This is a genomic window from Pseudomonas sp. RL_105y_Pfl2_101 (assembly GCF_963970585.1).
Taxonomy (GTDB): Bacteria; Pseudomonadota; Gammaproteobacteria; order Pseudomonadales; family Pseudomonadaceae; genus Aquipseudomonas.
The window spans coordinates 1-54,605 of sequence record NZ_CAXAPG010000003.1; the positions used below are offsets into that span (position 1 = coordinate 1).

Annotated in this window: 61 protein-coding genes and 1 tRNA gene (1 of these 62 running past the window's edge); 32 read left to right on the plus strand and 30 right to left on the minus strand. The window is 59.8% G+C overall.

Going from position 1 to position 54,605, the window contains the following annotated elements; translation table 11 throughout:
* Positions 1-662: 662 nt before the first annotated feature.
* From AACY31_RS04735 to xthA, 3 genes are all read right to left on the minus strand, one after another.
* Positions 663-1,193: an RHS repeat-associated core domain-containing protein gene (locus AACY31_RS04735; protein ID WP_339503924.1), complete on the minus strand. Its 531-nt coding sequence runs from the start codon at positions 1,191-1,193 to the stop codon at positions 663-665.
* 191 nt (positions 1,194-1,384) lie between these two features.
* Positions 1,385-2,719: a phosphate ABC transporter substrate-binding/OmpA family protein gene (locus tag AACY31_RS04740; protein WP_339483256.1), complete on the minus strand. Its 1,335-nt coding sequence runs from the start codon at positions 2,717-2,719 to the stop codon at positions 1,385-1,387.
* Between the two features lie 131 nt (positions 2,720-2,850).
* A complete protein-coding gene (gene xthA, locus AACY31_RS04745) occupies positions 2,851-3,663 on the minus strand; it encodes an exodeoxyribonuclease III (protein WP_339483255.1) in 813 nt (270 codons plus the stop codon).
* Positions 3,664-3,915: 252 nt separating this feature from the next.
* Here xthA and AACY31_RS04750 point away from each other — a divergent pair, with 252 nt between their 5' ends.
* The 7 genes from AACY31_RS04750 to AACY31_RS04780 all read left to right on the plus strand — a co-directional run bounded on the left by AACY31_RS04750 (position 3,916) and on the right by AACY31_RS04780 (position 15,178).
* A complete protein-coding gene (locus tag AACY31_RS04750) occupies positions 3,916-4,572 on the plus strand; it encodes a GNAT family N-acetyltransferase (RefSeq protein ID WP_339483254.1) in 657 nt (218 codons plus the stop codon).
* A 65-nt stretch (positions 4,573-4,637) separates the two neighbouring features.
* A complete protein-coding gene (locus tag AACY31_RS04755; RefSeq protein WP_339483253.1) occupies positions 4,638-6,365 on the plus strand; it encodes an autotransporter assembly complex protein TamA in 1,728 nt (575 codons plus the stop codon).
* Positions 6,362-10,048, plus strand: coding sequence for a translocation/assembly module TamB domain-containing protein (locus AACY31_RS04760; RefSeq protein ID WP_339483252.1), 3,687 nt, complete (start codon positions 6,362-6,364; stop codon positions 10,046-10,048). The genes AACY31_RS04755 and AACY31_RS04760 overlap by 4 nt, the downstream gene beginning before the upstream one ends.
* Positions 10,049-10,287: 239 nt before the next feature.
* Positions 10,288-10,761, plus strand: coding sequence for a MarR family winged helix-turn-helix transcriptional regulator (locus AACY31_RS04765; protein ID WP_339483251.1), 474 nt, complete (start codon positions 10,288-10,290; stop codon positions 10,759-10,761).
* The gene (locus tag AACY31_RS04770; protein ID WP_339483250.1) at positions 10,758-12,227 is read left to right on the plus strand and encodes an efflux transporter outer membrane subunit; all 1,470 of its coding nucleotides are present in this window, start codon (positions 10,758-10,760) and stop codon (positions 12,225-12,227) included. The genes AACY31_RS04765 and AACY31_RS04770 overlap by 4 nt, the downstream gene beginning before the upstream one ends.
* 15 nt (positions 12,228-12,242) lie before the next feature.
* Positions 12,243-13,439 carry an HlyD family efflux transporter periplasmic adaptor subunit gene (locus tag AACY31_RS04775; protein ID WP_339503927.1) on the plus strand — a complete coding sequence of 399 codons (1,197 nt, stop codon included), beginning with the start codon at positions 12,243-12,245 and terminating at the stop codon, positions 13,437-13,439.
* Positions 13,440-13,648: 209 nt separating this feature from the next.
* Positions 13,649-15,178 carry a DHA2 family efflux MFS transporter permease subunit gene (locus tag AACY31_RS04780; protein ID WP_339483247.1) on the plus strand — a complete coding sequence of 510 codons (1,530 nt, stop codon included), beginning with the start codon at positions 13,649-13,651 and terminating at the stop codon, positions 15,176-15,178.
* Between the two features lie 96 nt (positions 15,179-15,274).
* Here AACY31_RS04780 and lpxH read toward each other — a convergent pair whose 3' ends face one another.
* Positions 15,275-16,024, minus strand: coding sequence for a UDP-2,3-diacylglucosamine diphosphatase (gene lpxH, locus AACY31_RS04785; RefSeq protein ID WP_339483245.1), 750 nt, complete (start codon positions 16,022-16,024; stop codon positions 15,275-15,277).
* Positions 16,021-16,524: a peptidylprolyl isomerase gene (locus AACY31_RS04790; RefSeq protein ID WP_339492847.1), complete on the minus strand. Its 504-nt coding sequence runs from the start codon at positions 16,522-16,524 to the stop codon at positions 16,021-16,023. The genes lpxH and AACY31_RS04790 overlap by 4 nt, the downstream gene beginning before the upstream one ends.
* Positions 16,525-16,775: 251 nt before the next feature.
* On the opposite strand from AACY31_RS04790, the gene AACY31_RS04795 reads away from it, so the two are divergent.
* From AACY31_RS04795 to AACY31_RS04805, 3 genes are all read left to right on the plus strand, one after another.
* Positions 16,776-18,473: a glutamine--tRNA ligase/YqeY domain fusion protein gene (locus tag AACY31_RS04795; RefSeq protein ID WP_339483243.1), complete on the plus strand. Its 1,698-nt coding sequence runs from the start codon at positions 16,776-16,778 to the stop codon at positions 18,471-18,473.
* A 21-nt stretch (positions 18,474-18,494) separates the two neighbouring features.
* Positions 18,495-19,877 carry a cysteine--tRNA ligase gene (cysS, locus tag AACY31_RS04800; protein ID WP_339503929.1) on the plus strand — a complete coding sequence of 461 codons (1,383 nt, stop codon included), beginning with the start codon at positions 18,495-18,497 and terminating at the stop codon, positions 19,875-19,877.
* A gap of 195 nt (positions 19,878-20,072) precedes the next feature.
* Entirely contained in the window at positions 20,073-20,528 is a 456-nt protein-coding gene (locus AACY31_RS04805) for a DUF2214 family protein (protein ID WP_339483240.1), read from the plus strand.
* Between the two features lie 190 nt (positions 20,529-20,718).
* Here the strand turns inward: AACY31_RS04805 and csrA are convergent, their stop codons facing one another.
* Positions 20,719-20,913 carry a carbon storage regulator CsrA gene (gene csrA / locus AACY31_RS04810; protein WP_003179932.1) on the minus strand — a complete coding sequence of 65 codons (195 nt, stop codon included), beginning with the start codon at positions 20,911-20,913 and terminating at the stop codon, positions 20,719-20,721.
* 247 nt (positions 20,914-21,160) lie between these two features.
* Between csrA and AACY31_RS04815 the strand changes: the two genes are divergently transcribed.
* Positions 21,161-21,526: an SPOR domain-containing protein gene (locus tag AACY31_RS04815; protein ID WP_339483237.1), complete on the plus strand. Its 366-nt coding sequence runs from the start codon at positions 21,161-21,163 to the stop codon at positions 21,524-21,526.
* A 136-nt stretch (positions 21,527-21,662) separates the two neighbouring features.
* Here AACY31_RS04815 and AACY31_RS04820 read toward each other — a convergent pair whose 3' ends face one another.
* Together AACY31_RS04820 and AACY31_RS04825 are read right to left on the minus strand one after the other, a co-directional pair.
* Positions 21,663-22,352, minus strand: a complete 690-nt coding sequence (locus AACY31_RS04820) for an endonuclease I family protein (protein WP_339483236.1) — start codon at positions 22,350-22,352, stop codon at positions 21,663-21,665.
* A gap of 5 nt (positions 22,353-22,357) precedes the next feature.
* The gene (locus tag AACY31_RS04825; protein WP_079304573.1) at positions 22,358-22,636 is read right to left on the minus strand and encodes a DUF1654 domain-containing protein; all 279 of its coding nucleotides are present in this window, start codon (positions 22,634-22,636) and stop codon (positions 22,358-22,360) included.
* A 218-nt stretch (positions 22,637-22,854) separates the two neighbouring features.
* Here AACY31_RS04825 and AACY31_RS04830 point away from each other — a divergent pair, with 218 nt between their 5' ends.
* The 8 genes from AACY31_RS04830 (at position 22,855) to AACY31_RS04865 (ending at position 30,391) form a co-directional block, all read left to right on the plus strand.
* Complete coding sequence (locus AACY31_RS04830; protein ID WP_339483233.1) at positions 22,855-23,295, plus strand: hypothetical protein; 441 nt, start codon at positions 22,855-22,857, stop codon at positions 23,293-23,295.
* Between the two features lie 133 nt (positions 23,296-23,428).
* Complete coding sequence (locus AACY31_RS04835; RefSeq protein ID WP_339483231.1) at positions 23,429-24,385, plus strand: sugar ABC transporter substrate-binding protein; 957 nt, start codon at positions 23,429-23,431, stop codon at positions 24,383-24,385.
* A gap of 57 nt (positions 24,386-24,442) precedes the next feature.
* On the plus strand, positions 24,443-25,996 hold the full coding sequence (locus AACY31_RS04840; protein ID WP_339483229.1) for a sugar ABC transporter ATP-binding protein: 1,554 nt from the start codon (positions 24,443-24,445) through the stop codon (positions 25,994-25,996).
* Positions 25,993-26,970: an ABC transporter permease gene (locus AACY31_RS04845; RefSeq protein ID WP_339483227.1), complete on the plus strand. Its 978-nt coding sequence runs from the start codon at positions 25,993-25,995 to the stop codon at positions 26,968-26,970. The genes AACY31_RS04840 and AACY31_RS04845 overlap by 4 nt, the downstream gene beginning before the upstream one ends.
* Positions 26,971-26,973: 3 nt before the next feature.
* Positions 26,974-27,993, plus strand: coding sequence for a LacI family DNA-binding transcriptional regulator (locus tag AACY31_RS04850; RefSeq protein WP_339483225.1), 1,020 nt, complete (start codon positions 26,974-26,976; stop codon positions 27,991-27,993).
* Between the two features lie 23 nt (positions 27,994-28,016).
* Entirely contained in the window at positions 28,017-28,931 is a 915-nt protein-coding gene (rbsK, locus tag AACY31_RS04855; protein ID WP_339483223.1) for a ribokinase, read from the plus strand.
* The gene (gene rbsD, locus AACY31_RS04860; RefSeq protein WP_339483221.1) at positions 28,928-29,332 is read left to right on the plus strand and encodes a D-ribose pyranase; all 405 of its coding nucleotides are present in this window, start codon (positions 28,928-28,930) and stop codon (positions 29,330-29,332) included. The genes rbsK and rbsD overlap by 4 nt, the downstream gene beginning before the upstream one ends.
* A 30-nt stretch (positions 29,333-29,362) precedes the next feature.
* Complete coding sequence (locus AACY31_RS04865; protein WP_339492849.1) at positions 29,363-30,391, plus strand: nucleoside hydrolase; 1,029 nt, start codon at positions 29,363-29,365, stop codon at positions 30,389-30,391.
* 47 nt (positions 30,392-30,438) lie between these two features.
* On the opposite strand, the gene AACY31_RS04870 is transcribed toward AACY31_RS04865, so the two are convergent.
* Positions 30,439-30,636, minus strand: coding sequence for a hypothetical protein (locus AACY31_RS04870; RefSeq protein WP_339483219.1), 198 nt, complete (start codon positions 30,634-30,636; stop codon positions 30,439-30,441).
* 129 nt (positions 30,637-30,765) lie between these two features.
* Here AACY31_RS04870 and AACY31_RS04875 point away from each other — a divergent pair, with 129 nt between their 5' ends.
* Positions 30,766-31,071: a hypothetical protein gene (locus AACY31_RS04875; RefSeq protein ID WP_339483217.1), complete on the plus strand. Its 306-nt coding sequence runs from the start codon at positions 30,766-30,768 to the stop codon at positions 31,069-31,071.
* Between the two features lie 162 nt (positions 31,072-31,233).
* A complete protein-coding gene (locus AACY31_RS04880) occupies positions 31,234-31,548 on the plus strand; it encodes an I78 family peptidase inhibitor (protein ID WP_339483215.1) in 315 nt (104 codons plus the stop codon).
* Positions 31,549-31,615: 67 nt separating this feature from the next.
* Here AACY31_RS04880 and AACY31_RS04885 read toward each other — a convergent pair whose 3' ends face one another.
* Both AACY31_RS04885 and AACY31_RS04890 read right to left on the minus strand, forming a co-directional pair.
* Positions 31,616-31,828 (minus strand): cold-shock protein, encoded by a 213-nt coding sequence (locus AACY31_RS04885; protein ID WP_007905882.1) that lies wholly within the window; start codon positions 31,826-31,828, stop codon positions 31,616-31,618.
* Between the two features lie 289 nt (positions 31,829-32,117).
* Positions 32,118-32,420: a hypothetical protein gene (locus tag AACY31_RS04890; protein ID WP_339483213.1), complete on the minus strand. Its 303-nt coding sequence runs from the start codon at positions 32,418-32,420 to the stop codon at positions 32,118-32,120.
* 371 nt (positions 32,421-32,791) lie between these two features.
* Here AACY31_RS04890 and thrS point away from each other — a divergent pair, with 371 nt between their 5' ends.
* The 9 genes from thrS (at position 32,792) to AACY31_RS04935 (ending at position 40,258) form a co-directional block, all read left to right on the plus strand.
* Positions 32,792-34,714: a threonine--tRNA ligase gene (thrS, locus tag AACY31_RS04895; protein ID WP_339483211.1), complete on the plus strand. Its 1,923-nt coding sequence runs from the start codon at positions 32,792-32,794 to the stop codon at positions 34,712-34,714.
* The gene (gene infC / locus AACY31_RS04900) at positions 34,714-35,265 is read left to right on the plus strand and encodes a translation initiation factor IF-3 (protein ID WP_214913249.1); all 552 of its coding nucleotides are present in this window, start codon (positions 34,714-34,716) and stop codon (positions 35,263-35,265) included. The genes thrS and infC overlap by 1 nt, the downstream gene beginning before the upstream one ends.
* 60 nt (positions 35,266-35,325) lie before the next feature.
* Positions 35,326-35,520 carry a 50S ribosomal protein L35 gene (gene rpmI, locus AACY31_RS04905; protein ID WP_002553160.1) on the plus strand — a complete coding sequence of 65 codons (195 nt, stop codon included), beginning with the start codon at positions 35,326-35,328 and terminating at the stop codon, positions 35,518-35,520.
* A 30-nt stretch (positions 35,521-35,550) separates the two neighbouring features.
* The gene (gene rplT, locus AACY31_RS04910; RefSeq protein ID WP_002553161.1) at positions 35,551-35,907 is read left to right on the plus strand and encodes a 50S ribosomal protein L20; all 357 of its coding nucleotides are present in this window, start codon (positions 35,551-35,553) and stop codon (positions 35,905-35,907) included.
* A 109-nt stretch (positions 35,908-36,016) separates the two neighbouring features.
* Entirely contained in the window at positions 36,017-37,033 is a 1,017-nt protein-coding gene (pheS, locus tag AACY31_RS04915) for a phenylalanine--tRNA ligase subunit alpha (protein ID WP_339483209.1), read from the plus strand.
* Positions 37,034-37,069: 36 nt separating this feature from the next.
* Positions 37,070-39,448, plus strand: coding sequence for a phenylalanine--tRNA ligase subunit beta (pheT, locus tag AACY31_RS04920; RefSeq protein WP_339503932.1), 2,379 nt, complete (start codon positions 37,070-37,072; stop codon positions 39,446-39,448).
* A gap of 3 nt (positions 39,449-39,451) precedes the next feature.
* Positions 39,452-39,754, plus strand: a complete 303-nt coding sequence (gene ihfA / locus AACY31_RS04925) for an integration host factor subunit alpha (RefSeq protein WP_002553164.1) — start codon at positions 39,452-39,454, stop codon at positions 39,752-39,754.
* Positions 39,735-40,091, plus strand: a complete 357-nt coding sequence (locus AACY31_RS04930; RefSeq protein WP_003179985.1) for a MerR family transcriptional regulator — start codon at positions 39,735-39,737, stop codon at positions 40,089-40,091. Before ihfA ends, AACY31_RS04930 begins: the two co-directional genes overlap by 20 nt.
* A gap of 90 nt (positions 40,092-40,181) precedes the next feature.
* Positions 40,182-40,258: transfer RNA gene (locus tag AACY31_RS04935), tRNA-Pro, on the plus strand.
* A 69-nt stretch (positions 40,259-40,327) separates the two neighbouring features.
* Here the strand turns inward: AACY31_RS04935 and AACY31_RS04940 are convergent.
* From AACY31_RS04940 to AACY31_RS04985, 10 genes are all read right to left on the minus strand, one after another.
* Positions 40,328-41,491, minus strand: a complete 1,164-nt coding sequence (locus AACY31_RS04940; protein ID WP_339504161.1) for a tyrosine-type recombinase/integrase — start codon at positions 41,489-41,491, stop codon at positions 40,328-40,330.
* Positions 41,377-41,790: a hypothetical protein gene (locus tag AACY31_RS04945; RefSeq protein ID WP_339503934.1), complete on the minus strand. Its 414-nt coding sequence runs from the start codon at positions 41,788-41,790 to the stop codon at positions 41,377-41,379. The genes AACY31_RS04940 and AACY31_RS04945 overlap by 115 nt, the downstream gene beginning before the upstream one ends.
* 36 nt (positions 41,791-41,826) lie before the next feature.
* Entirely contained in the window at positions 41,827-42,030 is a 204-nt protein-coding gene (locus AACY31_RS04950; RefSeq protein WP_339503936.1) for a hypothetical protein, read from the minus strand.
* 39 nt (positions 42,031-42,069) lie between these two features.
* Complete coding sequence (locus AACY31_RS04955) at positions 42,070-42,381, minus strand: hypothetical protein (RefSeq protein ID WP_339503938.1); 312 nt, start codon at positions 42,379-42,381, stop codon at positions 42,070-42,072.
* A 48-nt stretch (positions 42,382-42,429) separates the two neighbouring features.
* Positions 42,430-42,891: a hypothetical protein gene (locus AACY31_RS04960; protein ID WP_339503940.1), complete on the minus strand. Its 462-nt coding sequence runs from the start codon at positions 42,889-42,891 to the stop codon at positions 42,430-42,432.
* 49 nt (positions 42,892-42,940) lie between these two features.
* Positions 42,941-43,129, minus strand: a complete 189-nt coding sequence (locus AACY31_RS04965) for a hypothetical protein (RefSeq protein ID WP_339503942.1) — start codon at positions 43,127-43,129, stop codon at positions 42,941-42,943.
* Entirely contained in the window at positions 43,126-43,851 is a 726-nt protein-coding gene (locus AACY31_RS04970) for a hypothetical protein (RefSeq protein ID WP_339503944.1), read from the minus strand. The genes AACY31_RS04965 and AACY31_RS04970 overlap by 4 nt, the downstream gene beginning before the upstream one ends.
* The gene (locus AACY31_RS04975; protein WP_339503946.1) at positions 43,848-44,177 is read right to left on the minus strand and encodes a hypothetical protein; all 330 of its coding nucleotides are present in this window, start codon (positions 44,175-44,177) and stop codon (positions 43,848-43,850) included. The genes AACY31_RS04970 and AACY31_RS04975 overlap by 4 nt, the downstream gene beginning before the upstream one ends.
* 46 nt (positions 44,178-44,223) lie before the next feature.
* A complete protein-coding gene (locus AACY31_RS04980; protein ID WP_339503948.1) occupies positions 44,224-44,811 on the minus strand; it encodes a hypothetical protein in 588 nt (195 codons plus the stop codon).
* Between the two features lie 543 nt (positions 44,812-45,354).
* Positions 45,355-47,436: a DNA cytosine methyltransferase gene (locus AACY31_RS04985; protein WP_339503950.1), complete on the minus strand. Its 2,082-nt coding sequence runs from the start codon at positions 47,434-47,436 to the stop codon at positions 45,355-45,357.
* Between the two features lie 50 nt (positions 47,437-47,486).
* On the opposite strand from AACY31_RS04985, the gene AACY31_RS04990 reads away from it, so the two are divergent.
* Complete coding sequence (locus tag AACY31_RS04990; protein ID WP_339503952.1) at positions 47,487-47,918, plus strand: hypothetical protein; 432 nt, start codon at positions 47,487-47,489, stop codon at positions 47,916-47,918.
* A gap of 5 nt (positions 47,919-47,923) precedes the next feature.
* Here the strand turns inward: AACY31_RS04990 and AACY31_RS04995 are convergent, their stop codons facing one another.
* On the minus strand, positions 47,924-48,688 hold the full coding sequence (locus AACY31_RS04995; protein ID WP_339503954.1) for a phosphoadenosine phosphosulfate reductase domain-containing protein: 765 nt from the start codon (positions 48,686-48,688) through the stop codon (positions 47,924-47,926).
* An 82-nt stretch (positions 48,689-48,770) separates the two neighbouring features.
* On the opposite strand from AACY31_RS04995, the gene AACY31_RS05000 reads away from it, so the two are divergent.
* Positions 48,771-49,067 (plus strand): hypothetical protein, encoded by a 297-nt coding sequence (locus tag AACY31_RS05000; protein WP_339503956.1) that lies wholly within the window; start codon positions 48,771-48,773, stop codon positions 49,065-49,067.
* Here the strand turns inward: AACY31_RS05000 and AACY31_RS05005 are convergent.
* From AACY31_RS05005 to AACY31_RS05040, 8 genes are all read right to left on the minus strand, one after another.
* Entirely contained in the window at positions 49,021-49,428 is a 408-nt protein-coding gene (locus AACY31_RS05005) for a hypothetical protein (protein WP_339503958.1), read from the minus strand. The two genes, AACY31_RS05000 and AACY31_RS05005, sit on opposite strands and share 47 nt — an antisense overlap.
* Before the next feature lie 330 nt (positions 49,429-49,758).
* Positions 49,759-51,387, minus strand: a complete 1,629-nt coding sequence (locus AACY31_RS05010; protein WP_339503960.1) for a YqaJ viral recombinase family protein — start codon at positions 51,385-51,387, stop codon at positions 49,759-49,761.
* A complete protein-coding gene (gene recT, locus AACY31_RS05015; RefSeq protein WP_339503962.1) occupies positions 51,384-52,271 on the minus strand; it encodes a recombinase RecT in 888 nt (295 codons plus the stop codon). Before recT ends, AACY31_RS05010 begins: the two co-directional genes overlap by 4 nt.
* Before the next feature lie 157 nt (positions 52,272-52,428).
* Positions 52,429-52,875 carry a hypothetical protein gene (locus AACY31_RS05020; protein WP_339503964.1) on the minus strand — a complete coding sequence of 149 codons (447 nt, stop codon included), beginning with the start codon at positions 52,873-52,875 and terminating at the stop codon, positions 52,429-52,431.
* A 3-nt stretch (positions 52,876-52,878) separates the two neighbouring features.
* Entirely contained in the window at positions 52,879-53,127 is a 249-nt protein-coding gene (locus AACY31_RS05025; RefSeq protein WP_339503966.1) for a hypothetical protein, read from the minus strand.
* A 21-nt stretch (positions 53,128-53,148) separates the two neighbouring features.
* Positions 53,149-53,451, minus strand: coding sequence for a hypothetical protein (locus tag AACY31_RS05030; protein ID WP_339503968.1), 303 nt, complete (start codon positions 53,449-53,451; stop codon positions 53,149-53,151).
* 333 nt (positions 53,452-53,784) lie between these two features.
* Positions 53,785-53,982: a hypothetical protein gene (locus tag AACY31_RS05035; RefSeq protein ID WP_339503970.1), complete on the minus strand. Its 198-nt coding sequence runs from the start codon at positions 53,980-53,982 to the stop codon at positions 53,785-53,787.
* Positions 53,983-54,429: 447 nt separating this feature from the next.
* A protein-coding gene (locus AACY31_RS05040) for a hypothetical protein (protein ID WP_339503972.1) crosses the window boundary here: on the minus strand, positions 54,430-54,605 show its 3' end. Its footprint extends 418 nt past the window's final position; only the last 176 of its 594 coding nucleotides appear in the window; its start codon lies off the right edge, out of view; it ends in the stop codon at positions 54,430-54,432.

Below are 54,605 nucleotides of genomic sequence, written 5' to 3' on the forward strand. Positions count from 1 at the left end.
TACGAGGCTAAAAGCCGTGATCGTCAGCTTAGAGCTTTGCAGCGCAAGGCTACAAAGCTGGGTGTCCGATTGGTTGCGGCTTAAAAAAGCTTAAAGAACAAGGGGATGGATTTTGTTTGATGAGAGCTTGCTCCCGTTCGGCTGCGAAACAGTCGCAAACCATATGAGGAGGCTGCCGGGCCTGCGAGCGTCTCTTAATCACTATCGTAACTAGTATCGCTATGCCAATCGTCACCGTAGGCAGTTCTTAGACGTTCCTTTTGCTCCTGTCTAATCCGTTGCTGTTCGCGCTCAAGTCGCTTGAACTGCCTACGATCGAAGGCATCGGAATATTGTTTCTGAAGATAGCTTCGTCCCGGTTCCAGATCGTCTGTTGGAATTGAATGCGTTATTGAGAGGTGTTCTTTATTGTTGTTGATCTGAGAGGGGAGAAAACCCTGCTTTTTTCCTAAAGATATTGCTCGTAACGAACTCAGGTAGTCGGCTGTTGTTAGCTGGAGATTGTTTTCTATTACGGGTAAAGGTGTCACGTTTCTAGTTACTTTTGAACGCATCGTTTGGGATGACAATGTTAGCGCCACGAGATCGTCACCTTCCAGAAAACCAACTATTTTTCTGAGTGGAACGTCAGGCATTTTTTCTAAGGTGGCAGTTGTTGCTTGTTACCATGTTTTTATAACGTTTATTTTAGTGATCAGGGTTTTAACCGCGGAGTAAAAAGAAAGATGGCCGTTTGGGTCATTTTTATTTACAGGATCACCGTCAAAAGCCGTATAAGCATTTATACCTCCCTTGCCGAAGGGGCTCCAACTATCGGGGCTGTTGAAACGCATCAATATAGGGTTGAACGCTCGATAGCCATTACCTAATAAATAATGCCCGGTCACTGGATCCGGCCGTTCACCCTTGAACCCGAGCATCTTCATCAGACGCCTTTCCAACGAAAGGTAGCCATAGGGCGTATAGGCAAGTGACTGAAACGAACCCGCATCGATAGTATTAAATAGTGATCGTTGCTCATCGGTGGTCAATAATCGGGTGTTGATGCTTTGGCCTTCGCGCTGAAGCATCGCCAGCAGGCGGTTGCCGTGCTGGAAAATGCTGGCGTGCCCGGTTGTTTTAGTTTCAGTAGTTAGTTTGTTTTTCTGATAAAAGCGTAGAGTGCCAGTGTCTTCATAAGACTCGCATTTCACTAACCTATCCAAAGGGTCGTAATGATATCGGCATAAAACGTTTGTATGAGGTGGGGTAGGCATTGGCCGTCTACTCAAGGATGAAATCAGTTCTAGCGTCTGCGTTTTTTAACGATTGGCTACTATCAGAACTGTTAGTGATTCAGACGAAGCCAAGCGGGCTACTCGATTTCGTTGTGTTCAGCGGGTATTCAGTAAACCCAAACCTCCACCCGCCGATTCTTGACTCGGCCTTCATCCTCGCTGTTGGCCGCCACCGGCATCAATGCACCGAACCCTCGTACCTCTCGCAGTGCCACACCGTATTTGACCAGTTCACGCCGCACCGCCATGGCCCGCAGCTTGGACAGAAGGTCGGCCCGCGCCGGGTCGTCCTTCGCGTCGCCAAACCCCACCAGTGTCACGCGTCGATCGGTTTTGCCATGCTGCTTTATATAGTCGAGCACGCGGCCCAGGTCTTGATGGGCCTTGTTGTCCAGGCTGGCGCTGCCTTCTTCGAAGCGGAAGTTCACGCTCAAGCGTTGGGCGTGGCGGCTCAGGGCCTGGTAACCCTCGGGCATCAAGGTATTCGGCGTGACGGCCATGGCCTGGACGGTCTGGGCGATGAACCCATTGGCCGCGACGATGGTCTGGCCCTGCTCGCTTTGGGTGAACGCCACCAGTGCCTCGGCCCACGGGTTGGTTGCCAGAGGGGGCAAATAAAAGAACAGGCGCCGGGACAAGGGGTAATCCTCGGTGGCGATCAGGTTGTTCAACGGCAACATGGGTTGCGAATCTCCGTCGACAATCGCCAGTGCCTTGGCTTGGCGCACATAGGGCAAACCGATGAAACCGATGCCCTGCGGGTCCTGGCTGACAGCGTCGGACAACTGTTCGCTGGATTCGAAGCGCCGGGCTGAAGGATTCAGCCGTTTTCCCTGTCGGCCGAGGACCAGTTCCTTGAAGGTATCGTAGGTGCCGGACTGTTCATCCCGGGCATACAGATGAATCGGCCCACCGACGCCGCCCACGGCTTCCCAGGTTTTCGCCTCGCCACTGAATATCCGCGCCAGTTGTACGGTATCGAGCTGACGCAGTGGGTTGTGTGGATGGAGGATGATCGCCAGGCCATCAATGGCGATGACCTGCTCGGCGGTGGGATTTTTCAGGTCGCCCAGGGACGACAGTTCCTTCAGCTCGCTGTCCTTGATCGGTCGCGAAGAGGCGGCCAGGTCGGCGTTGCTCAGCTTGAGGGCGGCGAAACCGGTGCTGGAGCCGTGAGCCGCGATGTCCACTTCTACCCGCCGGCCGTCGACGGTCTGGCCGACGATGCGCTGCTCGTTGTCGCGACCGGTGATTTCGCTGCTGACCCTGAGCAGCCCCTGATCCTCCATCAAGCCCCTGACCAGGGCCGGACCGAGCGCCGCACCGATGGTGTTGGAGCCTTGGAGGCGCAGGGCCGGGCCCTGTTCGGGAATGGGCAAATTACCGGCCGATGCCATGAACGGCAGCCAGAGGCCGATGAGAAAAACAACGCGCAGCCGCATGCCGGCACCTTCTGAACCCGAGGAAGTGCCGGAAGATTAAGTCAGTCAGGTTACTGAAAGGTGACAGGGTTGCTACCTGTCAGCCCGACTCACCGCAAATCTTCCGCTGGGGGTATGTGGATACCTAGGATTTAGCTCAACTGCAACCAGATCGGTGCATGGTCCGACGGTTTTTCCATGCCCCGCAGTTCGTAGTCCACGCCAGCGTCCTTGACCCGTGGCAGCAGGCCATGGGAGGTGAGGATCAGGTCGATGCGCAGGCCGCGCTTGGGTTCATCCTCGAAACCACGGCTGCGGTAGTCGAACCAGCTGAAGCGGTCGGTGACGTCCGGGTTCAGGTGACGGAAGCTGTCCACCAGGCCCCAGTTCTTCAGGCGCGCCATCCATTCGCGTTCTTCCGGCAGGAAGCTGCATTTGCCGGTTTTCAGCCAGCGCTTCATGTTGTCCGGGCCGATGCCGATGTCGCTGTCTTCCGGGGAGATATTCACGTCGCCCATCACCACCACCGGCTGGTCGTTGCTGAAGCGGCTTTCCAGCAGTTGCTGCAAATCGCTGTAGAAACGCTCCTTGGCCGGGAATTTGGTTGGATGGTCGCGGCTTTCACCTTGTGGGAAATAACCGTTCATGATGGTCACCGGCACGCCGTTGGCATCGGCGAAGGTGCCCCAGATGAAGCGCCGCTGGGCGTCCTCTTCGTCGCCCTCGAAACCTTTGTGCAGGCTCAGCGGTGCCTGGCGCGAGAGCAGGGCGACACCGTAGTGGCCTTTCTGTCCATGGTAGTGCACGTGATAACCCAGGGCCTGCACCTCGGCCAGGGGGAATTGTTCATCGTGGACCTTGGTTTCTTGCAACCCGATCACATCCGGCTGGTGCTTCTCGATCAGCGCCGCCAACTGATGGGGGCGAGCGCGCAGCCCGTTGATGTTGAAGGAGACGATCTTCATGGTCGGCTGTCCTGGCAAAACTGCGATGCTATCTGACATGTGGGAAGGGGGCCAGCGTGGCAGTAGGACAAATGCGCTGCTAATGTCCTGTGGCGAGGGGATTTCCCCGTTCGGCTTTGTAGGAGCTGGCGAAGCCTGCGATCTTTTGATCTTTCGCTGATTCAAGCGCCCGTGGAAAGATCGCAGCCTCGTTGCACTCGGCAGCTCCTGCAGGGCTCATTGCCAAGCCTCGCCCCCAGGAGATCCAACGCCATGCCTGAAACCGCCACCGCTACCGTCATCGCCGATATCCATATGCTCGACAGTGGTTATTCCCGTGAAGCCCGTTCGTTGCTGTACCAGGCCTATCGCCACGAGTCGACTTTCAGCTACCTGTTCGAATCCGAGCGTCCCGGTTATGAACAGCGGGTACGAGCCACGGTGCGTGAGCTGGTCAAGCAGCATTTTCTCCAGGATTTGCCGGCCATCGGTTTGCTGGTCAATGATCGCCTGATCGGCATCGCCCTGATCGCCCCGCCGCAGCGGCGCCTGGGCATCACCGAAAGCTGGGCCTGGCGCCTGCGCATGGTCTTGAGCACTGGTTTTCGTTGCACCCGGCGCTACCTGGAGTACCACGCGGCGGTGCTGGCCTGCCTGCCGTCGGATGCTGTCCATGTATTGCCGCTGCTGGGAGTGCACCCACAGTTTCAGGGCAAGCATTTCGGCGAACAGTTGCTTGGGGCGGTGCATAACTGGTGTGCGGTGGACGAGCATTCCCAGGGCGTGGTACTGGACACTGGCAACCCGCGTTATCTTGAGTTTTATAAACGCCAGGGTTACGAGGAAATCGGTGAAGTGGCGGTAGGACCGATCCGCGAGCATGTGTTCTTCCACGCCAACCCGCAGGTTCTGCAAAGCACAACGGCATAGTCGGACGAACTTTTGCGAAATGCCCGGCTCTATCAAGCACCTACGCTCGTGATAGCATCCGCGCCATGAACCTCCCAGGAAGAATGACCAGTGGCGCGCTCCTGCTGTCCCTCAGCTGCGCGGCACTGGCAAACAGCGAATTGGAAGTACGGGTCAAGCCGTCCAACGATGAACTCAAGGCCAACGTAGAAGGTTATATCGGCGGCGTGGGTGATCGTGACGAGGATGCCTTGCTGCGTTTCAGCCGTGGCGCCGAGGAGCAGGCGCGCAAGGCCGCCCAGGCGCTGGGCTACTACCAGCCGCAGATCGACAGTGAGGTCAAGGGCGGCAAGGACCCACGCCTGGTGCTGACCATCGACCCCGGCGAACCTGTGCATTTGCGCAACGTCACCGTGCGCATCGATGGCGCGGCGGCGTCGCTCAAAGCCTTTCGCGTACCCAGCAACGCCGCCCTCAAGCCCGGCGCGGTGCTCAACCATGGCCGTTACGAAGACGCCAAGCGAATCATCCAGAACCAGGCCTCGCGCTATGGTTTTTTCAGCGGGCGCTTCACTCGACAGAAACTCTTGGTGGACCCCCAGGCGGGTATCGCCGATATCGAGCTGATTTACGACAGCGGTCCGCGCTATGCCTTGGGCCCGGTGAGTTTTGAGGGCGACACGCCGTTCGACGAAGAGTTGCTGCAGCGCATGGTGCCGTTCAAGGCCGGCACGGCGTACGACTCCGAGCTCATCGCAGAGCTCAACCAGGCCCTGCAATCGAGCGGTTATTTCGAAGGCGTGCGCGTGGATGCCGCGCCCACCGCTGCCACCGATAACGTGATCCCGGTGGCGGTCAAGCTCGACACGCGCAAGCCGCGCACCATGGGCCTGGGCCTGGGGTTTTCCACCGACGTCGGGCCCAGGGCCAAAGCCAACTGGACGCGCCACTGGGTCAACCCCCAGGGCCACAGCTATGGCTGGGAAGCAGAAGTGTCGGCGCCCCGGCAGAACGTCGGCCTGTGGTACGACGTGCCCCTGGACCCGCCGCTGACCGACAAGATGCGCTACGCCGGCGGTTATCAATATGAAGAACTGGCCGGCACTGACAGCCTCAGCAAACTGCTCACCCTAGGGCCGGAATGGCACAGCAAGTTGCCCAGCGGCTGGCAGCGGGTGGTGACGCTTAAATGGCAGCACGAGGAGTACCGTCTCGGCGACGATGCGGGCCTGAGCACGCTGCTGATGCCGGGCGTGAGTTATTCCTACCTGCGCAGCGACAACCGCATCGATCCGCACAACGGCTACCGTTTGCAGTTCGACACCAAGGTCGCCAAGGAGGGGCTGGGCTCGGACAACAATCTTTTATACGGCACCGCCATGGTCAAGGGCCTGACCACGGTGTTCGACAAGCATCGCTTGCTGGCGCGGGCGCAGATCGGCGGCAGCGCCACCAATGGCTACAAATCCATCCCGCCGTCCCTGCGCTTTTTTGCCGGTGGCGACCAGAGCGTGCGCGGTTACGACTACCAGAGCCTGTCGCCGGAAAACGCCGAGGGCGACCGTATCGGTGGTCGTTACATGGTCGCCGGCAGCCTCGAGTATCAATATTCAATCGCGGAAAAATGGCGGGTGGCGACGTTCATCGACCAGGGCAACTCGTTTAACAGCCTCGAACTGCCGAGCCTCAAGACTGGCGTGGGCCTCGGTGTGCGCTGGGTTTCGCCGGTGGGCCCGATCCGCCTCGACCTGGCCCATGCGATGGACGACGACGGCGGCATCCGATTGCACTTTTCCATGGGGCCTGAGCTGTGACGCGTGGTTTGAAGGTAACGCTGCTGGCGCTCGCCGGGGTGCTGGTGGCGCTCGTGCTGGCCTTGAGTGTCGTGCTGGGCAGCGCATTTGGCAGCCGCTGGGCCCTCGGCCTGGTGCCGGGGCTGACCGTGGAGAATTTCCAGGGCCGGCTGGGCGGGCAGTGGACCGCCGATCACGTACTGTGGCAGCAGGACGCCAGTCGGGTGGCGGTGGATCGGCTGATATTCGCCTGGTCGCCGCTGTGCCTGGCACGCATGACCCTGTGCATCGAACAGCTCAAGGCTGACCAGGTAGCCTTGCAATTGCCAGCCTCTGCCGATGAGCCGAGCAGCGGCCCGATCAGCTTGCCGGACCTGGATTTGCCACTCGCCATCGAACTGGGCGATGTGCAGGTCGGCAGCCTGTCGTTCAACGGCAGCGAGCAGCTCAAGGGCCTGCAATTGGTTGCCCATTGGACCGCCGAGGGCATGCAGATCGATTCGGTGCATTTGCAGCGCGACGAGCTGAGCCTGAAACTCTCCGGCCTGCTCAAGCCGGGCGGCGATTGGCCGTTGAACGCGCAGGGCCGGTTGACCTTGCCGGCACCGGGCGCCACGCCCTGGGCCCTGGACCTGAAAGTCGACGGCAACCTGCTCAAGACCCTCAACCTCAAGGCCGACAGCAGCGGTTACCTGCAAGGCCAGTTGAGCGGAGAACTGCAACCGTTGGCGGACAACCTGCCCGCCAAGGTGCGCATCACCGCCGACGGCTTCAAGGCCAGTGCCGATCTGCCAGACACGTTGTTGCTCAATCAACTGGAATTGACCGGCGAAGGCGATCTGAAAAACGGCTATCAACTGCTCGGCAGGGCGACGCTGCCCGCCGAAAAAGGGCCAGTGGCGTTGTTGCTGCAAGGCACGGTGGACGCCAATGGCGCGCAGATCGCTGGCCTGGATCTTGATGCCGGCGATCAGCAAAGCCTGAAGCTCAGCGGGCAAATGGACTGGCGCGAAGGCCTGCGCGCCGAGGCGAACGTCGCCTGGCTGGATTTCCCCTGGCATCGCCTCTATCCGCTGATCGACGAGCCACAGGTGACGCTGCGCAGCTTCGACGGCGAAGTCTCTTATACCGATGGCCAATACCTGGGCAACTTCCAGGCTGCGCTGGACGGACCCGCCGGAGCCTTCAGCCTGGGCAGCCCGTTCAGCGGCGACCTGACGCAAATCCATTTGCCGCAGCTCAAGCTCGTGGCGGGGCAGGGCAAGGCCGAAGGGCACTTGAACCTGCAATTTGCCGATGGCATTGCCTGGGACACGGCGCTGCACCTGTCGGCCATCAACCCGGCGTACTGGCTTGGCGAACTGCCCGGAACCCTGGCCGGGCCGTTGCGCAGCAAAGGAATGATGAAGAACGAGCGCCTCGATCTCGACGCGGAGCTGGACCTCAAGGGCAAACTGCGTGGCCAGCCAGCGGTGTTCCAGGCCAAGGCCAGCGGCGCAGGCGAGCAGTGGAGGCTCAGCGCGCTGGATATTCGCCTGGGGGATAACCGCATCAACGGCAGTGCCAGCCTGCAAGAGAAACTGACCGGCCAGATCGACATCAAGCTCTCACGCCTGGCTCAGCTCTGGCCGCAATTGCGCGGCCAAGTCGTCGGCCGTGTCGACGTGGCCGGTACGCTCAAGTCTCCCCAAGGCAAGCTCGGCCTGCAAGGCACGCAACTGGCCTTCCAGGACAACCGCCTGCAAAGTCTGAACCTGGACGCGACTCTCGACAGCGCCCAGCGCGGCAAGCTTGACCTCAAGGCCAGCGGCATCCGCGTCGGCGAAACGTCACTGGGTGTGCTGACGGTCAGCGGACAGGGCGATATCAAACAGCAGAAGCTCAACCTGGACCTGCAAGGGCCGCAGCTCGACGCAACCCTGGCCCTCGCTGGCGCGCTCGACCAGGGCAATTGGCGCGGGCGCCTGGCCAGCGGCAACGTGCAGGCCGGCGGTCTAGCCTGGCGCCTGCAAGCCCCGGCGAAGCTGGAGCGCCTGGCCGATGGTACGCTCAACGTCGGTGCTCATTGCTGGCGTTCCCTTGATGCCAGCCTGTGCGGTGAAGACCAGCGGCTGATGCCGGCGCCGAAGCTGCGCTATCACCTCAAGCAATTCCCTATCGAAAGCCTGGCCCAGTGGATGCCCAGGGATTTTGCCTGGCAGGGCCGACTCAACGCGGACCTGCAACTGGACCTGCCGGCCAGCGGCCCGAATGGCCGGATCCGGGTGGACGCCAGCGACGGTACTTTACGGATTCGGGACAAGGAGGGCGATAAGGCGCAATGGCTGGATTTCCCCTACCAGACCCTGACGCTCAACAGTCGCCTGACCCCCAAGCGCATCAATACCGACCTGAACTTCGTCGGCGACCGGCTCGGCGAACTGATGCTGCAGGCGCAGATCAACCCGCTGCTGGCCAGTAAACCCTTGAGCGGTTCATTCCGCCTGAGCGGCCTGGACCTGTCCGTGGCCCGACCCTTTGTGCCGATGGTGGAGACCCTCACCGGTCACCTGAACGGCAGCGGGACCTTGTCCGGTGGTTTGCTCGCGCCTCAGGTCAACGGCAACCTGGTGCTCAGCGACGGCGAAGTCTCCGGGCCGGAGCTGCCGGTCAGCCTTGAAGCCTTGCAGGTGCGGGCGATGATTGCCGGCGAAACGATACGGCTCGACGGCGACTGGAAAAGTGGCAAGAGCGGGCAGGGCCGCTTGAGTGGCACGGTTGGTTGGGGTGAGACCTTGACCCTGAACCTGGCGCTCAAGGGCTCCCAACTGCCGGTCACTGTCGAGCCTTACGCGGTGCTCGACGTGGCGCCGGACCTCAACATCACGATGCACGGTGAGCAGCTTTCCATTGCCGGCAAGGTCCTGGTGCCTAAAGGTGAAATCACCATCCGCGAACTGCCGCCGTCCACGGTCAAGGTCTCGGATGACGCGGTGATCGTCGGCCAGCAGACCGAAGAGGGTAAGGCGCCGCTGGCCATGGCAATGGACATCGACGTGATCGTCGGCCAGGAAAAACTCGCGTTCTCGGGTTTCGGCCTGACGGCCAACGTGCAGGGCCAGGTTCACATCGGCGACAACATGGACACCCGCGGCGAGCTCTGGCTCAACGACGGTCGTTATCGGGCCTACGGGCAACGGCTGACGGTGCGGCGGGCGCGGCTGCTGTTCGCCGGGCCCATCGACCAGCCCTACCTGGACATCGAGGCGATCCGCCGGACCGACGACGTGATCGCCGGTATCCGCCTGAGCGGCAGCGCCGAGCAGCCGACCACGAAAATTTTCTCGGAACCGGCCATGAGTCAGGAGCAGGCGTTGTCCTATCTGGTGCTGGGCCGGCCACTGAGCACTACCGGCGAGGACAACAACATGCTCGCCCAGGCGGCATTGGGCTTGGGTTTGATGGGCAGCTCGGGCGTGACCACCAGCCTGGCCAATAACCTGGGGATCGAGGATTTCCAGCTCGACACCCAGGGCAGCGGCAATGCCACCAGCGTGGTCGCCAGCGGCAACCTGTCGGAAAAACTCAGCCTGCGCTATGGCGTTGGCGTGTTCGAACCGGCCAACACCATCGCCCTGCGCTACAAGCTCAGCAAGAGGGTCTACCTCGAAGCCGCGAGCGGCGTCGCCAGCTCGTTGGATATCTTCTACAAGCGCGATTTTTAACCTTCCCCCAAATCCCCTGTGGGAGCGAGCAAGCTCGGCTCCCACAGGTTCTTCAGGTTGCCTATAAATCGCGGCGCAATGCAGATCCCATTGCGGGAGCGAGCTCCCACATTTGTCCCTCAGGTTTATCTGCGCTTCGGTTGCTTTTACATAGCAAGCTACCTATATGGTTGACATTTGCTGCCTAAGCAGTAATATCTCGACATACATTCACTGCCTAGGCAGCAAACGGTGGTCAGATGAAGCATTTCACCCCAGACAACTTTCACAATTGCCATCTCGGCATGCTGCTCGGTCGTACCGCGCTGCTCAAGGACCGGATCATCGACACCCACATGGAACCCGTTGGCATCACCGCCGCGCAGTTCAAGGTGTTGATCATCATGACCCACTACGGCATCGAGACGCCGGCCGAGCTGTGTCGTTACTTATCCCTGGACAGCGGCTCGATGACGCGGATGCTCGATCGCCTGGAGCAGAAAGGTTTCCTGGCCCGTGAGCGCTCCGCCCAGGACCGCCGACAAGTGCGCCTGGTGCTGACCGAAGCCGGTCAGGCCCTCGCCGATCGCCTGCCGTTCATTGGTGCCGAGGCCATGAACCAGTTGGCCAGCGCCATCAGCCCCGAGGAGTTGCAAACCCTCGAACAGATCCTCAAGAAAATTCTGCTCGCCGCCGGTGACCCCATCACCGTGTCGCGAATGGGGGAAAAATGAAGCGTGACACCTTGCGGACCCGATTAAGCCTGGTGGTCTTGGCCATGAGTCTGACGGGCTGTGCCAGCTACAGCGGCCTGAAGACCGAAGGCGTCGGCCTGGAGGCTCAGAACCTCAAGGCCGGGCAATCCCTGAACGGCGTTACGCTGTCGCTGGCAGCGTGGCCGAAAAGCGATTGGTGGAAGAGCCTCGGTGACCCGCAACTCGATGGCCTGATCCGTGAAGCCTTGCGCGATAGCCCGGACATGCAGATCGCCAGCGCCCGGGTGCATCAGGCCAGTGCCGCCGCCTATGCCGCCAACGCGACGCGTCTGCCGACCCTGAATGCCAGCGGCGGCGCCAGCCGTTCGCGCCTGTCCCGTGACCAGGATCCGCAAGGGCAGGGCGGGGCGTACAGTACCCTGCGCACGTTAGGTGTGGACTTCAATTACAACTTCGACCTCTGGGGCGGCCAGCGTGCAGCTTGGGAAGCAGCCCTGGGCCAGGCCCGCGCCGCCGAGATCGATCGCCAGGCCGCGCAACTCACCCTGGCCGCCGACGTGGCCCGGGCCTACAGCGACCTGGGCCAGGCCCACATTATTTATGACCTGGCCTCCGAGGACCTCAAGCGCACCCGGCAGATGCTCGACCTGGGCAAGCGCCGCCTCACCGCCGGGATCGACAGCGAATATCAGTTCCAGCAGACCGAAAGCCTGGAAGCCAGCGCCGATGCAACCCTGATCGACGCAGAGAAACGCCTGCAAAGCGCCAAGATCGCCCTGGCGGTGCTGCTGGGTAAAGGCCCGGACCGCGGCAATGAAATCGCCCGACCCAACGTGCTGCAAGCCAGTGCGGTCGCCTTGCCGTCGAACTTGCCGGCCGAGTTGCTGGGGCGGCGTCCGGATCTGGTCGCGGCACGCTGGCGGGTCGAGGCGGCGAGCAAGAACATCGAGGCCGGCAAGACCAACTTCTACCCCAATCTCAACTTGAGCGCAGCCGCCGGAACCCGGTCATTGCTGGGCGATGCGATGTTCGGTTCGGCCAGCCGTTTCTTCAATGTGGGGCCGACGGTGTCGCTGCCAATCTTCGATGGCGGGCGCTTGCGGGCGGACCTGGATGCCCGGGACGCCGGTTACGACCTGGCGGTGGCGCAATACAACAAGCGCCTGGTCTCGGCCCTTGGGGATGTCAGCGACACCATTAACCAATTGCGTGACATCGCTCGCCAGATCGGCGCCCAGCAACATGCCACTGATATCGCACAGAGCTCCTACGACACGGTGGTCCAGCGCTACGGCTCGGGCATCGGTAATTACCTGGACGTGCTGAGCATCGAGCAGCAATTGCTACAGGCCCAGCGCCAACTGGCGAACCTGAATGCCGACCAGATCGATTTGTCGATCCAACTGATGCAGGCCCTGGGCGGTGGTTTCGAAGCCCAGACCCTGGCGACGGCCACCCCGGCCTCTACCACGCCAAATAACTGATTCGAGGTACTTGTCATGGCGACTGCCGAAACGACTCAATCCGAACATGCGCAAGACAGCAACCCACGCAAGCGCAAGGTCATGCTGCTGACACTGACGCTGCTGGTCATTCTTTCGGGCCTGGGCGTCTGGGCCTGGCACGAACTGTATGGTCGCTGGAGCGAAAGCACCGACGATGCCTATGTGAGCGGCAACGTGGTGGAAATCACGCCGCTGGTCACCGGCACCGTGGTGAGCATCGGGGCCGACGACGGCGACCTGGTGCGTGAAGGCCAGATGCTGGTGCAGTTCGACCCGAACGACGCCGAAGTCGGGCTGCAAAGTGCCCAGGCCAACCTGGCCCGGACCGTTCGCCAGGTGCGTGGTTTGTACAGCAACGTCGATGGCATGCGGGCGCAGGTCAATGCGCAAGAGGCCGAGGTGCAGAAGGCCCAGGAGAACTACAGTCGGCGCAAGAGCCTGGCGGCCGGCGGGGCGATTTCCAAGGAGGAACTGTCTCACGCTCGGGATGACCTGGCTTCGGCGCAGAACGCCTTGGCCAATGCCCGGCAACAGCTCAAGACCACCAGCGCCTTGGTGGACGATACCGTGGTGTCATCCCATCCCGACGTGCAATCCGCCGCTGCGCAACTGCGCCAGGCCTTCCTGGCCAACGCCCGCAGTACCTTGATCGCACCAGTCACCGGCTATGTCGCCAAGCGCACCGTGCAACTGGGCCAACGGGTGCAGCCGGGCACGGCGTTGATGGCGGTGATCCCGCTGGATCAGCTGTGGATCGACGCCAACTTCAAGGAAACCCAGCTGCGCGACATGCGCATCGGTCAGCCGGTGGACATCGAAGCCGACCTGTACGGCAGCGAGGTGAAGTACAGCGGCACCATCGACAGCCTCGGCGCTGGGACCGGCAGCGCCTTTGCCTTGCTCCCGGCGCAGAACGCCACCGGTAACTGGATCAAAATCGTCCAGCGGGTGCCGGTGCGTATTCACATCAATGCCCAAGAGCTGGCCAAGCATCCGCTGCGGATCGGCCTGTCGACCCTGGTCAGCGTCGACCTGCACGATCAGAGCGGCCCGGTACTGGCCCAGCAGCCACCGCAGAAAGCCTCGTTCAGCACCCAGGTCTACGATCGGCAGTTGGCCGATGCCGACGCGATGATCGCTCGTCTGATCCATGACAACAGTGCCGTGGCGAGCAAGACCGCGCAGCGCTGATCGCAATTGCAGGCCAACCTCTGAAGTCTGTGCGAGCACGGCTGTCGGCTGTGTGGAAGTAAAGCTTGCTCGCGACACAAACGATGCGGACTTTCAGAAATCGAGTTGGCTGTTTCGCGAGCAAGCTTTGCTCCCACACAACCTTGCTCCCACAGGAGTTGGGTCTTGTCCCAAGGGATTTCGCTACCTTCGCTTCATAGGATTTCGCAATGAGCAATAACGCGTCTTTCACGCCGCCCAGCCTGTTGCTCAGCACCATCGGGCTGTCGCTGGCGACGTTCATGCAAGTGCTCGATACCACCATTGCCAATGTCGCCTTGCCGACCATCTCCGGCAACCTGGGCGTCAGCTCGGAGCAGGGCACTTGGGTGATCACCTCGTTCGCGGTGAGCAACGCCATCGCCTTGCCGCTCACCGGCTGGCTGAGCCGGCGGTTTGGCGAGGTGAAGCTGTTTTTGTGGGCAACGATGCTGTTCGTGCTTGCGTCGTTCTTGTGTGGTATTTCCACCTCAATGCCGGAGCTGATTGGCTTTCGCATACTCCAGGGGCTGGTGGCCGGGCCGTTGTACCCGATGACCCAGACCTTGCTGATTGCCGTATACCCGCCGGCCAGGCGCGGCATGGCCCTGGCGTTGCTGGCGATGGTCACGGTGGTGGCGCCGATTGCCGGGCCGATCCTGGGCGGCTGGATCACCGACAGCTACAGTTGGCCGTGGATCTTCTTCATCAACGTGCCCATCGGCGTCTTCGCGGCGCTCGTGGTGCAACAACAGCTCAAGGCGCGGCCGGTGGTCACCAGCCATCAACCGATGGATTACGTGGGGTTGATCACGCTGATCATCGGCGTCGGCGCGCTCCAGGTGATCCTCGACAAAGGCAACGACCTGGACTGGTTCGAATCGAATTTCATCATCATCGGTGCGCTGATTTCGATCATTGCTCTGGCGGTGTTCGTGATCTGGGAAATGACCGACCGTCACCCGGTGGTCAATCTCCGCCTGTTCGCCTATCGCAACTTTCGCATCGGTACCATTGTGCTGGTGGGGGGCTACGCCGGGTTTTTCGGCATCAACCTGATCCTGCCACAGTGGTTGCAGACCCAGATGGGCTACACCGCCACCTGGGCCGGGCTGGCGGTGGCGCCCATCGGCATCCTGCCGGTGCTGATGTCGCCCTTCGTCGGCAAGTACGCCCACCGGTTCGACCTGCGTGTGTTGGCCGGGCTGGCGTTCCTGGCCATGGGCCTGAGCTGCTTCATGCGCGCCGGGTTCACCCACGAAGTGGATTTCCAGCACATTGCGATGGTGCAGTTGTTCATGGGCATTGGCGTGGCGCTGTTCTTCATGCCGACCCTGAGCATCCTGATGTCAGATCTGCCGCCGCATCAGATTGCCGACGGCGCGGGGCTGGCGACATTCCTGCGGACCTTGGGCGGCAGCTTTGCCGCGTCCCTGACCACCTGGATCTGGATCCGCCGGGCCGACCAGCATCATGCCTACTTGAGCGAAAGCATCAGCACCTTCGAACCGGCCACCCGCGAAGCGCTCAACCAACTCGGTGGCGCGAGTGCCCCGGGCTATGCCCGGCTTGAGCAGGTCCTCAACAGCCAGGCGTACATGCTCTCCACCGTGGATTACTTCACGCTGCTGGGGTGGGCGTTCGTGGGGTTGATCGTGCTGGTGTGGCTGGCGAAGCCGCCGTTTGCGGCGAAGGCTGGGCCGGCATCGGCGGGGCATTGATTCAGAAGTGGAAGGCAGTCCACTGTGGGAGCGAGCTTTTGTGGGAGCCGAGCTTGGCTCCCACAAAAGCCCGCTTCCACCGCGGCTGTGGGGTCTCTAAGTGCTTGGCAACGCCAACTGCGCATTACCAAACCCAAACGGCGCCAACGCAAACCCCTGTTCGTCCACCTGCAACGCCCAGCCCTGTTTGTCCCAATCCCCCAACACAATGCGCCGGGCGGCGTGTTCGTCCAGTTGCAACTTGTGGATGGCGGGACGATGGGTGTGGCCGTGGATCAAGGTCTTCACGCCGTATTGCTGCATGATCCGCGGGATCTCTTCGGGCGTGACGTCGACGATGTCATTGGCTTTCATGCGTGTCTGCGTGCGGCTTTCGCTGCGCAGTTTGCGCGCCAGTTTCTGGCGACTGCCCAGCGGCAGGTGCCGCAGGACGAACAGCGTGACCGGGTTGCGCAGCCAGCGCCGCAGCTTCATGTAGCCTTCGTCGCGGGTGCAGAGGCTGTCGCCGTGCATCAGCAGCACCGGCTCACCGTTGAACTGCACGACACTCGGGTCTTTGAGCAGGGTGCAGCCGGCCGCTTTGCAAAAGGCCTGCCCCAGCATGAAGTCGCGATTGCCGTGCATCAGGAAGATGGCCGTGCCGCTGTCGCTCAATTCGCGCAGGGCCTGGCAGATGGAACGCTGGAACGGCGTCATGGCATCGTCGCCGATCCAGGCTTCGAAAAAGTCGCCCAGAATGTACAACGCTTGCGCCGAGCGGGCGCGTGTGGCGAGTAAATCCAGAAACGCCCGGGTGATGTCCGGGCGCTCCTCTTCCAGATGCAAGTCTGAAATCAGCAATATCACTCAATGATCTCGGCTTTCTCGATGATCACGTCTTCTGCCGGGACGTCCTGGTGGCCGGCTTTGGACGTGGTGGAAACGCCTTTGATCTTGTCGACCACGTCGGTGCCTTCGATCACTTCACCGAACACGGCATAGCCCCAGCCCTGGGTGGTCTTGCCGCTGTGGTTCAGGAAGCTGTTGTCCGCCACGTTGATGAAGAACTGTGCGGAGGCCGAATGCGGCTCCATGGTACGGGCCATGGCAACGCTGTACTTTTTGTTCGGCAGGCCGTTGTCGGCCTCGTTCTGGATGCTTGGGCGCTTGTCTTTCTTTTCCTTCATGCCTGGCTCGAAACCGCCGCCCTGGATCATGAAGTTGCCGATGACGCGGTGGAACACGGTGTTTTCGTAGTGGCCGGCGTTGACGTATTCGATGAAGTTGGCCACGGTCAGCGGCGCTTTCTCGGCGTTCAGCTCCAGAACGATGTCACCGTGGTTGGTGGTCAGTTTGACTTTGCTCATGTATGGGTACTCTTTCAAGGAATTCGTGGGTTTCGGGGGCTTCACTGCCCGCAACCGGTCTGGCTGTAATCGACCAGGCTGGGCAGTTTAGCGTGCCGGGCACGAATTTCGAGGCTGTTTTTCATCTGGCCGTCGATTAAATTCAATCGTTTGCCGGCCTGGCCTGTCAGCGGCTTGACAGCATCGGCTATGATACGGGCTTTGATTTATCAGGCCGCACCTGGCCGCGCACTTGTATGTCCAAGGATCCTATGAGCAAGCCCACTGTCGACCCTACCTCGAATTCCAAGACCGGCCCGGCCGTGCCGGTCAATTTCCTGCGCCCGATCATCCAGGCGGACCTGGACTCGGGTAAGCACACACAGATCGTCACTCGCTTCCCGCCAGAGCCCAACGGCTACCTGCACATCGGCCACGCCAAGTCGATCTGCGTGAATTTCGGCCTGGCCCAGGCGTTCGGCGGCGTCACGCACCTGCGTTTCGACGACACCAACCCGGCCAAGGAAGACCAGGAATACATCGACGCGATCGAAAGCGACATCAAGTGGCTGGGTTTCCAATGGTCCGGTGAAGTGCGCTACGCCTCGCAATATTTCGACCAATTGCACGACTGGGCAGTGGAACTGATCAAGGCGGGCAACGCCTACGTGTGCGACCTGACCCCCGAGCAGGCCAAGGAATACCGTGGCAGCCTGACCGAGCCGGGCAAGAACAGCCCATTCCGTGACCGCAGCGTGGAAGAGAACCTGGACCTGTTCGCCCGCATGCGCGCCGGTGAGTTTCCGGATGGTGCTCGGGTGCTGCGCGCCAAGATCGACATGGCGTCGCCGAACATGAACCTGCGCGACCCGATCATGTACCGCATCCGCCACGCCCATCACCACCAGACTGGCGACAAATGGTGCATCTACCCCAACTATGACTTCACCCACGGCCAGTCGGACGCCATCGAAGGCATCACTCATTCGATCTGCACCCTGGAGTTCGAAAGCCATCGTCCGTTGTACGAGTGGTTTCTCGAGCACCTGCCGGTGCCGGCCACTCCGCGTCAGTACGAATTCAGCCGCCTGAACCTGAACTACACCATCACCAGCAAGCGCAAGCTCAAGCAACTGGTGGACGAGAAGCACGTCCACGGCTGGGATGACCCGCGCATGTCGACGCTGTCGGGCTTCCGTCGTCGCGGCTACACACCCAAGTCGATCCGCAATTTCTGCGAAATGGTCGGCACCAACCGTTCCGACGGCGTGGTGGACTTCGGCATGCTGGAATTCAGCATTCGTGACGATCTCGACCACAGCGCCCCGCGCGCCATGTGCGTGCTGCGTCCGCTGAAAGTGGTCATCACCAATTATCCGGAAGGTCAGGTCGAGAACCTCGAGTTGGCGCGCCACCCGAAAGAAGACATGGGCGTGCGCGTCCTGCCGTTCGCCCGGGAACTCTACATCGACCGTGAAGACTTCATGGAAGAGCCGCCAAAAGGCTACAAGCGCCTGGAGCCTGCCGGCGAAGTGCGTCTGCGTGGCAGCTACGTGATCCGCGCCGACGAAGCCATCAAGGACGCCGACGGAAACATCGTTGAACTGCGTTGCTCGTACGATCCCGACACCCTGGGCAAGAACCCGGAAGGTCGCAAGGTCAAGGGCGTGATCCACTGGGTGCCAGCGGCCGCCAGCGTCGAGTGCGAAGTGCGCCTGTACGATCGCCTGTTCCGTTCGCCGAACCCGGAAAAGGCCGAGGACGGCGCCAGTTTCCTGGACAACATCAACCCTGACTCCCTGCAAGTACTCACGGGTTGTCGTGCCGAGCCTTCGCTGGGCAACGCACAGCCGGAAGACCGTTTCCAGTTCGAGCGCGAAGGCTACTTCTGCGCGGATATCAAGGACTCGAAACCCGGTGCTCCGGTATTCAACCGTACCGTGACCTTGCGCGATTCCTGGGGTCAGTGATCAAGTCTTAAGGGAAACCCTGTGCTTACGATCTACAACACGCTCACCAAGAGCAAGGAAGTCTTCAAGCCGTTGGATGGCAACAAGGTCCGCATGTACGTCTGCGGCATGACCGTGTACGACTACTGCCACATCGGTCATGGTCGCAGCATGGTCGCCTTCGACCTGGTGACCCGCTGGCTGCGGTTCAGCGGTTATGACCTGACCTACGTGCGCAACATCACCGACATCGAAGACAAAATCATCAACCGTGCCCGCGAAAACGGCGAGCCTTACGATGCGCTGACCGAGCGCATGATCAAGGCCATGCACGAGGACGAGGCGCGTCTCAATATCCTCAAGCCGGACCTGGAACCCCGTGCCACGGACCACATCCCGGGCATGCTGGCGATGATCCAGACCTTGATCGACAAGGGCTACGCCTACGCCCCGGGCAATGGCGACGTGTACTACCGCGTCGCCAAGTTCCTGGGTTACGGCAAGCTGTCGCGCAAAAAGATCGAAGACCTGCGCATCGGCGCGCGTATCGAAGTCGACGAGTCGAAAGAAGACCCGCTGGACTTCGTGCTATGGAAGGGCGCCAAGCCGGGCGAGCCGAGCTGGGCATCGCCATGGGGCGCCGGACGTCCGGGCTGGCACATCGAGTGCTCGGTGATGTCCACCTGCTGCCTCGGCGAGACTTTCGACATTCATGGCGGCGGCAGCGACCTGGAATTTCCGCACCACGAAAACGAAATCGCCCAGAGCGAAGCGGCCAGCGGCAAGACCTACGCCAACACGTGGATGCATTGCGGCATGATCCGGATCAATGGCGAGAAGATGTCCAAGTCCTTGAACAACTTCTTCACCATCCGCGACGTGCTCGACAAGTACCACCCGGAAGTCGTGCGTTACCTGCTGGTGTCGAGCCACTACCGCAGCGCCATCAACTACTCGGAAGACAACCTCAAGGACGCCAAGGGTGCCCTGGAGCGTTTCTATCACGCGTTGAAGGGCCTGCCGAGCGTGCCGCCTGCCGGTGGCGAAGCGTTCGTGGCACGTTTCACCGAAGTGATGAACGACGACTTCGGCACGCCGGAAGCGTGCGCGGTGCTGTTCGAGATGGTGCGTGAGATCAACCGCCTGCGTGAGAGCGATCTCAATGCCGCAGCCGGCCTGGCGGCCCGCCTGAAAGAACTGGCCAGCGTGCTGGGTGTGTTGCAGCTTGAAGCCGATGACTTCCTGCAGGCCGGTGCCGAAGGTCGCGTGGACGCCGCCGAGGTCGAGGCGTTGATCCAGTCGCGCTTGGCTGCGCGCGCCAACAAGGATTGGGCCGAATCCGACCGGATCCGCGATCAGCTCACCGCCATGGGCGTGGTGCTGGAAGATGGGAAGGGCGGCACGACCTGGCGTCTGGCGGACTAAGTCCTTGCGCAGTACCCACTGTGGGAGCGAGCCTGCTCGCGATAGCGGAGTGTCAGACAACATTTTTGTCGACTAATGCACCGCTATCACGAGCAGGCTCACTCCCACATTTTTTTGTGGCCAGCCTGGCAATCATTGTTTTATGAGCTAGTACTGTCAGGTCGATTCGACGTTCTCTCTGACAGGGGTTCTTCCATGTTGGCTCATTGGTCGCTTGCGGCAATTCATCTGCTGGCCTTCGCCCTCGGGTTCTGGGCGGTGCTGACGCGCGGCACGGCGTTGCGACGCCTGGCGAGCGGTGTGGATGCGGTTCGGGGTGTCTTGATTGCTGACAGCCTATGGGGGATGTCGGCGCTGGTGTTATTGGTGACCGGTGGGATGCGGGCGTTTGGCGGGTACGAAAAAGGCACGGAGTATTACCTGCACCAACCGCTGTTCCACCTGAAGATGACTTTGCTTCTGCTGATCCTGTTGCTTGAGATCGCGCCAATGATCGCCCTGATCAAATGGCGGATGTTGCTGGGCAAAGGGGCTGTGATCGATTCTTCGAAAGCCGGCCGGTTTGCACGGATCAGCCACATCGAAGCCTTGCTGCTGATCTTGATGATGGTCGCCGCCACAGGCATGGCGCGCGGTGTGAGCCTGGCTTGACCGGCCGCGAACGTCCGCTTCGTCATCATTAAAACGAAACGTCTGACAGCCATGCTAAGCGCCATGTCATTAGTATCGGTTCGACGGGCTGGACGAAAAAAGTGGGAGGCAGGGAGAGGTGCGGTCGACCAGAATCTTTAGCCAGCCATTGCGGTGATGCAAACGGGCTGGCTACGGACCGCAGCAAGGCTCAGGGAGTTTGCGGCTTGTCGGGGGCAGTGAGGCCCGCCTGAATACGCTGGTAAATCTCTTCGCGATGCACCGCAACGTTTTTCGGGGCGTTGATGCCGATCCGGACCTGTTGGCCGCTAACGCCCAGAATGGTGATCGTGATGTCGTCACCAATGTTTATGCTTTCACCGACTTTGCGGGTGAGTATCAGCATGGTGTTCTCCTTGATTGCTTTATAGGGCACCTGATTCAGACAGTGCAGATGTCGGTACTGCTTATAGATTAGTGCTAAGTGTCACAATGTGGGTGCCTCTTTCTGACGTGCAGATGCAGCATTAATTCCCAGGGTGCGACTATACAGAGACGTTGGGCAGGATTCTCGTGTTTTGAGCACTGTTTGCGGCGATCTTGAGGGGCGCGGGTGCTAAAATCCGTGCCTCATGTCTTCCGGGGGAAACGTTGTGCGCAAATTGGCTTGGGTTATTGCGGTATTGGTGCTGGCAGGATGCGGTGAGGGACGTGACATTGAAGCACCGAAGCCCAAGCCTGTAGCGACCTCCGCACCGGCTGCCGCTGCCGCACCGCAGTGGGCCGTCGAGGTTCGCGGCGAGACGCCGCAGGCGGTCAGCGACCTGACCGGGTGGCTCATCGAACACAGCTTCATGTCGAACGTGGTGCGGGAAAACGGCAAGGCGCGCGTCCTGGTCGGTCCTTTCAGTTCCAAGGCTGAGGCCGACGCCAAGCAGGAACAGGTGACGGCTGCCCTGGTCCGGGCGAAAAAACGCAACATCGAGACGTTGGTGGTGGATTACCCGACGGCCCAGTAATCGGGCAGAACAAAAACTGTGGGAGCGAGCCTGCTCGCGATAGCGGTGTATCAGTCAATGCAAATATTGATTGCAAGTTCGCTGTCGCGAGCGGGCTCGCTCCCACAATTGATTTGTGCTGTTCGCAAATGCCTCGTCAGCCGCAGGCCTTCAAATTTACCGGCCCCACGAACTCGTTCCCACGGCCCATGACGCACGCCACGCGCTGGTTGCGCTGACGCTCCCAGCTTTTTACCGGGTAGGTCTTGTCCCAGGCATCATACAAGCGCCGGTCCTGTTTCGAGAGGCGCAGGCCATACTGCTTGCTCATGTAGAAATAGGTCCGGGCGATCATGCCCCGGATAGAAGGACGGGGCATGACCTTCTTGGCCTTGAAGTCCACTTGGGTCAGGCATGAGCCGTACTGGCCCTTCTGCACCGGCAACCAGCCGAAACTGAAATTGCTGCGATCACCGTTCACTTCCCCGATGCTCGGCACCAGGTTGTGCAGGTCGGCCTCGGCCCGTTGATAGACCGGGTCATGGCGGGTGCAGTTCTTGCGACCCCCTTGTTGCCAGCATTGACGCTGATGGCCGATCTGCCACGCCGGAACAATATGCTCCCACTCGATGCGAGCGGCGCGCCTGGCATTCTTGCGCGGTACATACCCGCAGGCGGCCAGGTTCACGCGATTGCCGGTGTATTTGCAGCCGCAGTAGAACTCGGTGGATTGCGGCGCGTAGAGTTTCCAGGCGACCTTCTTGGCTTCGTTGAAGGTGCGCGGCGCACCGGCCTGTGCGCCCATGGCGATAAACACAAGCAAAAAAGCTAAACAGCGAACACTCATCAGGCTCAATCTTCCTTCGGCACAACCCAGAAAACCTGCACGCCACCATCGTCGCGATAGGCGAGGGTCACGTTGTCGTTCTCGTCGATTTCTTCCAGCAGGCGCTCCCATTCATCCACCGGCTCGTCGGGAAGACGGAAGATCAGGGCTGCCTTGGCTTTTTGCGCGGTGGGGGCGTTGATGATTTTCGAGACCCGCAGGCCGAGTCGTGTATAGGAATCTAAGGGGGTAGTTGCAGCGGAGGGCGTGGCCACAGGATTATCCTTATTAAGCTGTACGTGCATACAGTATTTAACCGTAGGCGTTTACGCAACTACTTAAAATTCAAGAAAATCGTCTGACAGCACTTTTTTCGTTTTGGTGTAGAAGAAAGGAATTTTTTATTGGCTGGTATAAACAGGTGGATCAATCGCTCCGGCCTGTGGCGGATTTGCGCGAGCGCTAAAGAAATGGCCTCGGCGGGCGATGTCCTGCGTAGGAGTCCCATCTATGGAGTTTTGTCATGTCGTTTTCTGTCGGTTTCCCCAATGCGGCGGTCTTGACCATCGGCGGTCAGTCCACAGCTACCCTGAAGGCCTTGAACGAGGCGACTGCCGAGGCCGCCGATGAGGCCTTGGGCGAGACACAAACGCCCGGCAAGGTCCGTACGGGCGCGAACGCGATCGATCAGGCGCAAGAGAGCGGCAGCACTCAGAGCATTGCCGTCCAGGTATTGCTCAAGCGGATGCAGGAGCTTCAGCAACAGCTCAGGGAGCAGCAACAACAACTGGCCGCTGCGCAGGCGGGGGCTTATCCAACCCCGGAAGCCAAGACCTCGGCGGTCATGGCGATCCAGGGACAGGTCGCCGACACCAGTGGCGCGTTGCTGGAGGTCACCGGCCATTTGGTCACGGAGCTGGCAAAGGGCGCCAGTTCGGGTACGGTGGTCAATACAACGGCCTGAGCGGCGAGGTTGCGGATGAAACCGCAACGTTGACAAATCCCCGAAGCCTTACCATAGTTCACTTCACGCAAACGTTTGCGCGGCGTTCCGTGCATTGATTTGCTGACAATAATCATAAGATCGGAGTGAACCCATGAAGTTGCCATTCGCTGGACGCCTTCTCGCTGTTGCTATGCTCGCGGCCGCATCCGCTGCGCTGCCTATCTCCTCGGCATTCGCCCAAGTCGCAGAAAAAACCAAGGTCGCGCTGGTCATGAAATCCCTGGCCAACGAGTTCTTCCTGACCATGGAAGACGGCGCCAAGACGTATCAGAAGGAACACTCCGCCGATTTCGATCTGATCTCCAACGGGATCAAGGATGAAACCGACACCGCGAGCCAGATCCGCATCGTCGAGCAGATGATCGTGTCCAAAGTCGATGCGCTGATCATCGCGCCAGCGGATTCCAAGGCCATGGTGCCGGTGATCAAAAAAGCCGTCGACGCTGGCATCACGGTGATCAACATCGATAACCAGCTCGATCCAGCCGTCGTCAAAAGCAAGAGCATCAACGTGCCGTTCGTAGGCCCGGACAACCGTAAAGGGGCGCGCCTGGTGGGCGAGTACCTGGCCAGGCAGCTCAAGGCCGGTGACGAAGTCGGCATCATCGAAGGCGTGTCCACCACCACCAATGCCCAGGCACGCACCGCAGGCTTCAAGGATGCGATGGAAGCGGCGCAGATCAAGGTCGTTTCCCTGCAATCGGGCGACTGGGAGATCAACAAGGGCAACCAGGTTGCCGCGTCGATGCTCAGCGAGTACCCGAACATCAAGGCCCTGCTGGCCGGTAACGACAACATGGCGCTCGGCGCTGTATCGGCCGTGCGCGCGGCGGGCAAGGCGGGCAAGGTGCAGGTGGTCGGCTACGACAACATCAATGCCATCAAGCCGATGCTCAAGGACGGTCGTATCCTGGCGACGGCCGATCAGTTCGCCGCCAAGCAGGCCGTGTTCGGCATCGAGACAGCGCTGAAAATGCTCAAGGGTGACAGTGTCGACAGCGGTACCAACGGCGTTATCGAAACTCCGGTCGAGCTGGTGACCAAGTAGTTATCCTGGCGACACAACGGTGCTCGCCCATCCGGGCGAGCGCATGGAGAGTTTTTTATGTCCGTTTGCGACCCGAACGCTGTCCTTTCTGTCAGCGGCATCGGCAAGACCTATGCCCAGCCGGTACTGACCGGCATCGACCTGACGTTGCTGCGCGGCGAGGTGCTGGCGCTGACCGGTGAAAATGGCGCTGGCAAAAGCACCTTGTCCAAGATCATCGGTGGGTTGGTGACGCCGACGACCGGGAAGATGCAATTTCAAGGTCAGGATTATCGCCCTGGCAGCCGGACCCAAGCTGAAGAGCTGGGTGTGCGCATGGTGATGCAGGAACTCAACCTGCTGCCGACCCTTTCCGTGGCCGAAAACCTGTTTCTCGATAACCTGCCCAGCCACGGCGGCTGGATCAGCCGCAAGCAATTGCGCAAGGCGGCCATCGAGGCCATGGCCCAGGTGGGGCTCGATGCAATCGATCCCGACACGTTGGTCGGTGAGCTGGGGATCGGTCACCAGCAAATGGTCGAGATCGCCCGCAACCTGATCGGCGATTGCCATGTGCTGATTCTCGATGAGCCGACGGCCATGCTGACGGCCCGCGAAGTCGAGATGCTCTTTGAACAGATCACTCGCTTGCAGGCTCGCGGTGTGTCGATCATCTACATTTCCCATCGCCTCGAAGAACTGGCGCGGGTCGCCCAGCGCATTGCCGTGCTGCGTGATGGCAACCTGGTCTGCGTCGAGCCGATGGCCAACTACAACAGCGAGCAACTGGTGACCCTGATGGTGGGTCGGGAGCTGGGCGAGCATATCGACCTTGGTCCACGCCAGATCGGCGCGCCGGCGTTGACCGTTAAAGGCCTGACGCGCTCTGACAAGGTCCGCGACGTGTCCTTCGAAGTGCGCAGTGGCGAGATCTTCGGTATCTCCGGCCTGATCGGGGCAGGGCGGACCGAGTTGTTGCGACTGATCTTCGGTGCCGATACCGCTGACAGTGGCACGGTGGCGCTGGGTTCGCCGGCCCAGGTCGTGAGCATTCGCTCCCCGTCGGATGCGGTGACCCATGGTATTGCGTTGATCACCGAAGACCGTAAGGGCGAAGGCCTGCTGCTGACCCAGTCCATCGCCGCCAACATTGCCCTGGGCAACATGCCGGAGATTTCCAGTGCTGGCCTGGTCGATGGCGATGCTGAACTGGCCTTGGCACGGCGGCAGGTCGATGCCATGCGCATCCGCAGTTCCAGCCCGACCCAGTTGGTGTCCGAGCTGTCGGGCGGCAACCAGCAGAAAGTCGTGATCGGTCGTTGGCTCGAACGTGATTGCGCGGTCATGTTGTTCGACGAGCCGACCCGTGGTATCGACGTCGGCGCCAAATTCGACATTTATGCGCTGCTCGGCGAGCTGACTCGCCAGGGCAAGGCGCTGGTCGTGGTGTCCAGTGACCTGCGGGAGCTGATGCTGATTTGTGACCGGATCGGCGTGCTGTCTGCCGGACGCCTGATCGACACCTTCGAGCGCGACAGCTGGACCCAGGATGACTTGCTTGCCGCCGCATTCGCCGGCTACCAGAAACGTGATGCGTTGCTCAATGAAGCAGCGCCTAGGGATCTTTCATGAAAACCGCATCTGCCGTCGGCAAATCGAGTGGCAACTTCTATGGTCTCGGGACCTACCTGGGCCTGGCCGGCGCGCTACTGGCCATGGTCGCGCTGTTCTCGGCCCTGAGCAGCCATTTCCTGTCCTATAACACGTTCAGCACCTTGGCCAACCAGATTCCAGACCTCATGGTGCTGGCGGTCGGCATGACGTTCATCCTGATCATCGGCGGTATCGACCTGTCGGTGGGATCGGTGCTGGCGCTTGCCGCATCGACGGTCAGCGTGGCCGTGCTCGGCTGGGGCTGGAGCGTCTGGCCATCGGCCTTGCTCGGCATGGCCGTGGCGGCGCTGGCGGGTACGGTCACCGGTTCGATCACCGTGGCGTGGCGGATTCCATCGTTCATCGTCTCCCTCGGCGTGCTGGAGATGGCTCGGGGCCTGGCGTACCAAATGACCGGCTCCCGGACGGCTTACATCGGCGATTCGTTCGCCTGGCTGTCCAACCCCATCGCCTTTGGTATCTCACCTTCGTTCATCATCGCCTTGCTGGTGATCTTCATTGCCCAGGCGGTGCTGACCCGTACCGTGTTCGGTCGTTACCTGATCGGCATCGGTACCAATGAAGAAGCCGTGCGTCTGGCCGGTATCAATCCAAAGCCCTACAAGATCCTGGTGTTCAGCCTGATGGGCTTGCTGGCCGGTGTGGCCGCGCTGTTCCAGATTTCGCGCCTGGAGGCGGCGGATCCGAACGCTGGTTCAGGGCTCGAACTGCAGGTCATCGCTGCCGTGGTCATCGGCGGCACCAGCCTGATGGGTGGGCGCGGTTCAGTCATCAGCACCTTCTTTGGCGTATTGATCATCTCCGTGCTGGCGGCGGGCCTGGCGCAAATCGGCGCCACTGAGCCGACCAAGCGCATTATTACCGGTGCGGTGATTGTGGTGGCGGTCGTGCTCGATACCTATCGCAGCCAGCGCGCCAGTCGGCGGGCTTGAACCATGGCGACGATCAAGGATGTAGCAGCGCTCGCCGGAATTTCCTACACCACCGTGTCCCACGTGGTGAACAAGACGCGGCCGGTCAGCGACGAAGTGCGGCTCAAGGTCGAGGCGGCCATCGAGCGCCTGGACTACGTGCCCAGCGCCGTGGCCCGCTCGCTCAAGGCCAAGACCACGGCGACCATCGGTCTGCTAGTGCCCAACAGCCTCAACCCGTACTTTGCCGAATTGGCCCGGGGCATCGAGGATTACTGTGAGCGCAACGGCTATTGCGTGATTTTGTGCAACTCCGACGACAACCCGGACAAGCAACGCAGCTACCTGCGGGTGCTGCTGGAAAAACGCATCGACGGCCTGATTTTCGCGTCCGCCGGCGGTGATGTCGGCCTGGCCGAGGGGCTGTCCAACGTACGCACGCCCATGGTGATCGTCGACCGTGGGCTCGATGGTGTCGACGCAGACCTGGTGCGCATCGATCATGAATACGGCGCGTACCTGGCGACCCGGCACTTGCTGGAACTGGGGCACCGCGATATTGCCTTCATCGGTGGCCCGGCCGATACCAGCGTGGCGCAAATGCGTCTGGCCGGTTACTGCCGTGCGCTGAAAGAGGCGGGGATCGAGCTGCCCGTCGAGCGCATGCTCGAGAGCGATTTCACCAGTACCGGCGGCTACCGCGCTGCCGCGCAACTGCTTGAACGGCAGCCGCCGAGTGCGATTTTTGCAGCCAACGACATGATCGGCATCGGTGTGCTGCGCGCCGCCGCTGAACGCAACGTGCGCGTGCCCAGCGAACTGTCGGTCATCGGTTTCGATGACATCCAGATGAGCCGCTATGTCTACCCGGCGTTGACCACGGTAGGGCAGTCGATCCTGCAGCTCGGTGAGAGGGCGGCCGAAGTGCTGCTGCGACGAATTGCCATGCCGGGGCTTGCCACCGAGCAGCGGATCGTGACGCCGAGTATTGTCCTGCGGGAGTCGACTGCGCCGCTGTCCGGTACATTCGCCCAATACCGCTGAACCGAATTGATGAGTAGTGATGTATGCCAGCAAAAGTAGTGGTAATAGGCAGCCTGAACATGGACCTGGTGACCCGGGCGCCGCGTCTGCCGCGCGGTGGTGAAACGCTGATCGGCGAGTCGTTCTCCACCATCCCGGGCGGCAAGGGCGCCAACCAGGCGGTGGCCGCCGCGCGCCTGGGGGCGCAGGTATCGATGGTCGGTTGCGTGGGCAATGATGCCTACGGCGAACAATTGCGCGGCGGGCTGTTGGCCGAGGGCATCGACTGCCAGGCGGTCAGCGTGGTAGAGGGGGCCAGTGGTGTGGCACTGATCGTCGTCGACGACAACAGCCAGAATGCGATCGTTATCGTCGCCGGTGCCAACGGTGCGCTCACCGCCGAGGTCCTGGACAGTGTCGATGCAGTGCTGCAAAGCGCCGATGTCATCATCTGCCAGCTCGAAGTGCCGGATGCCACCGTCGGTCACGCCCTCAAGCGCGCTCGTGAGTTGGGCAAAATCGTCATCCTCAACCCGGCGCCAGCCTCCCGGACATTGCCGGCCGACTGGTACGCCTGCATCGACTACCTGATTCCCAATGAAAGCGAAGCCGCGGTCTTGAGCGAACTGGCGGTGGACTCCCTGGAAGCCGCCGAAGCCGCCGCTGCGCATCTGATCGCCGCCGGTGCCGGCAAGGTGATCGTCACCCTGGGCGCCGAGGGGTTGATGTTCGCCAACGGTGTCAGCTTTGAACACTTTCCGGCCCTGCGGGTCAAGGCGGTGGACACTACGGCAGCCGGAGACACCTTTGTCGGCGGCTTCGCGGCAGCCCTGGCCAGCGGCAAAAGCGAGGTTGACGCGATTCGTTTTGGCCAGGCCGCCGCCGCGCTGTCGGTCACCCGCGCGGGCGCCCAGCCTTCAATCCCCACGTTGTTGGAAGTACAGGCTTTTAAATCATGAAAAAGACGCCGTTGTTGAATGTGGCACTGTCTCGACTGATCGCTTCCCTGGGCCATGGCGACAAGGTGGTCATCGGTGACGCCGGCCTGCCCGTGCCGCCCGAGGTCGAATTGATCGACCTGGCCCTGACCCATGGCATTCCTGACTTTGTCAGTACCTTGAAGGTGGTGCTCAGCGAAATGCAGGTGGAAAGCCATGTCCTGGCCGAGGAGATCCTCGATAAACAACCGTCGGCCCTGACGACCCTGGAGGCGCTGCATGCCGAGGGTGCGCTGGGCGAGCGGGAGCTGGTCAGCCATGAACAATTCAAGGTCATCAGCCGACAGGCGCGGGCGATCATTCGCACAGGCGAGTGCTCTGCGTACTGCAATATCGTGCTGGTCGCTGGAGTGACGTTCTAACCCTGTTCAACCCTGCACAAGGAGTGCGCCATGCACCGTTATGCTCAGAAAATGCATCAACTGATCCGGAGTCTGCTGCTTTTGTCATTGATCACCGCTACGAGCGCCCAGGCGGCGGAAAAAATCGACCTGATCATCGACACCGATCCAGGGGCTGACGACGTGGTGGCGCTGTTGTTCGCCTTGGCGTCGCCCGAGGAGCTGCATATCCGTGCGCTGACCACCGTCGCTGGCAATGTGCGCCTGGACAAGACCTCTCGCAACGCTCGCCTGGCCCGGGAATGGGCGGGGCGCGAAGACGTGCCCGTGTATGCCGGTGCGCCGAAACCGTTGCTGCGCACGCCGATCTACGCGGAAAACATCCATGGCAAGGAAGGCCTGTCGGGTGTCACCGTTCACGAGCCGAAGAAGGGGTTGGCCGAAGGCAATGCCGTCAACTACCTGATCGACACCCTCAAGGCGGCCAAACCTCACAGTATCACCATTGCCATGCTGGGCCCCCAGACCAACCTGGCCCTGGCGCTGGTGCAGGAGCCCGACATCGTCCAGGGCATCAAGGAAGTGGTGATCATGGGCGGTGCGCATTTCAATGGCGGCAATATCACGCCGGTGGCTGAATTCAATCTGTTCGCCGACCCACAGGCGGCCGAGGTGGTGGCCAAGAGCGGCGTGAAGCTGACGTACCTGCCGCTGGACGTGACCCACAAGATCCTCACCAGCGAAGCGCGCCTGAAGCAGATCGCGGCGCTGAACAACAATGCCAGCAAGCTGGTGGGCGATATCCTCAACGAATACGTCAAGGGCGACATGGAGCACTACGGCATGACGGGTGGGCCGGTGCATGACGCGACGGTGATTGCCTACCTGCTCAAGCCGCAGTTATTCACCGGTCGTTCGGTCAATGTCGTGGTGGACAGTCGCGAGGGCCCGACGTTCGGGCAGACGATCGTCGACTGGTACGATGGCCTGAAAGCGCCGAAGAACGCGTTCTGGGTGGAAAACGGTGATGCCCAGGGCTTCTTTGACCTGCTGACCGAGCGCCTGGCGCGCCTCAAGTAACCTGCCTGGCTACGCGCCCGCAGGCAAGGCCTGCGGGCGCGTGAGCATCAGTCCACGGCGTCGACGACACTTGGGTAGCGTTCGAATGCCTGCTGGATGAAATTGCGGGCGACCTCCGTCCCCAGTTCCCTCACCAGCAATTCTATGCCGATGATTGCCAGTTCCTCGGGGCTGCTCGGGCTATAGGAACTATGGCCCTGCGACCATTTGGCATTGATGGTGGCTTCGATGCTGACGGTGCTCATGGTAGGGCTCGCGAGTTGGAGGGCTGTAAGAGGAGTTAAGCATTTTTGCCCTCGGTTTGGCACTGCGACTTAGGCATTGGAGGAGGGCTGTGCGACACTCTTTTTTTTGTTTTTAAAGGAGCCCTCGCTGTGCAGATCGATTTGAACGCTCCGGATGGGCTGACCCTCGAGACGGTTCGTCAATTGCTGGCCTCGGCCAGTGATGATGAGCATACCCAGCTGCGCGTGACCAAGGGCGGTATCGCCTATTTGTCCTCGGGTGTGGTCGGTGGCGCTAACATCGATGGTTTGCTGTTTCGGCTCGAGACTTGGGCGAAGGGCTCGGGATACGTCGGGCGGGTCGCTGCCAGCGATGAGGTCTGGGTCATGCAGATCTACAATGCGCTGAAGGACAACTGGCCGAATCCCCCCTTTGATTACATCGACGTTTATTGAGTTGTGTTCATATCCAGTCACGATTCATGTCTGAATAGCGGTGGCGGCTCAGGCAAACTGCCGGTTTTCCGGATGAGTCAGGCCGGCGGCCGTGGTGTTGAAACCAGGCGCTGTTTGGGTTGTCGCACGCTCTCTGTTTATTTCTCGAAAAAAGGAGGCTTCATGCCTTGGAAGCTCGCGTCATTGAGTACTCTGTTGGCCGTCGTGGTCTTGAGCGGTTGCAGCAGCACCTCGGAATCGACCCCCGAAGCCGTGGCGACCGAGACCGGTCACAGCCGCTGCGAAGCAAAGGCCGCCGAGTTCGCCATTGGCAAACAGGCCTCGCCGCAGTTGCTGGAGCAGGCCCGTACCCGCGCCGGTGCGCAGATTGCCCGGATCCTCAAGCCCAACGACATGGTGACGCTTGAGTACCGCTCCGATCGCCTGAACCTCAATACCGACGCCAACCTGATGATCAAGCAGGTGAACTGCGGCTGATAAGCGGTTTTCAATCGCCCATAAAAAACCCCGTCACATGGACGGGGTTTTTTAGTACGCGGAGAAATTACTCAGCGCGAACCTGTGCAGCTTGCATACCCTTTTGGCCTTTCTCAGCCACGAAGGAAACGGTCTGGCCTTCTTTCAGGCTTTTGAAACCGTCGCTTTCGATAGCTTTGAAGTGTACGAACAGGTCGTCACCGCCACCTTGAGGAGTGATGAAGCCGAAGCCTTTTTCATCGTTGAACCATTTAACGGTGCCGGTTTGGCGATTAGACATGGTGTATCTCCAAGAAACATATATTTTCAGTGTACTGTGCTGCTCAGGCCAACTGGGCACACCCGGGTATCATAGTCGAAATGTTCGATTTGGGACCCCCCCAGACGCTCTGTTTGCCAGTCAGTCGTGTTTACTTTACCGCCTTTACCCGCTGAAGCGCCCGGTTTTAAAGGCTTTCAGCCGAAAGTAAAGACGATAAAAAAACCTGTGAAACCTGAATAAATCGTTCAAAAAAGCCTGAAATCAGTGTTTTTCAACCCTTCCGGGCCTGTTCGGAAACCCTGCTTTCTCACTTTTTCGCCTTGTTGTCGGCCTTGCATTTTGCGATCTGCTCAAGTGCCTTTTGCTGCATGTCCGGGGTGGCCTTGTTGTCCATCAAGGCCTGGATGTCCGAGGCCTGATAGGACTTGATCGCATCGGCGCCACAGGCGCAATGGGCCTTGGCAGCAGCCGGGCCGATCTGGGGCGTCGCCGCCTCGGTGCATTGGGCCATGTATTTTTCGCGCTCGCCTTTGGGCCAGTCGGCGTGGGCGGTCAGTGGAAGCAGCAGGGCTAGGGGGGCGACAACTGCAAACAATGTATTGAGACGCATGCGAAGATGCTCCTTTCGGGTCGATGTCTTGATATCTGAGGCGTTGCGCTCGGTTCAGTTCAGCGCTCTGGCATAAAAACCCTGGATTTACGTCTGCTTCAATTCCGGCACGGCGATGACCGTTCATCTGTGCTAGCATGCCGGGCTCGGGTATTTTCAGGCTGCGGATGACAACTCGTCCCGGCGGCAAATGTTCGAAATAACCCTGATTTGAATCCCAGTCACTCTGGTTCGGTTTTCCCGGTTGGCCGCAAGGCTCCTGCCGCTGTAAGGCAGGCGTTCGTCATTGAATGGCCTGGACTGGATCTTGTACTGGCTCATCCCAACCCACGTGACCTTTGGTAGGGGTCACCACTAGGAGAGGAGGCGCCATGCCAACTATTACTCTTCCCGACGGCAGTCAACGTTCATTCGATCACCCGGTTTCCGTAGCCGAGGTCGCCGCATCCATCGGTGCAGGCCTGGCCAAGGCGACCCTGGCCGGCAAGGTCAATGGCAAGCTGGTCGACGCCAGTGACGTCATCGACAGCGACGCCACGCTGCAAATCATCACGCCAAAGGATGAAGAGGGGCTGGAGATCATTCGCCACTCTTGCGCGCACCTGGTCGGCCATGCGGTCAAGCAGCTGTACCCGAGCGCGAAGATGGTCATCGGGCCAGTCATCGATGAAGGCTTCTATTACGACATCGCCTTCGAGCGTCCTTTCACGCCGGAAGACATGGCGGCCATCGAGCAGCGCATGCAGCAGCTGATCGAGAAAGATTACGACGTCATCAAGAAGGTCACCCCACGCGCCGACGTCATCGAAGTCTTCAAGGCTCGTGGCGAGGACTACAAACTGCGTCTGGTGGAAGACATGCCGGACGAGCAGGCCATGGGTCTGTACTACCACGAAGAATATGTCGACATGTGCCGTGGCCCGCACGTGCCGAACACGCGTTTCCTGAAATCCTTCAAGCTGACCAAGCTGTCCGGCGCCTACTGGCGTGGTGATGCGAAGAACGAACAGTTGCAGCGCGTCTATGGCACCGCCTGGGCGGACAAGAAGCAACTGGCGGCCTACATCCAGCGTATTGAAGAAGCCGAGAAGCGCGATCACCGCAAGATCGGCAAGCGCCTGGGCCTGTTCCATACCCAGGAAGAATCCCCGGGCATGGTGTTCTGGCACCCGAACGGCTGGACCCTGTACCAGGTGCTCGAGCAGTACATGCGTCAGGTCCAGCGTGAGAACGGCTATCTGGAAATCAAGACGCCGCAAGTGGTGGACCGCAGCCTGTGGGAGAAATCCGGGCACTGGGCCAACTACGCCGACAACATGTTCACCACCCAGTCGGAAAACCGCGACTACGCCATCAAGCCGATGAACTGCCCATGCCACGTGCAGGTGTTCAACCAAGGCTTGAAGAGCTACCGTGAGCTGCCGATGCGCCTGGCCGAGTTCGGCGCCTGCCACCGCAATGAGCCGTCGGGTGCGCTGCACGGCATCATGCGCGTGCGTGCATTTACCCAGGACGATGCACACATCTTCTGCACCGAAGAGCAGATGCAGGCCGAATCCGCCGCCTTCATCAAGCTGACCATGGACGTCTATCGTGACTTCGGCTTCACCGAAGTCGAAATGAAGCTGTCCACTCGTCCGGAAAAACGCGTCGGCTCCGATGAGCTGTGGGATCGCGCCGAAGCGGCCCTGGCCGCAGCCCTCGACAGTGCGGGCCTTGCGTACGATCTGCAACCGGGCGAAGGGGCTTTCTACGGCCCGAAGATCGAGTTCTCGCTGAAAGATTGCCTCGGTCGTGTCTGGCAGTGTGGTACCCTGCAGCTCGATTTTAACCTGCCGATCCGTCTGGGCGCTGAATATGTGTCCGAAGACAATAGTCGCAAGCATCCGGTCATGCTTCACCGCGCGATCCTCGGTTCGTTCGAGCGTTTCGTCGGGATTCTGATCGAACACTACGAGGGTGCATTCCCTGCGTGGCTAGCGCCGACCCAGGCAGTGATCATGAATATCACTGATAAACAGGCAGATTTTGCCGCCGAAGTCGAAAAAACTCTCAATCAAAGCGGATTTCGTGCCAAGTCCGACTTGAGAAATGAAAAGATCGGCTTTAAAATCCGCGAGCATACTTTGCTCAAGGTTCCCTTTCTCTTGGTTATCGGAGATCGGGAGGTCGAGATGCAGACTGTCGCTGTGCGTACTCGTGAAGGTGCTGACCTGGGCTCGATGCCCGTCGCCGAATTCGCTGAGTTTCTCGCGCAAGCGGTTTCCCGGCGTGGTCGCCCAGATTTGGAGTAATTATTATTAAGCGTGAAATGAGACAAGATAAACGAGCTGCACCGAAAGCCCCGATCAACGAGAATATCTCGGCACGCGAGGTTCGGTTAATTGGTGCTGAAGGTGAACAGCTTGGGATTGTGTCAATTGAAGACGCGCTTCTTAAGGCTGAAGAGGCCAAACTGGATTTGGTGGAGATTTCCGCCGATGCAGTACCCCCTGTTTGCAAACTGATGGACTACGGCAAGTCGATCTTCGAAAAGAAGAAGCAGATTGCCGCGGCGAAGAAAAACCAGAAGCAAATTCAGGTAAAAGAAATCAAGTTTCGTCCAGGGACGGAGGAAGGGGATTACCAGGTAAAACTGCGCAACCTGGTACGTTTCCTGAGTGATGGGGACAGGGCCAAGGTATCCTTGCGATTCCGCGGCCGTGAGATGGCCCACCAGGAGCTGGGGATGGAACTCCTCAAGCGGGTTGAACAAGACCTGCTCGAGTACGGTTCGGTCGAACAGCATCCTAAGATGGAAGGACGCCAGCTGATCATGGTCATCGCCCCGAAAAAGAAGAAGTAATCACCAGGGCACGGCAGGCCTTGCGATTATGTTTATCAACTGAATGCGGAGTATCCGAACATGCCAAAGATGAAAACTAAAAGTGGTGCTGCTAAGCGGTTTCTGAAAACTGCTAACGGTATCAAGCACAAGCACGCTTTCAAGAGCCACATCCTGACCAAAATGTCGACCAAGCGTAAGCGTCAACTGCGCGGTAGCAGCTTGCTGCATCCGTCTGACGTGGCAAAAGTCGAGCGCATGCTGCGCCTTCGTTAATTTTTGGATCAAGAATAGAGGAAGTAACTCATGGCTCGTGTAAAGCGTGGCGTCATTGCCCGTAAGCGTCACAAAAAAATTCTGAAACTTGCTAAAGGCTACTACGGCGCGCGTTCCCGCGTATTCCGTGTTGCCAAGCAAGCGGTAATCAAGGCAGGCCAATACGCCTACCGTGACCGTCGTCAGAAAAAACGTCAGTTCCGCGCTCTGTGGATCGCTCGTATCAATGCTGGTGCTCGTGTTAACGGTCTGTCCTACAGCCGTTTCATCGCTGGCCTGAAAAAAGCGTCCATCGAGATCGACCGTAAGGTTCTGGCTGATCTGGCAGTGAACGAAAAAGCGGCGTTTGCTGCGATTGTCGAGAAAGCTAAAGCCACCTTGGCTTAAGTACCCCCGGCAGTCACCAGGGCCCGCATCTGTGGGGCCTGGTGTCAAACGTCATAAATAGGGGAAGAGCCTTAAAGCTCTTCCCCTATTTCGTATCTGGAGTCTGTACATGGAAAACCTGGACGCGCTGGTCGCTCAAGCACTAGAGGCTGTGCAAAGCGCTGAAGATATCAATGCCCTGGAGCAAATCCGGGTTCACTACCTTGGCAAGAAGGGCGAGTTGACTCAGGTGATGAAGACCCTGGGGAACCTGCCAGCCGAAGAGCGTCCGCAGGTCGGTGCGCTGATCAACGTTGCCAAGGAGCGTGTCACAGAGGTCCTCAATGCGCGCAAGGCGTTGTTCGAGGAGGCGGATCTGGCTGCCAGACTCGCCGCCGAGTCCATCGACGTGACCCTGCCTGGCCGTGGCCAGACTTCCGGCGGGCTGCATCCGGTGACCCGGACCCTGGAACGCATCGAGCAGTTCTTCACTCACATCGGCTATGGCATTGCTGAAGGCCCTGAGGTCGAAGACGACTACCACAACTTCGAAGCGCTCAACATCCCAGGCCATCACCCGGCCCGGTCGATGCATGACACCTTCTATTTCAATGCGAACATGCTGTTGCGCACCCATACCTCGCCGGTACAGGTCCGCACCATGGAATCGCAACAGCCGCCGATCCGCATCGTCTGCCCAGGCCGTGTGTACCGCAGCGACTCCGATATCACCCACTCGCCGATGTTCCACCAGGTTGAAGGCCTGCTGGTTGATCGCGACATCAATTTCGCCGACCTGAAAGGAACGATCGAAGAGTTTCTGCGGGTGTTCTTCGAAAAAGAACTGGCTGTGCGTTTCCGCCCTTCGTACTTCCCGTTCACCGAGCCATCGGCTGAAGTCGACATGGAATGCGTGATGTGTAGCGGTAAAGGCTGCCGCGTCTGCAAACAGACTGGCTGGCTGGAAGTCATGGGCTGCGGCATGGTTCACCCGAACGTGCTGCGTATGTCCGGGATCGATCCGGAAGAGTTCTCGGGCTTTGCTTTCGGCATGGGCGTCGAACGCCTAGCCATGCTGCGTTACGGTGTGAATGACTTGCGCCTGTTCTTCGACAACGACTTGCGGTTCCTTGCGCAATTTCGCTAAGCCGCAGACCCGTAACGAATCTAATAGGAGAGCAGGATGAAATTCAGTGAACAATGGCTGCGCGGCTGGGTAAGCCCGCAGGTAAGCCGGGACGAGCTGGTTGCTCGCCTGTCGATGGCCGGCCTTGAGGTCGATAGCGTCACGCTGGCCGCCGGTGATTTCAGTGGTGTGGTGGTGGGTGAGGTGCTGGCCACCGAGCAGCATCCAGACGCTGACAAGCTGCGGGTTTGCCAGGTCAGCAATGGTGCGGAGACCTTTCAGGTGGTCTGCGGTGCGCCCAATGTGCGCCCGGGCCTGAAGATCCCATTCGCCATGATCGGTGCCGAACTGCCGGGCGACTTCAAGATCAAGAAAGCCAAGCTGCGCGGCGTTGAGTCCAACGGCATGTTGTGCTCCCAGGCCGAGCTGCAGATTGGCGAAGGCAACGATGGCCTGATGGAACTCCCGGCGGATGCGTCGGTTGGCCAGGACATCCGTGAATACCTGGGGCTGGACGATGCGAGCATCGAGGTCGACCTGACACCGAACCGTGGCGATTGCCTGTCCCTGGCCGGCCTGGCCCGTGAAGTCGGCGCGTTGTATGCCGCTCCCGTGACGCGTCCTGTGGTCGCGAGCGTGCCGGTCGTGCACGACGAAGTACGTTCGATTGAAGTCCTCGCGCCATCCGCGTGCCCGCGTTACCTGGGTCGTGTGATCCGTAACGTCGACCTGTCCAAGCCGACGCCGCTGTGGATGGTCGAGCGCCTGCGTCGCGCCGATGTGCGCAGCATCGACGCCGCCGTTGACATCACCAACTATGTGATGCTGGAGCTGGGTCAGCCGCTGCATGCGTTCGATCTCGCCGAAATCAACGGTGGTATCCGCGTGCGCATGGCCGAAGAGGGTGAGAAGCTGGTGCTGCTCGACGGTCAGGAAGTGACCCTGCGCAGCGATACCCTGGTAATTGCTGACCACGCCCGAGCCCTGGCAATTGCCGGCGTAATGGGCGGCGAGCACAGCGGGGTCTCCACGACGACCCGTGATGTGTTTCTGGAAAGCGCGTTCTTCGATCAGATCGCCGTCGCCGGCAAGGCCCGCTCCTATGGCCTGCACACCGATGCCTCGCACCGTTACGAGCGTGGAGTGGACTGGCAACTGGCCCGTGAAGCCATGGAGCGCGCCACAGGCCTGTTGCTGGACATCACGGGTGGTGAAGCTGGCCCGATCATCGAGACGGTCAGCGAACAGCACCTGCCCAAGATTTCCCCGGTCACCCTGCGTGCCCAGCGCATCACCCAGATGCTGGGCATGGAACTGGACTCGGCCGAAGTCGAGCGTCTGCTCAGCGCCCTGGGCCTGAACATCAGCGCCGATGGGGCAGGGCAGTGGCGTGTCGAGGTGCCAAGCCATCGCTTCGATATCAGCCTGGAAGTCGACCTGATCGAAGAACTGGCCCGCCTGTACGGCTACAACCGTCTGCCGGTTCGCTACCCGCAAGCACGCCTGGCCCCAAAGGCCAAGGCTGAAGCCCGCAGCGACCTGCCGGAGCTGCGCCGCCTGCTGGTGGCCCGTGGGTATCAGGAAGCGATCACCTACAGTTTCATCGATCCACGCCAGTTCGAGCTGTTCAATCCAGGGGGCGAGCCGTTGCTGTTGGCCAACCCGATCTCCAACGACATGGCAGCCATGCGTTCGTCCCTGTGGCCGGGCCTGGTCAAGTCACTCCAGCACAACCTCAATCGCCAGCAAGATCGCGTGCGTCTGTTCGAAAGCGGCCTGCGTTTTGTCGGTCAGTTGGATGGCTTGAAGCAAGAACCGATGCTGGCCGGAGTCGTCTGTGGCAGCCGTTTGCCGGAAGGCTGGGCGCAAGGTCGCGATGTCGTCGATTTCTTCGACGTCAAGGCTGACGTGGAGGCGGTGTTGGGCTTCGCCGGCGCGCTCGACGCATTCACTTTCGTCCCGGGCAAGCACCCGGCGCTGCACCCGGGGCAGACCGCACGCATCGAGCGAGACGGGCGTGAAGTCGGCTACGTTGGTGCCATTCACCCTGAACTGTCGAAAACCCTGGGTCTTGATCGTCCCGTTTTCGTTTTCGAGCTGGTTCTGGCCGAAGTGGCGCTGGGGAAAATGCCGAAATTCCAGGAGTTATCGCGCTTTCCTGAAGTGCGTCGTGACCTCGCGTTGCTGGCTGACCGTGACGTTGCGGCCAGCGCTGTACTGGACGTAATCCGTGAAAATGCAGGCGAATGGCTCACGGACCTCAGGCTATTTGACGTGTATCAGGGTAAAGGCATTGATCCACATAGAAAAAGCCTTGCAGTCGGCTTGACCTGGCAGCATCCATCGCGCACTCTTAATGACGATGAGGTGAATACCGCAACGCAGAATATCCTCACCTCGCTCGAAACCAGGTTGAACGCCACGTTAAGGAAGTGACGTATGGGGGCTCTGACGAAAGCTGAGATGGCGGAACGTCTGTATGAGGAGCTGGGCCTGAATAAACGGGAGGCCAAAGAATTGGTCGAACTGTTTTTCGAAGAAATCAGGCACGCTCTGGAAGACAACGAACAGGTCAAGTTGTCCGGTTTCGGCAATTTCGACCTTCGGGACAAACGCCAGCGGCCTGGCCGCAATCCGAAAACGGGAGAAGAAATCCCTATCACGGCTCGCCGTGTGGTCACCTTTCGTCCAGGGCAGAAGTTGAAGGCCCGAGTTGAGGCTTATGCTGGAACCAAGTCATAACGACGAACTCCCCGTCATCCCGGGCAAACGCTACTTCACCATTGGTGAAGTCAGCGAGCTGTGTGCGGTAAAACCACACGTGCTGCGCTATTGGGAGCAGGAGTTTCCTCAGCTCAACCCGGTCAAGCGCCGCGGAAACCGTCGGTATTATCAGCGCCAAGACGTGCTGATGATCCGACAGATCCGCGCGCTGCTCTATGACCAAGGGTTCACCATCGGTGGCGCGCGTCTGCGCCTCTCCGGTGATGAGGCCAAAGACGATACAACCCAGTACAAACAGATGATCCGCCAGATGATCGCCGAGCTCGAAGATGTACTGGTGGTGCTCAAGAAATAAATTTCTGCTTTTAAATACTTCCAGTTTTCAAAAGCTTGCGATATATTCCTGAGCGTTCCGTTGAGAAGCGGAACAAGATTCACGCCTAGTCGGGGCGTAGCGCAGTCCGGTAGCGCACTAGCATGGGGTGCTAGGGGTCGAGTGTTCGAATCACTCCGTCCCGACCATATTTTTCAATGACTTAGCCCAACTCTAGCCAGTTGGGCTTTTTCATTTGTGGGGAGTTTTTCGGGACTTCATCCTGCCTTCCTCTTCAAGATCGTCAACACCGGCCCACGAGAGTCGGTTGCTGATACCATATTTGCAGCTTCAATCAGATGCCCGAGCTCGGCGCCCGAGTAGTGACTGGTGATGCTGCCGTTCTTGTGGCCCAGCAAAGCCTTTCGGTCTTCCTGGGTGACACCTGCCGCCCGAAGGCGACGGCCAAACGTGTGCTTCAAGTCATGCACCCTTATGGATGCATACCCACGGTGAGCGGGGCGAAGGTTTTCCTCCTGCCAGAGTTTCGCTGCTCTCACCCTTGCTTTCTTCCAGGCCGAATCGTTCATCCTGTGCATTGCGCTGCCGTTGTAAGGGAACACCCAGTCCCTGCTCTGGCCCCGCTGCTTATCGATGATCGATTTCGCCACGCTGTTGAGCACAACCAACCGCTCATCACCGTTCTTTACGCCTGACCGCTCGTTCCTGCCGCCGAAGTCGGACGGTATCAGGAACACGCTGGTGCCAAGCTCCGGCACCGGAATCTCCCAATCCCACCTCAATTTGCAGACCTCCTGCTCACGGCACCCCGTGTTCACTTTGAACAGGGCCATCGTTTGCAGGTGCGCCGGCAATTCCCCGAATAGGATCGACTGCTCTTCCCATGTCATTGGGTAGGGCTCACGAACCTTTTTCTTCAGGTCCAGCCGAGTCAGCATCGGCACCGAGTCAAGCCAGGGCCTGCGCTCTTCATCCCGCCACTTCCTTGCGCAAAGCGAAAGAACCCTTATCACCCGTTCGATTGAGATATTGATCGTCCGGGGCGCCACCGGCTTCAACTGCTTCCCGCACGGCAGAACCATTCCCTTCAAGCGATCCTTCACGAACGGCTCAAGTGCCTGGTCATCGATGTGAGTCAACGGCAGGTCCTTGAGATAGGGATGAAGCTGCTTCAGGTGATGCGCCGTCAGCTTGATCGATGGCTGGTCCTTGTTCTCGATCAGGAATTTCGTCGCCGCCTCATCCCAGGTGCGCACGCGGCGCACACCGTAGACTTTCTGTTGCCGAAGCTGCTCAAGCCGGTGAATCAGGTACTGCTCGGCTTCTTGCCGGTCACTAGTGCCAGTGCTTTCTCGAAGTCGCTCACCTCGGAAAACTTTGTCGATTTGCCAGATTCCACCCTTCTGGTAGAGCCCGGATATCGCTTTTCTCGCCATGGTTTACCTCCTGATGGTTCGCCACGGCACTCGCTGCGGGGGCGATTGTTGTCCTGATTGGCTGCCTTTTCAATCGCCTTGCTCTCGATGTAGGCGTCGGCCCACTCGTCAAGCTCGATTCGGTCAAACGCAACGCCCTGTTTTCCAATGGGGAACTCTCGGACGTTTGGCCTGACCGTTTTGTTGAATTCGTCCCGGCACATGCCGAGGTAACCGGGTGCATCCATGAACCGGATGAACCGCGGCGGAATGCTCGTAACCTTTGCTGCTGTGGCATTTGCCATGTGCGTGCTCCGTGTTGGAAATAATTCGGTGCCCAGCTACGGGCGCGCCTTCTGGATGATGTAAATGAGGATGCAGCCGGTCGCGGAGAGCCAGACCAGCGAGCCGAAGCCGGCGGTGATCAGGGCAGCGTCGGATCCGTGCTCGACCATCTCCGGCATCGCATAGACGAACCAGAGCAGTGTGACCAGCAGGTACAGCATGGCGGCCATCAGGACTTCGAAGAGCTTTTTCGCGAACATGAGGGGATCCTTGCCGCGCGTGGCGGCAGAAGGTGGTTATTAGAAATTCGGCTGCTGGTGATATGGCGCGGCGGCTGGCTGGCGTTTCTTTTTGGTCGGCTTGAGCGAGTCATCGAGGAAGTCGCCAAACTCCCAAACCATGTTGGTGGCGGCTAGCTGCCGTACCCGGGCACCCCCACCAGCCTTGAGTGCTGCGCTCAAAATGTTCCATGCCGTACCCTTGGTCATTCCGGGATTCACGGCGCTGACTTGCTCCCAGTTGGTGATTCCGGCTTTGGCGCGTTCGAACATGGTCGCCAACTGGTCGATGGTGATAGTTTCCGCGATGCGTTTTGCGTCCGCTTTGTTCATGGCACGGCTCCGCCCGCCGTTCACCGGCAGGCTGTAGGTGGATTGGGGTTAGGAGGCTGGATTGGTCTGCTTGCGCTTGCGAGCTGCTACAACCAGTGACTTCGAGGTTTTAGCTACGCCGCCGGCAACGTCTTCGGGAAGGATGGCGGTCATGCAGTGAGGGCAGAGGGGCGCCATCTTTGTGCTGCGCCAGGCTTCGTCCATCACCTTTGCGGCGCGGCTGCGGATCTGGAACTGTTCAGCTTCTGCCAGCTCACGGCGCCGAGTATTCAACTTGCTCATGCCAGCGCTGAAAACCTCGACTATTCCAACGAAGGCGTCGAAAGCCTCTACCTCGGCTTCACAGTCTTGGCACCAGACGCGCCGCTCTCCTTGGTCATAAACCAGCTGTTTGTGTCGGCAGGAGGATGCCGGGCGCCGTGTTAATCCTCTGGCTACGCGTAGGTCTTCGATCTGAACGACCTTCACGCCGTAGATGTAATCCTGCGGCTCAATGGGTGCGTCGCTCATGGCCTCGGCCCCCTGTAGATCAGGAGGGCCATGTAGAGCAGGGGGAGGATCATGGCTGTGGCTCCTCAACTTCCCACGGATTTTCGAAGAGGTGCTGTGTCACCTCGTCATAGACGGCCTGGGCAATGCGATCGTCGGACGGGTTGTCCCTGTTCAGCGTGAGGTTCAAGTACAGCGGTTCGCGCTCTTGGCGGTCTTTCTTGAAGTGGATTTCAACGTTCAGGCTGACTTTGCTCATGGCGTCACTCGCTTGAACTCGACGACCCAGACCCAGGGGTTAGCTTCCCATGCGTCCGGTCCATTGATGGAGTTCCACAAGTCGCTGAATGCTTCTTTGGCAGTCGGCCATGGGGTAACGAGGTTTCCAGGGCCTTCGCGACTTACCCACGTATCGCTACCGTCGCGCATCAGGCGCACGCCCTCGGCCACGGCCTGCCCCTCGGTGATGTCCTGCAATCGCTCGACGCGGACGCCGGTGATCTCCAGCAGGATGCGGCTGGCCCATCTGGGCATATGGATTGATGGTTTCCAGATTGGCTGATCAGCCTCGTAAGGGGTGAGCCCGTCGGCGGCGTAGACCAGCGTCCCGTCGTCGAGCGCTTCACCGATGTTCAGATCATCCGGCTTGAGGTAGGGACCGCGCATCACTTCGAAGTGATCGCAGTACCAGGTCTCGCGCACCCACAGTCGGTCGCCGCGTCGGCCATACGGGCAGGGTGCGTACTCTTCCAGTTCCTTGGCGCACTCTGCCTCAGTCGATCCGAATATGCAGAAGCCATAGCGCGGGTCTTTTTGGCCTATTGCGCTCCAGCGCTGACGATCGCCTGCCGGAATAGTTGTGTCCTCGGTAGGTATCTGGAAGCCTTTCACTACCCGCCGCGTGGCCGTCTTCCGGTCTTCCAGGATGGCGCGCACCATCGGCGCCGAGAACAAGATCGGCCGTTCCTTTACTTGAGTCATGGCGTCACCTCTCGGCGTGCCCACCAGCAGACCGGGCCGTCGTCCGTATCGTGAATCGCCAGGCAGAACCAATCCTCGCCTTCGGGGCGGTCAGGATCCCAGTAGCTGCAATCCGGATCGCCCGCTTCGAAGTAGCGCTCCGAGACTGCCTCGTCGCTGTGGTATTCGAGCTCAACCATCTTCACCTGCAAGCGCTGTTCAGCGATCCAGGCTTTGGACTTTTCACCGTCGCCCTCTTCAAAGTCAGGCAGGTCGTGGTGCTGGAAAAAGCCGTTCTCGTCGCGCACGACTGGGGCTGGTTGAATCAATTTGATTTCTTCAGGCATGACTTCGTCCTTGCCGCTATAGCGGCTGACTTTGAAGGGAGAGGGGTTACTGCTTGATTGGGTTGAGTGCGATCAGCTCGGTGCGTCGGTAGCACTCGGCCGGAAACCCATACTCACGGCAGGCGCAGCGCTCACCGCATTCATCTTCGCGGGTTTCGATTCGCAGCACACCATGCTTGACGGCAATGTCTTGGATGTCGGCACCGTCCAGGCTTCCACCCTCAAACACCGCGTCGACCATTTCATTGGCAAAGGCGCACAAAGCCTCAACCCGCCGCTCTGCCGCCTCCCGCGCCTGCTGCTCTGCGTAGCGCCGCTGTTCCAGGCTAGTGAGCTGATCGTCGAGGTCGTCGCGATCGTTCAGCAGCAGTTGCAGGGCTTGGTTCTCGGCTTTGATGCGGTCGAAGTCAGGCACCGGCTTTCCGCCCATGCGGTGCTCGATCATTGCCCAGACGATTTCGTATTCCGGCCAATCGCTCTCAACAACTACGCACTCACGTCTTGGCAAATGCGGTAGAAGGTTGAACATCGGAGTAATCATGGTAGACCGATAGGTAACCGGGACTTTTTTCAGGTCGCTACGCTTAATCACGATGTAACGATTTTCCCGCTCGAATTTCTTCACGCTTTCCATACACCCTCCTAACGCTTAACGCTGAATTTGTAGGCGGCATAGGGAGCAGCCGCATTGAGAACTAGCACTCCGATCAGAAACCAGATCATCACAACCTCCGGCCCTTGTAGGCAGAATGCATAAACAGGTAATTGCCTCGGTCTCCTGGATGACCGTCCACTGCTCGCTGGTCAGGCGGGCCATTAGCTCGCTGAATCGGTATTGGCGGATCACGATGGCTCCTTGCCGGGGCATGCCCGGGCGGTGGAGGTTGTTGAGGGATCAGCTACAGTTAAATGGTCATTCACAAGGAGTGCAGGAAATGGCATGTCGAATTTGCAATGAATCGGCTGAGGATATTGCTCCGCTAGGCGATTATCAGGATTGGAACTGCAGCGGATGTGGCCGGTATCGGATATCTGGAAGTCTTCTGGCCGAGCTGGATGCAAATCAACAGAGCCTCGATGTGGAGGCGACGAGGATTTGGATTGCAACCAATCGGGCAACAGGTGACGTACCGAACCTTTCAACGTTCGCAGCAAAACAACACAACCTGATAAGGGGTTAGGCGGCTACTGCATCGTTCTCTGCAGCCCTCCAAGGATCGTTGGCCCGTGCCAGTGCAGCCATTGGCGGTGGGCTTACGCTGTTGCCGCACATGTGAACCTGTTGGGTCTTGGTAAATGGCTTGCCGTCGGCGCCGTGGCTGATGATGTAGTCGGCGGGGAAGCCCTGAGCCTTGTACAGCTCGGCCGGTTGAAGCATCCGAAGGCAAATGTCGACGATCACGTAAGGCGTTCCCTTGATGGTGACGGTGACTAGGCCTAGCCGATCCTTGGTGGTGATGGTTGGCGCTGGTGCGTCGGCGGCGCTCATGTTCTCGGTGCCGTAGTAGCTGATCAGGAATGCGGCGACCCTCAGTGCGCCGGCTTCGACCTCTGGTGATAGCTGGAACTCAACCAGCGAACTCTTCCCGCCACCACCGGCCGTGATGGTCGGCGCCGGTTCGTCTACACCCTGGCCAACGCTGGCGCCGAACTGGCGCTCCATGAAAGCGGTGACCAACCCATGGTGCGTGCCGCCGGCGCTGATGGTGTGCAGCGGATCCGCTGCGTCCCGGGCATCGCAGTTGCCGCGCAGGTGCACCAGGTTGGCGGTCACCAGCTGCTGCTGGCTGCCGGTGTTGGTCACCGTGGTCATCGGGTCTTCGATGCTCTTGGCATCCGTGGTGTTGAACCCGCCATTCATCTGGGCCATGAACACCGTTGAGATGCCCATGGCGTGCGCGGCGCCGGCCGGGCGTTGGTAGTTTCCGCCGCTGGTGATGGTTGGCAGCGGCTCGTCGAGCGCCTTGCCTTCATCAGCAAACCGGAACTTCACCAGGTGTGCCGCCGCGATCGCGCGATGGTTCTGGGTCATGAGTGTCCCGGCTGGCTGGTCGGCAGCCACCGGCTTGCCTGAATACTCGGGCCCACCAGCACCGACAAGCACCGGGCTGATCAGCGTCAGTTCGCCGCGGTTGGCGCAAGTCACCGTCGGCAGCGGGGCGTGGGGGTCGTTGACGCGGTCGCTGCCCTGGTGCGTGGCTGGCGCGATGATCGGGCTGGCCAAGGCGAACGAACCGCCGCGTGGCCAGGAAGTCACGGTACGCAGCGGGTCATGCGCTGACTGCACACTTTCGCCGGACCAGTTCGCGATCGGCACAATGAACGGGTCAGCGGCATCGATGACGAACTTCTTCATGCCCTTGGCGATCCGGCGGAGGGTGGCCGGTGCCAGCGGCTTTGGCCGGTCGAAGATGCTCTTGCTTGGGATCGTCCAGTCGATGCAGTCAGCGGCGGTTTTCCACTTCTGCTGGCCCTTGGCGGGGTTCTTGGCGTGGGTCGGCTCAGGCCACACTATCGGTTGGCCGTCACACCGAGCAATCATGAACAGGCGTTCCCGACTGGTAGGTGCGCCGAAGTCGCACGCCTTGATCACCTTCCACTCCACCACATAGCCCATGCCTTCCAGTAGGGCCACGAATCGGCGCCAGGTGCGGCCGCGCTGTTTCGGGTCAGGGACGAGGAACTGGTTCGACACCGGCACTTGCTCGCCCGGTGCGGCTACTCGGTTGGTGGTCTTTCCTTTCTTGGTTGTGTGCGGCACCAGATCCAGCGTCACCACGCGGCCAGTGGCCTTGTCGCGCTTGGCGACCAGCCGGCCCCATTGCAGGATCTGCTTCACGTTCTCCAGGCTGATCACCCGGGGCTTCTTCTTGCCTGCCCACTTCAAGCCGATCCACGACAGGTTTCGAATCTCACGCTTGCGCGGCTGGCCGCCGGCCGCCTGGCTGTGGTGCGTGCAGTCTGGCGACATATGGAACCAGCCAACGGCCTTGCCGCCGCATTCCGTGTCCGGATCACCTTCGAACACGTCGGTCGTGTAATGCACTGCGCCCGGGTGGTTGACGGTGTGCATGCTGATCGCCTGGGGGCTGTGGTTCTTCGCGACATTCACCGCGCGGCCCAGACCCATCTCCAAGCCGGTACCAGCGCCGCCACCGCCACAGAAGAAATCGACAACGATTTCATCGTCCTGAGTGCTGAAGCCGAGTCCGTATTGAGTTTTGAAATCGAAGGGGTGTTTCTTCTGTTGTGCGGACATAGGGATACCTCGCGGCTATAGTTGCGGTTTCAAAATGTTGTGGGGCTGAGATGTTTTTTTATAACTACATCAAGTATCGCGTTGAGCTGCGGAAGCAGAAAAAAGACGCCAAAGAGCTTGAAAAAAAAGCGCCACCTGATTGCGAGCAGGCTCATGAAAGCGGGCAATGGGCGGACTACATGGAGAAAATTGAGCTGTCAGATCAGTGGAGGTCCTTGCTTATCACCCAGTACCTTGAGCGTGAGGCCGACTCACTGGGCGTGTTGCTTCCAAGTCGGTCTGATACCGAGCTGTATGCGCGGGTCGCATGGGATGATCACCCCGACGAGCCTTACTACTTGCTGCCGGCCGGACTGAAAGTGGTGCGAGATGCCGTGAGGGAAGAGCGAAAGCACCGCCGTGAATTTTGGGGCTTTTGGATTGCATCATTTACAGGGCTTGGCGGTGTGATAATCGGCGTGTTATCACTTTGGCCAAAGTGATTCGCTCAGCCGCCGCAGTATCCTGAGTCGCACTGAGCGGGGAACATTTCCATTTGGTCGCGCGGCCTGGGCGCTGCTGCCCACTGCACAACGGCGCGGATGCCAACGGCACCTTTGCGGCGCGCTGTGCGAAACATCACGCGGGGCTTTCCCTTCTTGGTGAAACCCAGGTCTTTCTCGGTGATGTCGATCAGCCGTATTCGGTCCTCGGAAAGAAGCCGAATGTCGTCGATGTTCGCGTTGATACACGGATAGCACTCAAGTGAGCGGTGCGGAAGAACTTCGAAGCCGGTTCGATGAATCAGGGCATCGCGCATTTCATCGGTGTGCCGCACCAGCGGTTGCCATAGCTCCCGATTGCCATGCCGCTCTGATTCCATAACGTGCTCCTCAGCGTCCGAACGGTGCCTGCTCTCGCTGCGGCGCACACCGGTCATGGCTGTTGCCTGTTTGTCAGGGTCGCTGGAGTCGAGCCACTCCAAAGCTGGAAGCACCTTTAGCTCCGCGGTGCAGAATTGACCCTGTCCGCCGGCGCCGGGCCAGCCGCGTTTACGCTTGACCAGTTCGAGCATCCCCTCCGATTCGGTACGGGCAGTGGTGAATCCGTAGCCCTGGGCTAGAGTCTCGCCCTTGGCTACACGGTCGGCCCACCAGTTTGCGGACCAGCCGGTGTCAGAGTAGAGGCACACGACATCTTTCAGGCCGCGCTCATGCGCCCACTGGATCAGGGCGATTGAGTCGTTCCCGTAACTGCAGAACAAAACGTGCATAGGGGATCCTCGCCGGCTGGCGTGATTCGTTGAAGTGGGGTATTTGTGTTCGGCCCGGCATGGAGCCGGAAGGGGATTCAAATTGAAGCGATTGATAATCGCGCTTGCCGCACTGATACCGATGGCCGCTTCCGCAGAATCGGTGAAACAGATGTATCCGGGGCCATGGGTCTATGAATTCAACAACGCAGTCACCGGCGCGCTGGTTCAGGCAAAAGTGAAAGGTTGCGGAATTTATCGCTACCGCGTCAGCCGCAGCAGCGACAGCGAATACCTCGTTTACTGCTCTCGGGACAATGAGAACTGGAAGGCCTATATGGTGTGGCCGAACATCAACAAGGTGATGGGGCCATACGAACCTGATCCGGATCTGCCGTAGTTTCGGGCTTCTCGACTTCGTCGTCAGGCTCCGGCGGATCGTCGGCGAGCGACTTCATGCCGGCCGCTTCAATAAGTCTCGACACCTTTTCGGTAACGACGATAGGTGTCTTGACACCTTGTAACATCTTGGCCTGAGTTTCGAAGTCGGCGGCGATCAGGTTGATTAGGAGCCGCTGGTGAATGTCCTGCTGGTTGTTGATGCCGTGCGCTGCCATGACCCGCTTGAGGTCTGACTTGAACACGCCGGCGACCTCAACCATAAACTTCTCGACGCCCAATGCAGCGTCCTTTGCTGCAGCCTTCTCGCGCTTTTTCTTTTGCTTGATCGCTTCCTTCGTCGGCTCCTGTACTTCGGCCATGGCCTACCTCTTCAATTCCGCTGGCCGGCAAGTCCAGCCAGGTCAGTAACTTTAAGCTTCAACAGTCCGTGATCCGTCTCGATAACGTAGATTGAAGTGATCGCTAAATGCGATTACGATGCCTCCCCTTCACAAGGGAGTTACACAATGTTTCCAAGGTATTTTCGCTGGATCGCAGCATTTGGCATTCTCGCGGCATTGGCGATGATGGTAATAACCGGGCTACAGGTGTTTTCCGGCATGGCCTCAGCCGCGGATCTGATACGTCCTATCATTGGCGTGGTTGCATTCGGCTGGATGTTCACTCAATCGACCAAGGCTTGAGGCGGATCACGCTGCCACCTTGACCAGCTTGACGCCGGCCATGCTGAACTTGGCGCCCTGGGCTGCGAGCATCGCGTCGAGCGCTTCCCAGTCCACAGTCAGCACCGAAATAGGGGCTTGGCCGTAGGCCACGGCTTTGATCAGCGCTTCCAGATCGAACACCTCAGCTTGCAGGCTCACCGGCACCGCGGTTGTGGTCGCTGGCTTCGACGCAGACTGAACCGGCGCGGCGGCTTTCACCGGTGCTGGGCTGTCGACTGGCGCAGGCTCAACCGGTGCGTTGGCTTTCGCCTCGTCCGCAATGCGCTGCAGCTCCTGCTGACGAATCTGCTCGCGCTGCGCTTCGGCTTTCTGCTGCTCTGTCTTCCGGTGTTCGGATATGCGCACCTTGATCAGCGCGACCAAGTCGTCGTTCGCCTTCATCACCAACTGCTGGATATCGTTGAAGAGGAACATGTATTCGGCGGCAAGCTCGTCCAGGCTGGCCAAGTTGCTCCGGATGCTGTCGCCGATTTGGCTTGCAGCGATCTTCGCTCGCGCCAGTTCGGAGTCGGCAGAGTCGCGCAGGCTGCTGATCGTCTTCTTGCCTTTGATGGCTCCGGCGAAATTCGCTGGTACCGCAGGCATCCGCGCTTTGCCGGCCAGTGAAGCGTTGATCTGGTCGATGTGGACCTGCAGCGCCTTGGCTGCATCCATGACGATGTCTTCACGGATGCTGAGCTTGCGAGCTTTCACCAAACTGTTCAGTTCTAAGCGCTTGCGCCGTGCCTCCGCCGCGATGTCATCGATCGTCTTGAACAATGCGTCGATGCTTTCGGTTTGGCTCAGGGCGTGCTGCTTAGCAGCTTCTAAGCGCTCCTCGACATCGCTGCACCACTTGAGCGTTTTTTCTGCATCGGCGAAGTGCTGATCCGTTTCCAGTTCGGTATTAATCGAGTTGAAGACGGCCAGCGAGTGGGCTTTGAATTGCTCCAGGTTGCTGGCGGTGACCATGCCGGTCACTTCGATGCGCAGCGCTGGCAATGACTCCGGCGTTTTGCCGACGGCTTCCGGCACCACCTCGGCCGGAGTGAAGTCCAGCAGGTCAGCTTGGAACTGTTTCCAAGCTGCGACGAGCGTTGCGGCGCGGCCCGGCACCGGCGCGTATTCCATCGACACGAAGTTTTCCTCGGTGCCGTCGGAGCAGACGAAAATTACTTTCTCTGCGCCGCTGACCAGCAGTTGCTGTTCGAGCTGCCAGTAGTAGTGCGGATCAAGGATGCCGGCGCGAACATCGGCAGCGAGCTGCTCGTTCCACATTTTGTGTTCGAAAAGGATGTCGCCGAGGATCGTGCACCCATCGAGGGATGCCAGCAGATCACCTTCGGTACCGACGACGGGAAACAGGTCCTCGCCAATTCGTCCTTCTAGAATCGGCCGAGCAAGTGCCTCGGCTTCGTGTCCTTTATCAAAGAGGTTTTTCTGCACCCACCACGACACGTCCCGATCGAGCCCGGTCTTTTTCGCATGCAGCAGTTCGGTGCGCTTCATTTGCTTCGAGGCGCCCATCATTGCCGGCGCTTCTGACGCAGTGAAGTAGTTGGCGCGGAGCGCGTGCCAGGCTTCGGAGCCCTGAGCGACATTGTGGATTTTCATTCGTGGTCTCCTTCAATTGGCGCGAGCGCTTTGATCTTGGCGATCTGCTCTTCGCTCAGGGTGAATTTGCTGCTGACGGTTGCGATCAGGTGATCAGGGGCGGAGCGGCCGGCGTCGACAGCGATTTGCCATTTGGGCAAGTTCTCTGCGAGCTTTTCGTCGGGGTAGGGCGGAAGTTCAGCTGGTGCCGCGCCACGCGCCGGTGATACGTCACGAATTGTTGGTGCGGATTCTTCGAGCTCATCTGGGCTGTACACGCCGAGGATCACGTCAGGGCAATAGAGGCGCGACCAGCGCTTGGTAGCGAGGTATGCCAGTTGCTGGCGGGGATCGTCAGCCCAGAGTGTGCTGTTGCGGGTGCGAGCTTGGGCCAGCAGCAACTCAAGGACGCGCGGCTCGTCTTCGCCGCGGAAGGTTGCCCAGACTTTCACGCCTAGGCCCTGCTCATCCTCAAGCTTCCAGCCCGGGACGCGGTACTCGCCTTTGTCGCCATTCTTGATGGTGAATTTGCCGATCACCTTTTCCCAAGCGCCGTACCACTCGTAGTGCAGGCGATCCAGCACCGGTGCGCAGGTAGTGATCACCGCGTTGACCAGTTGCGCCTCGTAGCCCAGCACACCGTTAACCAGGTGCGTTTTCTGCGCGACGGCGAACGGGTTCATTTTCCACTGCATCGATTGCATTACGACCGCCAAACAATCCGCTGCATTGCCGTTGAAGTGCTTCGGCAGAGTGGCGCGGCCGGTGGCCATTACTTCGGCCAGGCGCATCATCTTGTCTAAGCTGTCACCGTCCAGTACCAGAGCGCTGGTGCTGGTTGCTGCGTGCGGAAGGACGTGGAGGTTTCGGTCGTGCGCCACCGGCGCCACGCTTTGAGCGGACATGACTGTTCCTTGCCGCGCGGTGCGCAGCGATTGAAAGGTGCGTGCTATTGAGGGATTGGCGAAGAAAGGGCGCCGAGCAACATGATGGCGGTGCAGGTGGCGAGCGCGAAGAATGAGCTGCGCCAGAACCAGAAGCGTCTGGCGCGTTGCTGGGCTGTCATGCGGCATCGTCCTTTCGCATTTCTGCAAGATCGGCGGCGCGCTCGGCTTCAAGCTCTTCCGCCCGCGCCCGGCCATACTCGTTTGCGTGAGGCCGGATCAGTGCTTCAGCGACGTCGTGCAGCGCTGTCGGGTGGTCGCCTTTCGGCTGGCCCAGCGCAGAGATGGCGAGGTCATAGATGGCGCCGTGAGCCCGGCGACCGTCGGCGATAATCTCGCAAATCATTCGCTCAATCGGATACTCGCGGTTATCCGTGAGCAGTGGGGCAATGTGTTCTTGTGCGCCTAAGTGTTCGGACAGTGCCTCCCACAGCGATTGCGGAGTCACCAAAGCTACCGTCTTACCGTGAGCTCGCGGCGCCGTGACGTTGTCACCGCAGATCAGCGAGTTGATTGCGTCATGGAGCCAGTCCGGCCCTTCAACGTTGTCGAGGAAATCAGTCATGGTCTACTCCTGGGATTCAAGCTTGCGCGCCAAAGCGCAGGCCTCGTTGTGATCGCGACGGAAGCCACGGGCTTTGCCGGTGCGGCCATCCAAGACATGGAAGAATGCAGTACCTGCCGGCTTCACAACGAAGCGAGGCATCGTTACCGGTAGCGGCCGGCCGATCAGTGAGTAGAGGTCTTCCGTGGCGATGCGTGAACGAATGCGCAGTGCTGCGCGCACTTCTTTGCCGAGCTGAACGCTTGGGTGCATGGGCGCCTCCAGAGTTAGGCGTTAGGCGGTGGCTTTGGCGATGGCTGCTTCTGCATCCGCCAGAGCAGCGTGGTACTTGCCGAGGTGCGCGGCACCGAGCTTGGCTAGCCCTACCAGGTTCTGAAGACTTTCCAGAAGGGCGCCTGACGCCGCCATTACCTTGGCAGTGGCCAGTGCATCGGCGTGAGTGATCTCGCAGCCAGCGGCAACCGGATGTGCGTCCCGCTGAACTACCAGAGCAACGCCCTGATATGCGGGGTGCCGATCCGTATCAAGGATGCGGTAGCCGCCCGTGACCGCGACTTCATCAACTTGAAGAGCCATGTCGTTTCCTCTGTGGTTCACCTGTATTCGTCAACACTCATGCATCCCGCTGGTTGCCGTTGGGCGCGGTGTCATGTGCATGCGGGATTGGTCGGGGAGGGTGGGTGCCGGTCTTTCCCGGCTGTCACGGCGCTTGTGCCAGATCAAGGTAGCTCGCCAATACCAGGTTGGCGCTGACCCTGCGCAATGCGGGTTGAGCTATTCGCCGATTGATGCAGGTGGGCGGTTATAGGCCGCAGTTTCATCCGCATCGGACTGCTCTCAGGCTTCCGGTGGAGGTTCTTGAACAATCTCAAGCCTGCCGTGAAAGGTGGAGAGCAGTCCGATGCGCTCTCATAGAGAGGATCGGGCAGCAGCCTTGCAATCGGCCGCCGTCATTCGCTGGCCGTCTTCGCACTCAACGACGCGCACGCCACTGGTGAGTCCGCGCTCCGCGTTGAGCCTGTTCGCCTCTTGGATGCAGGCATTCAGGTCGGCGTCGGCGAAGACCTGCAGCTCTCCGCGCAGGGTGATGTGGATGACCTTATTCATCTTCTTGCCCTCGGTTGTTTTCCCAATGCACCCGTCACCAGGTGCATCAGTGAAAATTTCCGCTGATCCTTCGGCGCTACTGGCGCGGTACAGATCAATTCAAATTGTTCCTCCAGCCGCGGGCCTTTCGGCTTGTTCTCCCGCTGGATAACTGTTCTTGGCGTTTTACGCTGCACGCCCGGGTCAGTTGCCAACCCTCTGAACCGTTGAGGCCGGTTCATCGCTGCCTTTGAATCTGGGCCGGTGGTAATCCGGCAAGGGGTGGAGCTAAAGAGCGGACGGGCTGTTGAGGCCCTGGCGAGGCGCTGTGGCGTCTCGATGGAGTAAATATGTACCAATGGTTCACATCGGTCAAGTACCAAAAGTACATATTTTTATCGGGGGCGAAAAAAAGCCCGCGATTGGCGGGCATTGGTCTGGCATAAACAGCTTCGAAGGACGGGATCTCTAGCTAGCAGAAATCGATATGTACTTGGTTTTTGCGAGAATTTCGCACTCTGCATGCAACCTCTTGCAGAACGCGTCGGCGTCAGGCCTTGACTCAAAGTAACCACAAACTACCGGTGATTCACTTCCAGAGATAACTGTTTGTCCAAGCTGAGTCGCGACACCTATCCTGCTTT

Coding starts and splice junctions, on each gene's coding strand:
- AACY31_RS04995 (WP_339503954.1), bottom strand. CDS start 48,688: ATGCACGTTTTGTTCTGCAGTTACGGGAACGACTCAATCGCCCTGATC.
- AACY31_RS05020 (WP_339503964.1), bottom strand. CDS start 52,875: ATGACTGATTTCCTCGACAACGTTGAAGGGCCGGACTGGCTCCATGAC.
- AACY31_RS04955 (WP_339503938.1), bottom strand. CDS start 42,381: ATGAACAAAGCGGACGCAAAACGCATCGCGGAAACTATCACCATCGAC.
- AACY31_RS05035 (WP_339503970.1), bottom strand. CDS start 53,982: ATGAATAAGGTCATCCACATCACCCTGCGCGGAGAGCTGCAGGTCTTC.
- AACY31_RS04845 (WP_339483227.1), top strand. CDS start 25,993: ATGAAAACCGCATCTGCCGTCGGCAAATCGAGTGGCAACTTCTATGGT.
- AACY31_RS04880 (WP_339483215.1), top strand. CDS start 31,234: ATGCCTTGGAAGCTCGCGTCATTGAGTACTCTGTTGGCCGTCGTGGTC.
- AACY31_RS04840 (WP_339483229.1), top strand. CDS start 24,443: ATGTCCGTTTGCGACCCGAACGCTGTCCTTTCTGTCAGCGGCATCGGC.
- rbsK (WP_339483223.1), top strand. CDS start 28,017: ATGCCAGCAAAAGTAGTGGTAATAGGCAGCCTGAACATGGACCTGGTG.
- AACY31_RS04985 (WP_339503950.1), bottom strand. CDS start 47,436: ATGTCCGCACAACAGAAGAAACACCCCTTCGATTTCAAAACTCAATAC.
- AACY31_RS05010 (WP_339503960.1), bottom strand. CDS start 51,387: ATGAAAATCCACAATGTCGCTCAGGGCTCCGAAGCCTGGCACGCGCTC.
- AACY31_RS04980 (WP_339503948.1), bottom strand. CDS start 44,811: ATGGAAAGCGTGAAGAAATTCGAGCGGGAAAATCGTTACATCGTGATT.
- AACY31_RS04850 (WP_339483225.1), top strand. CDS start 26,974: ATGGCGACGATCAAGGATGTAGCAGCGCTCGCCGGAATTTCCTACACC.
- xthA (WP_339483255.1), bottom strand. CDS start 3,663: ATGAAGATCGTCTCCTTCAACATCAACGGGCTGCGCGCTCGCCCCCAT.
- AACY31_RS04835 (WP_339483231.1), top strand. CDS start 23,429: ATGAAGTTGCCATTCGCTGGACGCCTTCTCGCTGTTGCTATGCTCGCG.
- AACY31_RS04970 (WP_339503944.1), bottom strand. CDS start 43,851: ATGACTCAAGTAAAGGAACGGCCGATCTTGTTCTCGGCGCCGATGGTG.
- AACY31_RS04820 (WP_339483236.1), bottom strand. CDS start 22,352: ATGAGTGTTCGCTGTTTAGCTTTTTTGCTTGTGTTTATCGCCATGGGC.
- AACY31_RS04890 (WP_339483213.1), bottom strand. CDS start 32,420: ATGCGTCTCAATACATTGTTTGCAGTTGTCGCCCCCCTAGCCCTGCTG.
- AACY31_RS04930 (WP_003179985.1), top strand. CDS start 39,735: ATGCTGGAACCAAGTCATAACGACGAACTCCCCGTCATCCCGGGCAAA.
- AACY31_RS04825 (WP_079304573.1), bottom strand. CDS start 22,636: ATGCACGTACAGCTTAATAAGGATAATCCTGTGGCCACGCCCTCCGCT.
- AACY31_RS04795 (WP_339483243.1), top strand. CDS start 16,776: ATGAGCAAGCCCACTGTCGACCCTACCTCGAATTCCAAGACCGGCCCG.
- AACY31_RS05005 (WP_339503958.1), bottom strand. CDS start 49,428: ATGGCCGAAGTACAGGAGCCGACGAAGGAAGCGATCAAGCAAAAGAAA.
- csrA (WP_003179932.1), bottom strand. CDS start 20,913: ATGCTGATACTCACCCGCAAAGTCGGTGAAAGCATAAACATTGGTGAC.
- AACY31_RS04885 (WP_007905882.1), bottom strand. CDS start 31,828: ATGTCTAATCGCCAAACCGGCACCGTTAAATGGTTCAACGATGAAAAA.
- AACY31_RS04975 (WP_339503946.1), bottom strand. CDS start 44,177: ATGCCTGAAGAAATCAAATTGATTCAACCAGCCCCAGTCGTGCGCGAC.
- AACY31_RS05025 (WP_339503966.1), bottom strand. CDS start 53,127: ATGCACCCAAGCGTTCAGCTCGGCAAAGAAGTGCGCGCAGCACTGCGC.
- ihfA (WP_002553164.1), top strand. CDS start 39,452: ATGGGGGCTCTGACGAAAGCTGAGATGGCGGAACGTCTGTATGAGGAG.
- rbsD (WP_339483221.1), top strand. CDS start 28,928: ATGAAAAAGACGCCGTTGTTGAATGTGGCACTGTCTCGACTGATCGCT.
- rplT (WP_002553161.1), top strand. CDS start 35,551: ATGGCTCGTGTAAAGCGTGGCGTCATTGCCCGTAAGCGTCACAAAAAA.
- AACY31_RS04805 (WP_339483240.1), top strand. CDS start 20,073: ATGTTGGCTCATTGGTCGCTTGCGGCAATTCATCTGCTGGCCTTCGCC.
- AACY31_RS04770 (WP_339483250.1), top strand. CDS start 10,758: ATGAAGCGTGACACCTTGCGGACCCGATTAAGCCTGGTGGTCTTGGCC.
- thrS (WP_339483211.1), top strand. CDS start 32,792: ATGCCAACTATTACTCTTCCCGACGGCAGTCAACGTTCATTCGATCAC.
- pheT (WP_339503932.1), top strand. CDS start 37,070: ATGAAATTCAGTGAACAATGGCTGCGCGGCTGGGTAAGCCCGCAGGTA.
- AACY31_RS04790 (WP_339492847.1), bottom strand. CDS start 16,524: ATGAGCAAAGTCAAACTGACCACCAACCACGGTGACATCGTTCTGGAG.
- AACY31_RS04765 (WP_339483251.1), top strand. CDS start 10,288: ATGAAGCATTTCACCCCAGACAACTTTCACAATTGCCATCTCGGCATG.
- AACY31_RS04740 (WP_339483256.1), bottom strand. CDS start 2,719: ATGCGGCTGCGCGTTGTTTTTCTCATCGGCCTCTGGCTGCCGTTCATG.
- AACY31_RS05030 (WP_339503968.1), bottom strand. CDS start 53,451: ATGGCTCTTCAAGTTGATGAAGTCGCGGTCACGGGCGGCTACCGCATC.
- AACY31_RS04750 (WP_339483254.1), top strand. CDS start 3,916: ATGCCTGAAACCGCCACCGCTACCGTCATCGCCGATATCCATATGCTC.
- AACY31_RS04960 (WP_339503940.1), bottom strand. CDS start 42,891: ATGAGCGACGCACCCATTGAGCCGCAGGATTACATCTACGGCGTGAAG.
- AACY31_RS04945 (WP_339503934.1), bottom strand. CDS start 41,790: ATGGCAAATGCCACAGCAGCAAAGGTTACGAGCATTCCGCCGCGGTTC.
- AACY31_RS04865 (WP_339492849.1), top strand. CDS start 29,363: ATGCACCGTTATGCTCAGAAAATGCATCAACTGATCCGGAGTCTGCTG.
- AACY31_RS04780 (WP_339483247.1), top strand. CDS start 13,649: ATGAGCAATAACGCGTCTTTCACGCCGCCCAGCCTGTTGCTCAGCACC.
- AACY31_RS04965 (WP_339503942.1), bottom strand. CDS start 43,129: ATGAGCAAAGTCAGCCTGAACGTTGAAATCCACTTCAAGAAAGACCGC.
- rpmI (WP_002553160.1), top strand. CDS start 35,326: ATGCCAAAGATGAAAACTAAAAGTGGTGCTGCTAAGCGGTTTCTGAAA.
- AACY31_RS04755 (WP_339483253.1), top strand. CDS start 4,638: ATGAACCTCCCAGGAAGAATGACCAGTGGCGCGCTCCTGCTGTCCCTC.
- pheS (WP_339483209.1), top strand. CDS start 36,017: ATGGAAAACCTGGACGCGCTGGTCGCTCAAGCACTAGAGGCTGTGCAA.
- AACY31_RS04870 (WP_339483219.1), bottom strand. CDS start 30,636: ATGAGCACCGTCAGCATCGAAGCCACCATCAATGCCAAATGGTCGCAG.
- recT (WP_339503962.1), bottom strand. CDS start 52,271: ATGTCCGCTCAAAGCGTGGCGCCGGTGGCGCACGACCGAAACCTCCAC.
- AACY31_RS04950 (WP_339503936.1), bottom strand. CDS start 42,030: ATGTTCGCGAAAAAGCTCTTCGAAGTCCTGATGGCCGCCATGCTGTAC.
- AACY31_RS04990 (WP_339503952.1), top strand. CDS start 47,487: ATGTTTTTTTATAACTACATCAAGTATCGCGTTGAGCTGCGGAAGCAG.
- AACY31_RS04775 (WP_339503927.1), top strand. CDS start 12,243: ATGGCGACTGCCGAAACGACTCAATCCGAACATGCGCAAGACAGCAAC.
- AACY31_RS04830 (WP_339483233.1), top strand. CDS start 22,855: ATGTCGTTTTCTGTCGGTTTCCCCAATGCGGCGGTCTTGACCATCGGC.